This is a genomic window from Paenibacillus sp. BR1-192, from assembly GCF_029542445.1.
In the GTDB taxonomy this organism is placed as follows: domain Bacteria; phylum Bacillota; class Bacilli; order Paenibacillales; family Paenibacillaceae; genus Paenibacillus_AQ; species Paenibacillus_AQ lautus_A.
The window spans coordinates 709,384-767,054 of record NZ_CP120718.1; the positions used below are offsets into that span (position 1 = coordinate 709,384).

Here is a 57,671-nt window from a genome sequence, read left to right on the forward strand (position 1 = left end):
ACCATTAGTATTGCGTTAGAAGTCATTACGCCAAATATATATTTTCATAAATGTGCACTTATGTATTCTATCGGTGAAAACAATATCGCAATTCATAGGTCTAAAGATCTAATGTTTTGAGGAAAAATGAATAAGTGGAGTTTGAAGAGGTCTGCAAGGGGATAAGTAAATAGGAGGTGCGATCGACCAAGTACGGCTATACGCGGCACCGGGTGTTCATACTACTACTTAAGATATAAGAGAACCATTCCCCATCCTGGGTGATGTAGTATAATTTTTAAACGAAGGAGCGATGAACATGAAGGTAGCATTGATTGGAGCAAGCGGGACGATCGGGAAACGCATTACGGAAGAAGCGCTGCGCCGGGGACACGAGGTAACGGCGGTGCTGCGTAATCCGGATCGCCTTGAAGCGGAGCATGAGCGATTACAGAAAGTCAAAGCGGATGTGATGGATCCTTCGTCATTGGAAGAGGCTGTTCAGGGACACGATGCCGTGATCAGCGCTTTCGGTCCGAAGTTCGGCCAAGAAGAGGAGCTTGTAGCAGCCGCGCGGACCATTGTGGAGGGAACGAGACGCGGCGGCGTAACCCGCCTGTTGATCGTTGGCGGCGCAGGCAGCCTGATCGCCGACAGCGGGGTACCGCTTATGGAAACCCCGGAATTTCCGGAAGAGATCAGACCGCTTGCCCGTGCGCATGCGGATGCTTACGACCTTTATAAGGAAAGCGATCTGGAATGGACGTATATCAGTCCGGCGGCCATCATCGAGCCGGGGAAACGTACCGGACAATTCCGGATCGGCATGGACCGCCTGGTGACGGATGAGAGCGGAAGCAGCCGGATCTCGGTTGAAGATTTTGCGGTAGCCGTGATTGATGAGCTGGACGATCCGCAGTTCATTCAGTCCCGTTTTACCGTTGCTTATTAATCGAAAGGCATCAAGCGAAGTCGTCAGAGCGTTTGGGTAGGATATATCGAAGCAAAGGGGAGAGCTTGGATGTATGTTGTGACGTCCGAACAGATGAGGGCACTCGATAACTACGCGATTCGCCGCATCGGCATTCCGGCCATCGCGCTTATGGAAAATGCGGGTAAAGCGATTGCCGAGGAAGTCCTGAAATTATGCCTGGAGCGTCATGTCGCGAGCCAGTTACCGTCCACGGCGGCCGCTCGGACATGCGGAAGCGATCAAGCCTACTTGCCGGAGGATGAGAGGTGCGACCGGCCGACTTCCTTATTGGATTATTCGGCAGCGTCAGAGGGCCCTTTCACCGGAAATGAGCGGGTTATCGAGATGAGCCGCCCGTCGCCTGTCATCGACGGAGACGCGCGATTGCCCACCGCGCTGGCGGCGCAGGAGCACTGGCTCATTCTGGTGGGCAAAGGCAATAACGGCGGCGACGGCGTGGTCGCCGCACGGCATTTGCGTGACGCCGGCATAAGCGTCACGCTGCTCTACGCCGCCGAGCCGTCCGCGCTGGCCGACGAGGCGGCGGTGCAGCGGGATGCCGCGGCAGCGCTCGGCATCCCGGCTCTGGTCCACGGCCGTGCCGCCGTGGACTACGGCGCGTACACCGGCATCGTGGACGCGCTGCTCGGGACGGGCGCGACGGGCGCGCCCCGCGGCGCTTACGCCGCGCTGATCCAGGCCGCGAACGACAGCGGCCTGCCGATTGTGTCCGCCGATATTCCGAGCGGACTGGACGCCGATACCGGCGCGCGGCACGAGCCGTGCATTTCGGCCGCGGTGACGGTATGCCTCGCCTTCCTGAAGCGAGGCTTGGTGCAGTACCCCGGCGCCGGGGCCGCGGGCCGGGTGGTGGTCCGCTCCATCGGCATTCCGGCATCGCTGTGCCGGGAGCAGGGCGTCGGCACGCGTCTGCTTACCCCGCATGTCCTTCGGACGGAGCTGGGCGCCGACGTGTCGCGCCGCCGCGCGCCGGACGGGCATAAGGGCACCTACGGCCACGTCCTGACCGTGGGGGGCAGCCGCACGATGAGCGGCGCAGGCCTGCTCGCTTCCCGGGCGGCGCTCCGCGCGGGCTGCGGCCTGGTGACCTGGGCGCTCCCTGCCAGTCTGGTGCTGCCGCTGACCGGAGCCTCGCCCGAGGTGATGCTCGCCCCTGCGACAGAGGAGGAGAGCGGCGGCTACTGGAATGAGGCCTCCGCGGAGCAGGTCCTGGCCCTCGCCAAGTCCCGCGATGTGCTGGCCGTAGGTCCGGGGCTTAGCCGCTTCGAAGGAGACGACAGGTGGCTCCGCCGACTGTGGGAAGAGTGGGAAGGGCCGCTGGTGGTGGATGCCGACGCGCTGAATATGCTGTCTGCGGCTGGCGATTTCAGCGCCTGGAAGCCGCGTGCCGCGGCCACGGTGCTGACCCCGCATCCCGGGGAGATGTCCCGGCTGCTGGGCATTCCTACTGCCGAGCTGCAGCGGGACCGGATCGGTGCCGCCGCAGGGTTCGCCACCGGGCACGGGGTTACCCTCGTGCTCAAGGGGGCGCATACCGTCGTGGCTTCGCCGGACGGACAAACCTACATCAATACAACCGGCACCTCCGGCATGGCGACCGGAGGCACCGGAGACGTGCTGACCGGCATCATTGCCGGCCTGCTGGCGCAAGGGCATGCCGGTCCGTCTGCAGCCGCGCTTGGCGTGTGGCTGCACGGCCGTGCCGGCGAGCGGGCCGCGCGGCATCGGGGGCATCCCGCCTCGGTCATCGCCGGGGATGTCATCGAAGCGCTTTGAAGCAAAGAGCCAAGGGCCCTCATCAGAGGGCCCTTTTTCCATGGGAAGAGGCTATAGCTCTTGAATCAGATCACCCAGCACAGCAGGGGAACGGCCAGGGCAAAGAACGGGGTGGCCAGCGAATTGCTGGAGAATGCATGCTTTCCCCACAAGAACAGAAGCAGCGTCAGGGTTCCGGCAGCGGCACGGAGCCAGAGCTGCTCCGGATGACCGCCCGTGAACAAGGCGAAGAACAGAAAACCGACCGCTCCATACACGGCAGCCTGTTTCCCCTTATGCAGCGAAGGCAGGAACGCGAGTATGGCATCGGCCGCGAGAGAGGCCGTCAGCGCGTAACCGTACACCCAGTGTTCTTGCGGCATGTAAAGGCCTAACCACTCCGAGGCCTGATCCGCGCCGGACGGCCACGCCCAATCCAGCAGACTCAGCAGCAGCACGACGATACCGGCGCTGGCCAGCTTGTTTAATGCATAAAACCCCATGTCCATCCGGGCGGACCGTTTGGGAATTCCGGTGTTCATTGTACACATCCTCTGCACGTTATTCGTGGAATCCTCGGATGCCTGCGGCATCCATGCTAGCTGGTTACCATCTGCCCTCCGTTGACGTGAATAGCCTGACCCGTGACATAAGAAGAAGTGATGGACGATGCCAGGTAAACATAAGCGGGTGCCAGCTCATAAGGCTGTGCGGCTCGCTTCATCGGCGAATTCGTTCCGAATACGGCAACCTCATCGGCGGAGAAGCTGGAAGGGATGAGCGGCGTCCAGACCGAGCCTGGCGCGACGGAGTTGACGCGGATGCCCTGATCGACCAGCGAAAGGGCCAGGGATCGGGTAAGGGAAACGATGGCGCCTTTGGTTGAGGAATAGTCGATGAGCTCCTTTAAACCGTCATAGGCCGTAATGGAGGCCGTGTTGATGATCGATGCCCCTGCTTTCATATGGGGCAGCGCAGCCTGGATCATGAAGAAGAACGGAAAGATATTCGTCTGATAGGTGTGATGCAGCTGTTCTTCCGTAATGTCCAGAATGCTGCGCTGCACATACTGGACGGCATGGTTGTTCACGAGAACATCCACTCTGCCGAAGCAGGCGATCGTCTCATTAACCACGGCTTCGCAGTTTTTTTTGTAGCGCAGATCGATCTTCATTAAGAGGCATCGTCTGCCGAGCGATTCAATCCGCTGCTTCGTCACTTCCGCATCCGAAGTCTCATATAAGTATGGGATGACCAGATCGGCACCTTCCTTGGCGAAGGCAATGGCGGCCGCTTTGCCGATACCGCTGTCCCCCCCGGTCACAATGGCGATTTTGCCATCCAGTTTACCGCTGCCCCGGTAGGCGGGATCTTCGCTGATCGGACGCGGCGACATCAGGCTTTCAAGGCCCGGCTGGCAGTTTTGATGCTGGGGAGGGAAAGCGATGGGCTGTTCTTTGCATTCGGTTTTGGAGCCTACGTATGGAATGGGCTGTTGGGGATTCATTTCATTCCTCCTTTGGTATAGGGATGTTATTCATGGAACGTCGATGCTTTATCTCTATGCATTCGCCCAGTCCAGGGTGCCGGTTGTGAACAGAATAGGTGAAAGGTCGTGCGCAAACGCGCGGGTTACGGATTTTTTACGATGTCCTTTGGGCTATTGTGGTAAAATATTTCCAAATTCATCAATACGGCCAAGGGGGCACGGTCACGGATGAAACCCGTCAAGCGTTCAAAATTCCGCCTGTGGGCAGGCAAGCAGTATTTTACGTACCGGCGTTATTGGGCATGGATGAGGAAGAGGGGCGGCATCGCCCGCACGCAAAGTCCTGAGCTACTGCGATATTCGGTGTTCACACACCAAACCCCGCTGAAACGCCAGCTCAAGGACGTTGATATGTGGTATCAGCATCATAAGGTGATCAACCTGCGTCTGGCCGTGCGCCATCTGGATGGACTGCTGGTTCGTCCGGGAGAGACGCTGTCCTATTGGAGGAGCATTGGACGCCCGACCCGCAGGAAAGGGTATGTCGACGGCATGGTCCTGTTCTATGGAGGCTTTAAGGCCGGCGTGGGCGGAGGGCTGTGCCAGCTGTCCAACCTCATATACTGGATGACGCTGCACACCCCTCTGGAAGTGAAAGAACGGCATCGGCACAGCTATGACGTATTTCCGGATGCGAACCGGACCCAGCCGTTCGGAAGCGGCGCTACGTGCGCCTATAATTATTTGGACCTTCAGATTTATAATCCGACGAACGATACATACCAGCTGTCGGTATATGTATCAGAGGAGGATTTGATCGGGGAATGGCGATCCAACGCCGCTCCGCTGCATCGCTATGAAGTATATGAGCGGGACCATCGCATTACCCAGGAAGTTTGGGGAGGATATGCGAGGCATAACGTCATTGGCCGCAAAGTGTTCAACAGGGAAGGCGAACGGATTCGGGATGAGTGGATTACCGAGAACCATGCGCTCATGATGTACTCGCCGCTGCTTGCCGAACAAGGAAGTGGGTCGTCCTGATCAAGGGAGGGGCCAGGTGCCGATCTTAAACCGTATTCGCATGGGGAGCCCTGTTCGTGATCGGTTAAATGGAGCGGGCAATGGAGAACATCGGTTTGACGCATTCTGCCGGATTGACAAAAGCGCGGACACATTGATACGATGATACTAATTCTGACAAGTTTGCTCTGATTTATGCCGGTTGATGTCGGATGCAAGAGCGACTGCTGACCGGAAGACTTTGCCGTATCCTGTAAAGTCTTTTTTTCTGAGATTCAGGCTATGGCGGTCTGACTCTATATCGAGAGGACCTTACATAGCGATCTGATGGTGCGTGGATGAAATGGTGACATTATAAGATAAGCTGAGGTGAACAATGATTATGGCGAAAGCTGTTATTATTAACGGGAGCCCTACAGCCGGATCCCGATTGAATGCGGTTATGGATTTTGCGGAGCAGGCACTAACTGCTGCCAATTTCGAGGTGAGCCGGATCGACGTGGCCGGGCTGCCGCCCGAGGATTTGATTCATACGAAGTTTGAGAGCGAGCATATCGTCAAAGCCAACGGGCTTGTGGCCGAGGCCGATGCCGTGATTGTGGCAAGTCCGGTTTATAAAGCTTCGTTTACCGGCGTGCTTAAGACATTTTTGGACCTGATTCCGCAAAAAGGCTTGGCTGGCAAAATCGTGCTTCCGATGTTCATTGGCGGCAGTCTCGCGCATTTGCTGGCGATTGATTATTCGCTCAAGCCCGTGCTTTCCTCGATCGGGGCCCGGCATATTCTGGGCGGCGTGTACGCCGTGGATGCCCAGGTGGCGCGTACCGAGGATGGCGGGTTTGACGTAGCGGAAGTGCTTCAGGAGCGTTTGGCCTCCGCGATGGAGGAATTGATTGAAGAAACCCGTTACCGGACAGAACGCGCATAGGGATAGCGTGAGTGACGGCAGGGGTGTTCTAGCGATATAGATCATATGGAGGGATACCATTTGCAAAAGCTAGTGTTTTTTGTCGGCGTGGCCGGCACAGGCAAGACAACCGTAGCGAAGAAGCTTGCAGTCCGCATACCGGCTGCATTCCTCGACCGTGATACGGTGGGGGGACGGTTTGTCGAGAAGTTCCTGGAGAGCAACGGACTGGATCCGAACGACCGCGATTCTTCCTTCTATAAAGAGAATCTGCGCGATCTGGAATATGATACGACCAAGGATATTTGCATCGAGAACCTGGGTGCCGGGCAAAATGTCTTTATGATCTCGCCGTTCACGGCGGAGCTCAAGAACCGCGAATGGATTGAAGAGGTCATCGCATCCGCGGGATTAACGAAGAACGACGTTGACGTGAAGGTCATCGTGGTTGCGCTCAAGGACATGGATTTGCAGAAGGAGCGGATCATTGACAGACAGACCGAGCGGGATCAGTGGAAGCTGGATCATTGGGACGACTTCAAGAAGCGCGTCGATTTCGTTCCGGAAGTGAACTGGGATATTCCGCAAACGTCCATCAAGGTGTTTGATAACAGCGGCGATCTGACGGAAGAGAAGGTCGAGGAGCTCTATCAATTTATCGTAAGCGAATAGTAAGTATATCGTAACAACAGATTCAATATCGGATGAAAAAGTGCGTCATTCCAGGTGCCGGCAAGCCCTGTGATGGCGCATTTTTTTGAATATCGGGGCATCTTCGATTGCTTCAAGGAAGCGGTTTGCCTGCTATCGCAGCAAACAGCGGGCTGCTCGGATCCGTTGTATGTCCAGGAATGCGTTCTATGAGAGTGTGCAGCCTGCATCGGGCGATGATCTGAATTGGAACCGAAGCCGGAATGTTATATAGTAGACTTGTCATGATCGGTTAACGTAGATTTCAAGGAGGGAAAGCGGTTGGATAACTCGGCTATGCTTGCCTATCTTCGAAGCGTTGTGTTAATGAGGGATCGCATCCCGTCATTTAACGAATACCCCTTTAATTTGCCGGCCGTAGCGGCTATGGACGGACTTCGCTTTCATCCGAAGGTCACTTATATCGTGGGCGAGAACGGAATGGGCAAATCCACGCTGCTGGAGGCGATTGCCGCGGCCCTCGGGTTCAATCCGGAAGGAGGGACGCTCAATTTCTCCTTCTCGACGGAGGAGACCCATTCCAGGCTGTATGAATATATTCGAACCGTCCGGGGCGCACGCAAACCGCGGGACGGGTTTTTCTTCCGGGCGGAGAGCTATTATAACGTCGCCAGCGAAGTGGATGCACTGGAGCGGGAGCGTCCTGGACTTTATGATTCCTATGGCGGCAAATCGCTTCACCAGCAGTCGCACGGAGAATCCTTTTTTGCCACCTTTTTGCATCGGTTCTGGGGGAACGGGCTGTACATCATGGACGAGCCGGAAGCGGCCTTGTCGCCGTTTCGCCAAATGGCGCTGCTGAGGCGCATTCATGACCTGGTTCATGAAGACTCGCAGTTTATTATTTCCACGCATTCGCCGATTATCATGGCTTATCCGGATTCGATCATCTACAAGCTGACATCCGAAGGCGTGGAAGAGACGACCCTGGAGGAAACGGATCATTACATGATCACGAAGGAATTCGTGAATCGCCGGGAAGCCATGCTTCATGAATTGTTTGCAGATGATGAGGAATAAACGGGAAAGATAAGGGCTCGCGGATCGCTAGATCTTGCGAGTCCTTTTTGCATTGGGGGCCTGTTATTGTACTGACCGTTTCCTGCCAAGGCATGAATAAGAGATTTCTCTCCGTAGATGCTTCTGATTTTAAGAATTAGAATGGTTCAATGTCTCGAAATAAACTTTGAATAATTTAAGTAATTAGTCCATTATACCTCGATAATTGGGATGAATTAGAATGAAAATCATGAAAATGGTGTTTACAAGTTAGAATCATTGAACTAAAATAAGAACGAGGTGAAATGCTCTGGAGAACGGAAGAGAAGCAAGCGTGGAGAGACTCATGGACATGTATCGTGAGTTATCGGATAAAATGACGAGGCATCGGGTCGTGTCTTTCTTGAGTCATTTAAGAAAGAACGATTTGACGATGAATCAGTATAAAATCCTAAGTTTGATCGAGCAGCAGGGACCGTGGCTTCCCAACCGGTTGGCTGAGCACATGGAGCTTAAAGCTGCAACGATTACTTATTTGGTGGATGCATTGGAACAACGGGGCTTGGTGATTCGAACGCCGAATCCGAGTGACGGACGCAGCCACTATGTCAATTTTACGGCAGAAGGCCGGCAGCTGGTGCTCGACGCACGCAGCGAGGGGGATTATGCCGTCATGGAATCCTTCAAGCAGCTGGATGAGGACGAGGCGGATAACCTGTATATTTTGCTGCGATTGCTTGGCCGAAAGCTATTTCCAACAGAGTAAACGATATGAAACTGAAGTAATCCTGCCTCCAGTTCTGTTATCAGATCCGGGCGGGGTTACTTTGTTTAGGAGGCTTCTTGTGAATACAGACGAAAAATCTTCATTCTGGCTAATTATGAGCGCCGTGTTTTTCGGCAATTTTCTCGCGGTGCTGAGCATTACCACCATCAACGTAGCCTTTCCGGTGGTGATGGAACAGTTTCATGCCACGCTGAGCACAACCCAATGGCTGATGGCCGGGTATTTGCTGGCAACGGGGATCGTGGCCCCCATCGTCGGCTACATGGGGGACCAGCTAAGCTATAAGAGGCTGTTCGTACTGGCATTGACGGGTTTTACCCTTTCGTCGCTGCTATGCGTTGTCGCCTGGAACATCGAGACATTGATCGCGTTCCGGATCACGCAAGGCGTCTTCGGCGGGATGATCATTCCGATTACGATGACGATCATTTACCAGGTATTCCCACGCGAGCGGCAGGCCTACGCCATGGGCTTGTGGAGCCTGGCTTCCATGCTGGCACCGGTGATAGGGCCGACCCTGGGCGGATGGCTGGTGCAATTCTTTGGCTGGAAATCCATATTCATTCTGAATGTCCCCATCGGCCTGATATCGATCGTCATCGTAAGCAAATTCATTCCATTTTATCGACTGACCGGGAAGAAGAGCTTCGATCTCCTCGGCTTCTTGACGGTGGTGGCGGGCAGCTCCTGTTTGCTGCTCTCCTTCAGCCATGGCAACGATTGGGGCTGGGGGTCCTGGAAGACGATCTCCTTGCTCGTCGCCGGCATTTTGCTGCTGCTGTTCTTTATTAAGTGGGAGCTTCGCATCCCGTTCCCGCTATTGCAGCTGAAGGTATTCAGATTCCCCCGATTCCGGTACAGCTTGATCTTGAACTGCATCGTGACGATCTCCCTCTATACGGGAACCTTGCTGGTGCCGCTCTATTTGCAGACCGTGCTGAAGCTGTCCCCGATGGATACCGGATTGATCATGCTGCCGGGCGCGATCGTCATGGCGGCGGCATCGCCGATTATCGGCAAATTTTATGACCGGATCGGTCCGTTCCGGCTGGTCATCACGGGTGTCCTTATTATTGTGGCCGCCACGCTGGCTTTCAGCGGGATCGGCACGAATACGTCGGTTCTGTACATTTCCATGCTGCAGCTGGTTCGCTGCCTCGGCATAGCGCTGTGCAACATGCCGTTAACGAACGCCGCGATGAGCGCGGTGTCCAGCGAGTACTCAGGCCATGCATCGTCCATTACGAACTGGGCGCGCCAGGGGCTGGCTTCGTTATCCATCGGCATTTTCAGCGCGCTGGTGGTAACCAGAACATCCTATTACATGGGCGCCGGAACTGTGACTCCGCGTGCGGCAACGACCATGGGCATTGATGACGTGTTCATGATCGGCACGATGGTGGCGGTGGTAGCCGTACCTCTTACATTTTTGTTACGGGTCAAAAAGAAAAAATCGGCTCGCCATATCGCGCTCTGACCGGGCATGCCCCGGCTATATGAAGAGGAGGAGCCTTCAGGCTGTTGAGAGCGGCCCAAGATGCCGGGAACCCGAATATTATCAAGCGATTGAACAAGGTTGGACCTAAGAGTTTCCATGTGGCAGGTATAACCTTAAGGATCGTCGGATAGGCCGTTAACCGATGAGAGAGCAGCTGCAGGGGCTGCTCTCTCATTTTGTTTTTGCGCTTAATAGCCTGGATGAAATATGACAAAGCTGTTCTTTTATTCAATTCGCGGTCTGTGGTAGGGTGAAGTATACGAATGCAGGCGCTAGGAGGAGCTTATGGAATTTATACGGAAGCTGTGGGTTTTCGGTTATCAGCAGGCTTTGTCCTGCCTATTTCCGGTGATTATCTTCGGCGCGCTGGGACTGACCAAGGTGGTCGAGATTCCGGGTTTGCCGCGGTATGATCTCATTCTTCTCATCTGCGTCTTGGCGCAAATCGGGATGCTGGTCAGCAAGCTGGAGACATGGGATGAACTGAAGGTCATCTGCGTCTTTCACGTCATCGGTTTGATGCTGGAGCTGTATAAAGTGCATATGGGCTCATGGTCTTACCCGGAGGAGGGCTGGAGCAAAATCGGCGGCGTTCCGCTGTACAGCGGCTTCATGTATGCCAGCGTGGCCAGTTATATCTGCCAGGCTTGGCGGCGAATGAATTTGCGCATCACCGGCTGGCCGCTGCCTGTGCTGACCGTGCTGATCAGCACGGCGATCTATGCCAATTTCTTTACCCATCACTACGTGTGGGATGCGCGCTGGCTCCTGACCGCATTGTTGTTCGTGGTGTTTGGCAGAACCATGGTGTATTTCGACGTTGACGGAAAAACCTTGCGCATGCCGCTGGTGCTGTCGTTCCTGCTGATTGGTTTTTTTATCTGGATCGCTGAGAATATCTCCACGTTTCTCGGGGCCTGGACCTATCCGGGACAGGAACGGACATGGAGTCTGGTGCATATCGGAAAAATCAGCTCGTGGTTCCTGCTGGTGGTCATCAGCGTCATCATTGTGGCCCAGCTGAAGCATCTGAAGCAGGGCAGAGGCCCGTCCAAAGGCAATCCGAAGAGAACGGTCATGTGAATGTAGCTTAGCGGATTTGATCCTTCATGCAGAATCATGTATCCTATGGGTAATCGAGACGATGGAATTAGCGAGCCATAAGGCAAGCTACTTGTTATGAACATAGATGGTAGAAATCTTGGAAGTGCACGAGTCAGAAAGGAGGAGTATTCACATGAAAAAAAGATCATTGGCGTCGTTGTCCAAAGGCATGGGATACTCCACCGCTGTTTTCTTTGATCGGTCCGATGACGGGAGAAGTCTGTCCAAAATCGGATATTCGGCGATCAAGGATCCTTCATGCTATTCACTAAAATGAGGGAGCAGTGGAATTAAAAACACCACAGGTCGCTGGCTTGTGGTTGCATAGATCGGCATGTACACCACAGGTGCGCTGTGGTGTTTTTTGCGTTTCTAATGATACGAGCAAAGGAGAGGTAGACCATGTTCATGCAAGGTAAACAAATCTATGTCAAGTCGGTAGAGGAATCGGATGCGGAAGCGCTATGGAAGCTCGAGGTGGATAACCGGGATTTTTTTCAACGGTTCACGGGCTTAAGGGACGACGAATTCTATACCCTTGAGGGACAACTCGAACGGATTCGCAAGGCCCGGGAATCCAGCAAGGCGGATCAGGCGTATCTCTATATGATTGGACTGCGGGATACCGAAACGATCATCGGGGAGATCATGCTGACGGAAGTGGTACGGGGGAATTTGCAGAGCTGCTGGATCGGTTATTTTCTGAACCGGGACCATAACGGTAAGGGGTACATGACCGAGGCCGTTCAAATGGTGGTGAGGTTTGCCTTTCAGGAATTGAAGTTTCACCGGATTGAAGCGGGCGTGATGCCGCACAACCTAGGCTCGATCCGAGTGCTCCTGAAGGCCGGCTTCCATAAAGAAGGCATCGCCAGGAAAAACGTGAAGATTAACGGGAAGTGGGAGGACCATCAGACACTGGCTATGTTGAATGAAGCCGATGAGGAGGTCCCGTCCCCGATTCAGCGGTACAATCCGTCCGTCATCGCCCCGCCGATCGGTCCGTATACCCATGTAACCAAGGTTGCGAGAGGGGCTGAGCTGTTGGTATTCTCCGGCCAGGTGGGGACCGACAGGGAGGGGAGCCTGCCGGCCGATAGGAAGGAGCAAGTAGAGAACACCTTGGCCAATATTCAGCGGGTATTGGCCGCGGAAGCCATGTCGGCGGATCATATCGTCAAAATCAACATTTGGGCGGTTCAGGAGGTCGACTGGGATCATTTCCACCGGGAATGGGAGAAATTCCACGGGGGAAAGGCGCCGTCCATGACGATGACCTACGTGCCGGCGCTGGCGATGCCGTCCCTTCAGGTGGAGATCGAGGTATGGGCAGCGAGGGGGTAACGCTTAATGTAGAGGAGCGGATTGCAGCCGTCTTATATAAGGCATAAAAAAACCTCCGGGATCCTGTTTAGGGGACCTCGGAGGTTTTGTGTATATGGAAGGAAACTTATAGATCGTCAAAGCCGTTGTCGTCGCCCACTTTGCCGTAGTTACGGGATTTGGCTTCGAAGAAGTCGGTTTTCGTTGCGTTGAGGGCTTCGTCGGAGAAAGGCTTGATCCATGGCATGCAGTTGACGTCCACGCCTTCGTAAGCTTTTTCCAGACCCATCATGGTGATGCGACGGTTCGCGATGTACTTGATGTAATCGCTCAACTCGTTCAGATCGATGCCGCGCACATTGCTGAGCGTGTAGTGGGCCCAGTTGGTTTCGAGCTCGACGGCACGGTCAATGGTGCGGTAGAGGTAGTCGATGTTCTCTTTGGTGTTCAGCTCAGGGAAATCCTTGAGCAGCTGCTTGAACACTTCGGCGAAGAAGTAGCAGTGCTGGTTCTCGTCACGCTGAATATAGGAGATCATCTGGCTGGTTGCCATCATCTTCTGGTCACGGGCCAGGTTGTAGAAGAAGGCAAACGTGCTGTAGAAGAAAATCCCTTCCAGGATCAGGTCGGCGACCATGGCTTCGAAGAAGGATTGCGGCGACGGATTGTCGCGGAAATTCTGGTAAATGTTCGAGATGAACTGGTTGCGCTCCAGAAGTACCGGATCATGCTTCCAGTATTCGAAGATTTCCTTCTGCTCCTGCTCCGACACGATGGAGGAAAGCACGTAGGAATAGGATTGGTTGTGAACCACCTCTTGCTGACCGATGATGGCCGAGATGGCTTCGAGCGACGAGTCGGTGAAGTAACGCTTGACGTCGCCGACAAACATCGTCTGCATGGAATCGAGCACAGCCAGCAGGGAGATGTTGATTTTGAAGGTGCGCTGCTCTTCAGGGTCCAGGCGCGGGAACTGCTGCGCATCCTTGGACATCGGGATTTCATCCGCGATCCAGTGGTTCAGCAGCAGAACCTTGTACAATTTATACATATGAGGCATCCGAATGTCGTTCCAGTTCAGGATCCCGGAGCATTCACCTTCAATGACGCGAGTGGAGCGGTTGGGTGCTTCGGTGTTAAATATCTTTTGCATTTGCATGCCGATTTTCTCTCCTTGTATTTCATAATAGGGCGGCGCATAGGCGAAGCCTGAGGGAAACCTCCCAGCATATTCATGGGACGGGTATCCACACCGGGACGGGTATCCATCTCCAGCCGCTGTTGTCCGCCCTTTGCCTGAATGTATTTTAAAGGTTGCAAAGGGCTCCCAAAGGCGGACGTAAACTCTTCCGATTGGATACCCTTACCCTTGTAGTCTTTTAGTTAGAAAGCTTATTCCCGCCTGCTATGCGAGAACCCCCGCACGCAGCCGCTCGATGTTTGTATTGAACCAAGCTTCCAGCGATTCCCGAAGGGAAAGCGCTCCTAGCAAGATGTAACTCAACAAATCGCATGAAGTAACTCAGAAGTCCCGCACCGCATGAGAAGCGATTCCCAAAGGGAGAGCGATCCCAGCAGGTGTAACTCAATAAATCGCGCGAAGTAACTCAATGGTCTCCGCACCGAATGAGAAGCGATTCCCAAGGGGAGAGCGATCCCAGCAGACAGTAACTCAACAAATCGCACGAAGCAACTCAGAAGTCCCCGCGCCGCATTCCAGCGTTCCCGCAGGGAGAAAGCGCTCCTAGCCACTAAAGCAACTTAAGAAGCGCCTCATTCACATCCAACCCACCTTGCGGGTGTCCAGAGGGCAGAGCCCTTGGGGCCCTCCCTTGGAAGGGAGGGTTTGGGTGGGTTCGATAAAGGTTAATCTAAACTCTTAGCTTGCGCACGACTCACACTCTTCAATCGTCAGCGCGCGGCTGCGTACATAGTACGTGGATTTGATGCCGGCTTTCCAGGCATGCAGGTGCAGCTCCAGGAATTCCGAAGCCCGGATATCAGGGCGGACGTACAGGTTAAAGCTTTGCGCTTGGTCAACGTGACGCTGACGGGCGGCAGCCATTTTGATGGACCAATGCTGGTCGATCAAGAAAGCCGTTTTATAGTACCAGATCGTTTTCTCGGACAGATCCGGAGCAGGGTTCGCCACTTTATAAGTGGTTTTTTCTTCATAAGACAGAAGCTCGTACAATGGATCGATGCTCGCCGTGGAGCCCGCGATGATCGAAGTGGAGCCGTTCGGCGCGATGGCAAACAGCCATGCGTTACGGACGCCGTTCGCTTGCACTTCCTGCTGCAATTCACGCCACTGTTCGGTGGTCACGAACTTGCCTTCATGCTCGCCGTCGGTATAACCGCGGAACGTGAAGTACTCGCCGCTCTCCCAGTCGGAGCCTTTGAATTTCGGGTAGTGGCCTTTTTCCTTGGCCAACTCCATGCTGGATTTGACGAGCAGGTAGTTGATGTGTTCGTACAGATTGTCATTATAGGCAACGGCTTCGTCGGATTCCCAGCGGATGCCTTCCAGCGCCAGCAAGTGGTGCAGACCGAAGGTGCCGAGACCGACCGCGCGATATTGGCTGTTGGTGTATTGAGCTTGCAGAACTTCAATATTGTTAATGTCGATGACGTTATCCAGCATGCGAACCTGGATCGGAACGAGACGCTCCAGCACACCGGCAGGTACGGCACGAGCCAAGTGGATGGAGTTCAGGTTGCAGACAACGAAATCGCCAGGGATTTTGGAAATCACGATCCGGGTTTGGCCGTCTTTCGTAACCAGCTCCTCTTGCTCAACGACCGTCGGAGATTGGTTCTGCATGATCTCCGTGCACAGGTTGGAAGAGTAGATCATGCCATGAGCCGAGTTCGGGTTTGCACGGTTGACCGTGTCGCGGTAGAACATGTACGGCGTACCCGTTTCAAGCTGGGATTTCATGATGCGCTTCATAATGTCGATAGCTTGTACCGTAATGCGCGGCAGCAGCGGGTTTGCTACGGCTTCCGCGTATTTTTGGCGGAATTCGCCTTCGCCTTGAGTATGGTCATAGAAGTCCTCCAGACCTAGCGGACGGCCGTTCTCGTCTTTCCAGCCCATGATTTTCTTCACTTCATGCGGACAGAACAGGCTCCACTCTTCACGAGCTTCTACAGCCTCCATGAACAGGTCGGGCAGGCATACGCCATGGAACACGTCATGCGCTCTCATGCGCTCGTCGCCGTTGTTCAGCTTCAGATCCAGGAAGGACAGGATGTCTTTGTGGAACACGTCCAAGTACACCGCGATGGCGCCTTTACGGGTTCCCAATTGGTCCACGCTAACAGCGGTGTTGTTCAGCTGGCGAATCCAAGGGATAACGCCGGAGCTGGTGTTCTTGTGTCCGCGGATATCGGAGCCGCGTGCGCGGACTTTGCCGAGGTATACCCCGATGCCGCCGCCCATTTTGCTGAGACGGGCGATGTCCGTATTGGAATCGAAGATTCCTTCCAGGGAGTCGTCCACGGTATCGATGAAGCAGCTGGACAGCTGGCCGGCTACTTTTTTACCTGCATTGGACATGGTCGGCGTAGCCGCCGTCATGTACAGGTTACTCATGGCCCAGTAGGCTTCCTTGACAAGGTCAAGACGCTTGTCGGCAGGCTCGTTATGCATGAGGAACATCGCGATGACCATGTAGCGTTCTTGCGGAAGTTCCATGACGCGACCGTCAAAGTCGTTTGCCAGGTAACGCTCAGCCAGCGTCAACAGACCGATGTAGTCAAACAGGAGATCGCGGCTTGGATCGATGCATTCGCCGAGTTCTTCGATTTGTTCTTTGGTGTAGCTGGTCAGAAGGTCCTCGCGATAGATGCCTTTTTGCACAAGCTCCGTAATGAGCGGGTAGAAGGCACCGTATGGTTCTTCCGGGTATGCTTTGTATCGGCGGTTGGTAGCCGCTTTTTTATATAAAGAGGTCAGAAACGAACGCGCAGCTGCAAACTTCCAATTCGGCTCCTCTTTGGTTACAAGCTCAAGGGCGGACATCGTGAAGGCGCTGCTGATTTCTTCGCCGGTAACCTGCTCACCGCGCAATTTGGCATTGACGCCGCGAAGCAGACGCTCCTTATCGAGCATGTCCAATCCTTTCAGAGTCCGGTCGGCATAGACGGAGAGGCGAATTTCATCAAAGGCGAGCTGACGGTTGTTCGGTTTAACTACGAGCTGGGGCATGAATAAATTCCTCGCTTTCTTCGGGGGAAATATGAAAAAGGACATCAAAAAAACATTTTCTAAAACCCGCGGGCAGGCTTGAAAATGTCCGTGCGCTGTGATTCGGAAATGACGTTTGACATAAGCCCTTGAACGGGCATGATGTTATGTACAGACGCAAGTTTAACGAACACTTACCTAAAGCCCCGTAGGTTGGTGTCTGCTGCATATAGGCAGGTCTCTGACTCGGGCTTCTGCCTCACGACGGTGCCTCCCGAAAACCTTGATCCGATTCTTCGGCGGCTATGCCGTATGAGGATGGCTGAAAAATAATGATGAACAGCCTAAGAGCCCTTACAGTGGCGGGACCGTGATGGATTTACACCATGCTTCCCTATTAAGCCGGACTGCCTTATGGGTTGATCCGGCACCTATATACACTATATTTGGTTGTTGTTAATCTAATTTAACCCAATATATTGTGTTTGTAAACCATATTCTTAAAATTGAACGCAAAAAGAATTATAGCAAACGAGCGGTCATTGTGCCAGTTAAGAAACTGTCAAAAGGCGATAAGATTTCCTGGATTGTGACCAAATGCGACCTTTTCTGCGCAGATACCGCGTATATTCTCGTTTTGACAAAATAGGATATTACCGTATGGATGAGGCGGGAAGGATACACTATATCTTGTGTGAAGCTAAAACTGAAGGGCTTTGATATGGCGGACCGAAATTGGTATGATATCCGTATCCGGAATTGGAAAATGGAAGAGCATCGCATGATTGAGATATGACGAGGGAGGTTGTTCAGATGGCAATAGCAGAGGTAACGGTGATTCCGATCGGAACCGCAACCACGAGTTTAAGCGCTTATGTCGCCGAGATGCAGCGAATATTGAAACAGCAGGAAGGGATTTCCTATGAGCTGACATCGATGAGCACGATCATCGAGGGAGAGCTTAACATGATCTGGCGGGCGATTGAGGCTTTGCATGAAGCGCCTTTTCTGTCCGGGGCAAAGCGCGTATCGACTTCCGTTAAAATTGACGACCGCAGGGATCAGGTCTCCTCGAGCAAACAGAAGATTCAATCCGTGCAGGAGAAATTAGGCGGGTAATGCCGCCAAATTCGGTGGATATTCCCGTTAGAATAGGGCTTGCATTTTGCTGCCGAAGTATTATAATAATTTTTGTTGTTTCGTGAGGAATGTCATCGAACCACATGTGCTGGTGTAGCTCAGGGGTAGAGCAACGCACTCGTAATGCGTAGGTCGGGGGTTCAATTCCCTTCACCAGCATCTTCATAAAGTCAATAACGGCGCGGTTTTCCGTCATTCGGGAACCGGGCCGTTATTTGTACGTGTTGGCGAATGCGCAATATTATTCGTTCCCATCAAAATGATAAATTAGTTGCACAACGCCTGAGGAGAACGTTCTTGTATTCACCATTTTTAAATTCAACCTCTGTTTTATATCCACAAACAGCGGTTTTCCTTCTCCCAAAACGACAGGGTGAACGGATAATCGATATTCATCAACAAGTCCCAAATTGATAAAAGTCGTAATAAGACTTGCCCCTCCGTACAGCCAGATGTCTTTACCAGGCTTATTCTTTAATTTATTTACTTCTTCAAGAATGCGATCATTTATGAATATTGCTTTATGATCAGTCCCCTTTTGCGTCCTGGAAAACACATACTTTTCTTTACTATGGACCAATTCCCAAAACTCTTTTTCAGAATCCGCATGTCCAATTTCCGGAGTGAATTGTCCCCATAAATCATAGCTTTTTCTTCCATACAAAATGGTATCGATTTGATTTAAAAAATGATTAAACCCCATTTCAGAGTCCATAATGCACCAATCAACTTCACCATGTTTTCCTTCAATAAAACCATCCAAAGTAACCGCTAAATCTAAAATTATTCTTCGTGCCATGATTTATTGCTCCTTTCGTTACGTTAATCTACCATCCAGTATAGACCTCAAATACGTCACCTTATGTCATAAAACGCTAACCTCGTTAAAATGATTTTATGTAAACGGAAGTCGTTCCCTCCTGGAGCGGTTTTTTTTATTTCTTCGAAGGAGCGTGATATGATATGAAATAAATTGATGGAATGGTTGGTACAGAAGGTGAATGCAACTTTTTCTTGAGGTGATATTATGGGCGATAGACCATTTAAAGCTTTGAGATATATATTCACGTGGATAGCCTTTATTTTTGTTATATGCGTTTGGTTCAGTTCTCACAAAACGTTATATTTAGGGTTTGTAACGCTGTCTGTAAGTGCCGGATACCTAATGCACATTGTAGGAGTGAAAAGAGGGGAAAGTGAAGATAGCAAACTGTTCTTATCCATCATTTCGTGTTGTTTATGTTTTTTAGTCTTGTTATATATTTTTAGTATAACACTTTAGCCCGCCAGCATTAAGCTGACGGGCTTCAGTTTTCTAACGGCATATAAATTAGCAAAATCCTAAGAATAACAAATTCTAATCAGCAGACATGGCCTCTGCTTTTGTTTCGTGGACCGTGCCAAATGGATGCTCTGGAGGGGCATATATCACATATACTTTTAGCGGTACGCTGCCCATATTGGTTACATTGTGCCATTTTCCAGCAGGTATCATGATGGCATAGCCATCATAGGCCATTTGTTGAAAATCTAAATTATGTTTGCTATCGCCCATTTGAACAAGTCCTTGACCTTGTTCAATGCGTATGAATTGGTCGGTTGTGGGGTGGACCTCTAATCCAATGTCATCTCCAACAGGAATGCTCATTAGGGTCACTTGTAAGTGCTCCCCTGTCCATAAAGCGGTTCGGTACGTATTGTTCTGTTTCGCAGCTTGATCAATATTCAGTACAAGTGGTCCTCGCCCATAATCCGTTATTTGAATATCTTCATCATCACGATTCCAACGGGCATCATACCAACTGAAATAATGAGGATTCAAGTTATGAAGCCGGTTGTAATCGTTCCAGTATTGATATCTCGGATCAAACACTTGATAAGGGTAACATGGATCGCGGTACATGTTCATTCTCCTTTTATCGTTTCATCATTTTCCGATTATCCTATGCTGCTGCCTAATTAAACGATTCGAAAATGGGCTAGGGCCTATAACTTAAGACAAGCGGTAAGCTAAGACATGGATATCGTCTTGGACTGCCCCTTTCAGATTAAACCTCTTATAAATGGCGCTATCAATCATAGGTGATAGTATTAGACCTAATAAGATAAAAATAAAAAGTTTGGTACGAAATTGAACGCAAAGATGCCGCTATAAGAAGAATAATCAACGTTAGGAACCCTTTCTGATATGGGTGTGCATATTCTCTAAGAGCTAAATAGGGTATATGCAATGGCTGATAGCAGCGCGGCCCCCCAAAAGCGGTATTTGGCAGTGCCGTGCTGGTCCCGTGATATAATTCGGATAAAAAAGTGGAGCGTGGACAGATGCTTAGACTGGAGAGTGTAGAGAAGAATCAAATAGGCGTTTATGCAGCAGCCTTGATATTAGGTGCAGTAATGGGCTTATTAAGTCCCGCCATAGGCATGTTTGTTGAGCCTGCCATATCATTCATGATTGCCATTCTTCTTTTCAGCATGTTTTGTCAAATTCCATTCCTTAAGCTGAGGGAGGCTTTATCCAACGGGCGTTTTATAGGAGCTTTATTGCTTGTGAATTTTGTTCTGACACCGGTTCTCGTCTTTATTCTAACCTTGGTATTTCCTCAACCGGCTCCCGTTTTACTTGGTGTTTGCCTTGTGCTTCTGACGCCATGCATTGATTATGTTATTGTTTTTACACAGTTAGGGAAAGGGAATGAGCGATTGATTCTTGCGTCCACACCTATCCTTTTTGTAGTACAAATGATTATGCTTCCGTTTTACTTGTGGCTTTTCCTTGGCTCGGTAGCAGCAGAAATGGTCAAGGTGGGCCCATTTGTGGAGGCATTTATCTTCTTGATTATCGTCCCGTTGCTTCTTGCTTTGGCTGCACAGTTCTGGGCCAAGAAAAGTGCCAAGGGTTCAAAATCGTTGCAATTAACCGCATGGCTCCCAGTACCCTTTATGGCAATCGTTCTTTTTGTAGTCATTGCTTCACAAATCGGGAGGGTGTATGAAGATCTTAGCGTTATCATAGCGGTTATTCCCATTTATGTTCTATTCCATATCATGACGCCGTTTATTTCACGGGCGTCTTCGGCGTTTTTTCGAATCGGACCCAAGGATGGGAGAGCGCTTATATTTAGTGCAGGGACACGGAATTCATTAGTCGTTCTTCCTTTAGCACTTACCCTGCCTGAGGAAATGGCTACGATTGCAGCAGCGGTAATCGTCACTCAAACCGTGATAGAGCTAATTGCCGAGCTTGTTTATATACGTATCGTGCCAAATTTGATTTACCGGGATTGAAAATAAGTTACCGCCTGACTGAACAGGAAATATCGTCGCCGAGTGACATTTGGATCGCTGGCAGAGGCTGGCGGGGGTATTTTTTGTCTATGAGCAGTACATGCGCCCTGACACTTCATGAAATTTTGAATACGTTATATCGTATCGTAAGCAAAGGAGGGAATCTCATGGGCGAAGTTGGATACGGCGGGTATAACTCTGTCGGAGCGATTCTTGTTCTCTTCATCTTGTTGGTCATCATTACTGCTTCTTTCTGGGTATAATTTCGTTTCTTTCGCGTAACAAAAAGCCCTGCCGACTCATGTCGGCAGGGCTTTTTAAATCCTAAAGGGATGAAAGTACAAATCCAGACATATAACCCGTCTCCGATCGGTTAGAATAGAAGTAACACGGATGAAATCACCGCCTAGCCAAACATGAAGGCAATCTCCGGGAAAGTTCCATTGTATGCATAATATCAGGGATTCCGGATGAAATGAAGCTTGGGCCTGGGGGACAAGAGGTCAGCTCAAAACCGTAACCGGGCCATTCGATATAGGCTCCAGCAAACACCGACCGTACCCTATTGGAGTATCTTATATATTATACTCGTCCTTGCAGTAGGATCTATAGTTGCCTTGCCTAGTAAACGTGGAAGTATGAGCGGAAGGAAGGGACGCGGCCCACTTCGCTGTATTTAGCCACCAGGCTATTTAACAACCTACAAAGGCGGTGAATGATCGTGAAAAAGGTTTGGATTGACGCAGGACATGGCGGAAAGGATGCCGGAGCCACCGGAAACGGGCTGCAGGAAAAGGATATCGTATTAGCGTTGTCCCTAGCCGTGAAAAAACGATTGGAAGCCGAATACGACGGCGTTCAGGTATTCCTCTCCCGATCTTCCGACGTGTTTCTGGAATTGGCGGAACGGACCGATAAGGCAAACGCTGCCGGTGCCGATGTCCTGGTAAGCATCCACTGTAACGCAGGCGGCGGTGCAGGGGGCTTCGAGTCATATCGATATACCTCCGCAAGCCCTGGTTCGGTAAAACTCCAGAATGTTATTCATTCGGAGGTCATGAGCGCGATTACATCCTACGGGGCAAGTGATCGAGGACAGAAGGCGGCTAACCTGCATATGGTCCGTGAATCTAAAATGCCTGCGGTGTTGACCGAGAACCTGTTTATCGATGTGGCAGCGGATGCAGCCAAGCTGAAACGGCCGGACGTGCTGGACGCTCTGGCGAGAGGCCATGTCAACGGCATTGCCAAATACCTGGGACTTCAGAAGAAAGAGGGGGCTGCTGCGGTGAGCGATAAGGTCAATGTCATTGTAAACGGTAAGCAGATCGAAGATGGCAAGCTGGAGAATGGCGTGACCTATGTACCGCTCCGGGCCATCGGTGAGGCATTAGGCGCCAAGGTGGGATGGGATAACAAGACCAAGACGGCTACGGTGACGACCGAATAGACTCGAGTCCGGTGGCTTTTAGATGAAGTGCCTTCCTCGCCGTGTCTTGATGTAGATGCACAAGGACGCGTTCATGTTGAACAATTTATGTCTCTTTAATCGTAATTTAAGCTTCCCTTAATATTTGGGGCATAAGATAAAAGCACCCCTTTTAAAAAAATATATCAGAAGCCCCTCTAACATCGGTTAGAGGGGCTTCTTTGGTTGTCTTCCCTTATTAGAGGAAAGACCCGGGGTACGGTACTGATGGAATATTTACAATCCCAGCCATTTCGTAATATAAGCGGATACGGCTAATTCCTGAAAATCCTGCCAGCTGCGAAATGGGGTATGCTCAACGATAAACGGGTTAATCGTGCGACCTTGTATGAATTCGTCAAAATCTTCATCGGTGCTTCCCTCATATCCAGCGGCCTTCAGCAAGTGATCGATGGAAGAAAACTTCGTATGTCTTTGAATAAATGATTCCGAGAACAGTTCTTCCACGGGCACCTCTTGTTTCATGTCCGAGAGCCTTGCGGCATTTTCGCGAATTTCTGATAGCTTCTCTTCATCCAGTCCGTCTAATCCACTGATCCCAGTATTCATTATGCCCACCTCCAAAAAGTTGCACGTCACTCTATTATACATATACGAGTATGCTGAATTATCGGATTCGCTTTTTTTTGAAGCGGGTATTGACTCGCTAGATTTATATAGGAAGAAAAGACGGAAGAGGCTCCTTCAATTGTATATAATCGCAGAGAGGCCGTGCAGTTGTGCGGTTTATTCTTTATGCACTTAAGAATAAACGATCATCACATTATAATTATTCTTTACCTAGGAATGATCGGGGTTTTCATGTAGACTGGTAATGATTTACTGCCGGGCATGCCTGTGTTTGGGGGATGACGGTCCGTACATACTTGCTTGCATATGGGGGTGGGCACTGTGCCCAAAAAAGAAAAGGTATCCATGTCATGGCTGCTGCGGTATTTGAAGCCGGTAAAAGGACGGCTGATCCTGCTGCTGGCCATGCTGCTGACGTCGACCGGCTTGCAGCTGCTGAATCCGCAGATTGTCAAACGCTTTATCGACACGGCAGCCGGCGGAGGCGTGATAGCCACGCTGATCCAGCTTGCGGGATTATTCCTGGTCGTGGCTGTGTTGAACCAGCTGATTACCGTAGCTGTCAGTTATCTGGGGAATGATATTTCATGGCGCGCGACGAACCGGCTCCGCGGCGATCTTTTGAAGCATTGCTTACGGCTGGATATGCGGTTTCATAATGTGAAAACGCCCGGCGAGATGATTGAGCGGATTGACGGAGACGTGACGAATATCTCGAATTTCTTTGCGATGTTCATCGTGCAGGTGATCGGCAGCTTCGTGCTGCTTGCCGGCATATTGGGATTCATGTTTACGGTCAATTTGCCCATCGCGATCGTGATGACGGTGTTCACGCTGCTGTCCATTCTGTTCATGGTGTTCATCCGGAATATGGGCGTCAATTCCTCCAAGAACGAACGGGAAGCCAGCGCTTCGCTGTTCGGATTGATTGAGGAACGCATCGCCGGCATCGAGGATGTTCAGGCGAACGGCAACGTGCCGTACGTCATGAACCGGTTTCACCGCTTGATGCGCAGCGTGTTCCTGAAGGGGAGAAAAGCCTGGATGCTCCGCGTCGTACCCTGGAACACCACGGTGATCCTGTTTGCCCTAGCGGTTACCGCAGTCCTGTTACTGGGGGTACGCTATTATTTGATCGATGAAATTACGCTGGGAACCCTGTTCCTGATCTATCAATATACGCAGATGTTAAACGATCCGATCGAGATGCTGGGCGACCAAGTGCAGGAGTTCCAGAAAGCGAAATCCGGCATGCTGCGTTCCAGAGAGCTGCTGTCCAACAAGAGCGAGATCGTGGACGGGGAGCAGGAAGAGCTGCCCGAAGGCGCGCTCGGTTTGGAGTTTGAGGGCGTCAACTTCAGTTACAACGCGGATAAACCGGTATTAAAGGACATTAACTTCGAAGTGAAGCCGGGTGAACGCCTGGGGATCATCGGACGTACCGGCAGCGGGAAGTCGAGTCTCAGCCGCATTCTGCTTCGGCTGTATAACATCGACAGCGGGGTCATCCGCGTCGGAGGCACGGATATCACGAAGCTGAAGCTGCCGGCGCTTTACCGCCGGGTGGGGATGGTTACGCAGGATGTGCAGCTGTTCGACGGCTCGCTGCGCGACAACCTGACGCTGTTCGATCATGGCGTGTCGGACGAATTCATCCTGGAAACGACGGAGCGTCTCGGGCTTCGGCAGTGGATCGATGCGCAGCCGGAAGGTCTGGATACGCATCTGACCACAGGCGGGGCCTCGTTGTCCGCCGGGGAAGCGCAGCTGTTTGCGTTAACCCGGGTATTTTTGACGCAGCCGAGCCTGGTGATTCTGGATGAACCCTCTTCCCGCTTGGACGCCGCAACGGAGACCATGCTGCAGGCAGCCGTCGATCAGCTGATGAGCAGTTGTACGGGCATCATCATCGCGCATCGGCTGGCTACCCTGGAGCAGGTGGATAAAATCATGGTGCTGGGTGACGGACGAATTCTGGAATTCGGCGCACGGGAAGCACTTGCGTTAGATCCGGCATCGCATTATGCGAGACTGCTGAGCACAGGCAGAGAGGAGGAGCTGGCGTGACCATCACGGGTTTTATAGGGCGGCTGTTTCGATTTAGGCCCTCATTATTTTTAATCAACGGTTTATTGTGGTGCATCTTTCATTCGCTGCCGTTATTGATCGGGCTCGGAATGCAGTGGTTTTTCGACCGGGCCACATCGAATTCCACGGATTATGTATGGCTGGCCGTTCCTTTGATTTTTATTGCCGTTGTAAGGGTCGCGCGGGTGGGGACGTTCTTTGCAGCCTTCTATCAATGGGTAACGTATATTTATCATATCCAGGCTATCTTGCGCACCAACATGCTGGCGGGGATCATGCGCTGGCCGGGACGGAATTTGCCGGCTTCTCCAGGGGAGGCGATGAGTCGCTTCCGCGATGACGTGGATGAAGTGGTGGAATACGTGGAGTCCTGGGTGGATTTTTGGGGACGCCTTGTTTTTGCGCTCGTATCCGTTGTCATCATGGCAAGCATTAACTGGAAAATCATGCTGGTGGCCGTGCTGCCGCTCGTGGTGGTCACGCTCCTGAACAATTTATCCGGCAACCGCGCACGGCGTTACGGCCTGAAGAACCGGGAAGCTACGGGGCGCATCACCAGCTTCATTGCCGAAACCTTCGGCGCGGTTCAAGCATTGAAGCTCGGGCAGGCCGAAGATCATGTCCATGAACGCTTCACGAAGCTGAATGAGGACCGCCGGCAGGCAGCGCTGAAGGATAATCTGTTCAAACAATGGATGCGGTCCCTGAACCAGCATGTGCTGAGCATTTGTACGGGGCTGATCCTGTTGATGTGCGCAACCGAGATGCAGGCCGGACATTTCACCGTCGGTGATTTTGCGTTGTTTACGACGTACCTGGCCAATATCGGGTTCAGCATTTCCTTATTCGGATATATGGTGTTCCAGCACAAACGGCTGAAGGTTTCCTTTGACCGTATGCGCTCGCTGTTCCGCCCCGGCGAGGAGGACCGGATTATTGAGGCGAGGGAAACGTATCTGAACGAAGATCCTCCGGAACTGCCTCTCATTCGCAGGGAGCCGGGGGAGAAGCTCAAAGAGCTGGAGGTAAAGAATTTATCCTATCATTATCCGAATTCGGAGAATGGGATATCGAATATTAACCTCCGCCTGGAGCGCGGCAAGTTTCTGGTGGTGACCGGCCGAATCGGGGCCGGGAAATCGACGCTTGTCCGGACCCTGCTGGGGCTGCTGCCCAAGCAGGCGGGCACGATTCGCTGGAACGGGGAAGAAGTCGATCCGGCTACCTTCCTGATGCCCCCTCGGGCGGCTTATACCCCGCAGGTTCCAAGGCTGTTCAGCGATCCTTTGAGAGAGAACATCGTGCAAGGGAAGAAAGAGCGGGCCGAGGAAGCGCTGGAACGGGCCGTCCGGCTGGCCGTCATGGAGAAGGACATCGAGAATCTGGATCAAGGGCTGGAGACGTTTGTCGGCCCGAGAGGCGTCATGCTGTCGGGGGGACAGATCCAGCGCGCGGCCACGGCGCGCATGCTGATGACCGGCGCGGATCTGTACATCTTCGACGATCTGTCCAGCGCGCTGGACGTGGAGACGGAGCAGCTGGTATGGGAGGGAATGTTCAAGGAGCGTGACGTCACCTGCATTGCAGTATCGCACCGCAGGGCGGCTCTGTCCAAGGCCGATCATATCATCGTCATGAAGGATGGACGGATCGAAGCGGAGGGAAGCTTGGCGGAGCTGCTCGCCACGAGCGAAGAGATGCAGCTGTTATGGCAGGGTCAGTCCACGACCGAGACCGAGGCCGCGGTAGCGGATGAAGCCGAGGTTAGTAAGGTATAACATTCAATGTGGTTTGGAATTGGGGATGTTTGAACAGGTTTATGAGCAAGGCAGCTTCCGTTGGTGAGGAGGCTGCCTTGTTTTGTATAATAATGGGTGGAACATACTGGAATTATATCGGTCATATAAGGGGGAGTTCTGCATGAAGAATCGCAAGTTCTTGATCACTTTCGGTCATAACCTGGACCATAGCAACATGGATGATCTGGTGTCAGATCGCCTTTCCCGTCATAAGGGGCGGATACAGAAGGATTACTTCGATCCGGTGCTGCGCAAAGGTGCTGCGTTTATTCTAAACTATCAGATCATCGACACGAATGCGGACAGAGTCTCGCAGCGGTATTACTTGGATGACTACCACATAACGGAAGCCCAGCTGCAAGGCTTTCTGTACTCATTGAACAAGCTGAAGGGTACGCATGTGTTGTGCAATCCCAGGAGGCAGGGACATCACTGGACCGTCATCGACGAAATCGAGTACAGCTGTTATGCCTATCAGACATTGGACGGAAGGGATCTTCGTTTTATAGAATACCAAAATGATACCAGGGCGGATGCCGTCATGAAGAAGGGGATACCCCGGATTCCCGAGCATCAGCACTACCTTGCCTTGCCAACGGACTGCAGTCAGGAAGAGAAGGATCGGCGGTTGACCGATTGGATCTGCGGGATCATTGAAGCGGCAGGCAATGACCTTTAGTTTCAACGCCACTTCAAAGAATACCTTCTTGTATTCCCTCCACCCGGAAATACGCGATTGGCGCTTCGTCTGCCCATCCATGAACCTATCATGAATTCCATCGGCAGATTCTATTATTTTGCCTGCGGGAATAAGGATATAAGTACAAGCCGATCGATAGGCTCTAGGAATAGGATGTAGAAAATGAATGGAAAGGGTGGGTTTGTCATGGAATGGAGCGTCATTTTTCAACTGATCGATCCGCGGCTGTTCATGGTCGTTGCCGCTTGTTGGGTGATCGGATACGTGCTGAAGCAAACGCCTAAGGTTCCGAATTGGAGCATCGTATATGTGGTTATGGTCGTATCCATCCTGTTGACAACCGGCTTGATCGGCTGGAGCGTGGAGAATATCATCCAAGGCATCCTTGCGGGAGCGTTCGCCGTATTCGGGCATCAGGCCGTTAAACAAACGGCAGAGGCGATTGCGACCAGAAAGAAGTAAGAACGGCTGCAATGGGCCCCAGGATCATTTTGGTCTAAACCGAACGTTACCTTGTAGCCTGCGTCTCCCGCCTGTTATCCTAAAGTGCATGAGATCATGAGAGGGAGCGTGAAAGACTTGCAAAGGAAAACGTTGACCGTTGAGGCGCTGCCTGGGTTTGAGCCGGAGATCGGCCGCTGGATATGGGGACTTGAGGACGTGCGGCGGACGATATTGAAACGGCTGGCCGGGATCCCATATGAGCATCTGAATCATAAGGCGCCCGGCCGGCAATCCATCGGTTCACTGCTATACCATATTGCCTTAATCGAAGCGGACTGGCTGTACGTCGAGGTGCTTGAATCCGATTGGGACCCGAAAATAAAGGCAGGTTTCCCCTGGGATCACCGTACGGAGGATAACCGTCTTTCCGAAGTGCCGGATCAGCCGCTCGCTGAGCATCTCCACCGTATGCACATGGTTCGTCAGGAACTGGTTGCCCATTTCCGAGGCATGGACCTTTCGGACTGGAGAAGACCCAGACGACTGGAGGCGTACGATGTGACGCCCGAATGGGTCATCTATCATCTGATTGAGCATGAGTCCCATCACAGGGGACAGATATTTCAGCTGTTAAGGGAATTGGAGCAAGCGTGAGCATCGTCCTGACGCTGGGAAGCTTCGGCTTCTTCCGGAGCCGCGCATCGCGGCATTTTAAGCGAATGTGCCATGATTTTTATAACCACGCAGGGCAGGGAGCATTCCTTGCTCTTTTTGCGCATATCCTGCAACGATTCATTCCGCCATACGTATTAAGCCAGATAGAATGCGGTTCGGAGGGGATACGATGAATAACGAATTTTACGTGGGATGGGGAACGCTGGCGCTGATCAATGCCGGGCTGGCCCAAGGAAAGAACAGAACGGGATTAAACTGGTTTCTGCTGTCACTGTTGTTAGGCCCGCTCGCAACCCTGTTTCTTGTCTTGTCAGCTAAAAGGTGAACTTGGCAAAAAAGGTAAATCGGGCAATAAAAAGAGCCGCCTCCCGGCAAGGGAAGCGGCTCTTATCGTATTTTTACATCCGCTGAAACATCGCGGTATCACGGCTGTAGTGCGTCAAATAACCTGTTTCTTCGTTGCGGATGCGGACGACATCCGGCGTGTAGCATTCAATGTAACCTCGCTCGATCTCCACGTATACGCTTGCGGGGTCTTCCTCCCACACGGAAACCAGCGTTTCCGAAAGCGCGGCAGCGAAAAAATGGATGTCTTGCGACAGGTACCGGCTATTGCGGTCTATATTCATTTCATTTCCCCTTGATGATTAGAATCGGATAACATGCGGTCTACTAACTCGTTCATTCCCTTCCAGGAATCCTTCAGAATAAATTCATGCTGAATATGCGCATTCCATGGGCGCGGAATCAGGATGGTCTGTTTTCCGGCTTTTCTCGCAGCAATCGCATTATGGGGACCATCGTCAATCAGAAGGTCAAACTCTACTAAATCCTTGCGCTTGGCCACGAAAAAATTCTCGAACGGAATAAAAGGCATATGCCTCTGCAGCCATCTCCATTTCTCGGGCACTGAGGATGGGCGGGCTGCGGTAACGACAATGACATCATAATCATGTGTCATTCTGTGAACCTCGTCAATCGTATATTCGTCAAATAGTTCGAGCTCTTCATACAAACCGGGCTTTCCGAAGAAAAATTCTTCCGAGCATTCAGGATGCCAGATTTGGTGCAGGTTGTAATCGGTAATCTGATCGAGCGTAAGCTGGGGATCCTTGTACTGCAAATTGTGATAATGGATGGCTTTGGGAATCAGATGGCAGATCGTATCATCCATATCGATGGCGACTATTTTTTTGCTCATATCGTCATTACTCTCCTGTAATCATGAAATCTTCGAAAGATGATGTTCCGTAAATTGTAATGGACAGGATGCATATTGGCAAACCAAAATCAAAAATGGAAGGATGTTGCATTTCTTTCCCCTGACTCATTATAAACTAAGTATAACATTAATAGGCCGGCAACCCTTCTGATATTTTCCCGGCGCGGGTTCGACCGGAATCATAGCAGCTTTCCTTCATTATGACAGTACATGTCATGAATGCCCTTTTATAATAGGAGCACTACAGGGCACAAAGGAGGAACGGCCATGCCGCAAGAATATATCCGCATTCGCGGTGCCAGGGAGAATAATCTAAAGAATGTTTCGCTCCAAATTCCAAAACGAAAAATCACCGTCTTTACCGGCGTATCCGGCTCGGGCAAATCGTCCATCGTGTTTGATACCATCAGTTCCGAGGCCCAGCGATTGCTGAACGAGACGTTCACCGCTTTTGTCCGGAACCGGCTTCCCCGGCATAGCCGCCCGGACGTGGACTCGCTCGAGAATTTGTCGACCGCCATCGTCATCGACCAGAAGCGGCTGGGAGGGAACTCGCGTTCCACGCTCGGCACGATCACCGATCTGTACGCCGTTCTTCGACTGCTGTTTTCGAGGGTGGGGCAGCCATTCGTGGGTTACTCCAATGCGTTTTCTTTTAACGATCCGCAGGGCATGTGTCCGGAATGCCAGGGAATCGGGAAGAAGGTGGAGCTGGATCTGACGAAGCTGCTGGATACGACCAAATCCTTGAATGAGGGAGCGGTCCGGTTTCCGATTTTCTCGGTGGACAGCTGGTATATGAAGAACTACACCATGTCCGGTTTCTTTGATAACGACAAGAAGCTGGCCGATTATTCCGAAGCGGAATGGGATCTCTTCCTGTACGGCAAGGAGGGAAAAGTGACGTTCCCGTCCAAAGGCGGACCGGTGTCGTCCGACTTCGAAGGCCTCGTGCTGAAATTTAACCGGCTGTATATTCAGCGAGACAGCAGCGAATTGTCCGAACGAACCTTCAATCACGTGAAAAATTTCATTACGCACGGCACATGCCCGTTATGCCAGGGGACACGGCTCAGCCAAGCTGCGTTAAGCTGCAGGATCAACGGATTCAACATCGCCGAGTGTGCGGCCATGGAGATCGGGGACCTAAAAGCGTTCATCCTGGATATCAAGGAGCCGATCGCTGCCGGCATGGTAGCCAGCTTAGCGGAGCGGCTGCAGCATTTGATGGATATGGGACTGGATTACCTGACGCTGAACCGGGAGACGACCACGCTCTCCGGAGGCGAGTCGCAGCGGGTCAAGATGGTCCGGCATCTGGGCAGCAGCCTGACGGACATGATGTATGTTTTTGATGAGCCGAGCGTGGGCTTGCATCCGCGGGATGTCCACCGTCTGAACGGCATGCTGAGGAAGCTTCGCGACAAGGGCAACACCGTGCTGGTCGTGGAGCATGACCGTGACGTGATTGAAATTGCCGATCATGTGGTGGATGTGGGGCCGAATGCCGGTACCCGGGGAGGGGAAATTGTCTTCGAAGGGACGGTCGAGCAGCTGTGCGACCAAGCTTCCACCTTAACCGGGCGGTATATGAAGCGGTGGATGCCGATGAAGGAACAGTTTCGCGTACCTACAGGGCATATGCGCATTGCCAATGCGAATCATCATAACCTGAACAATGTGACGGTGGATATCCCGGTAGGCGTATTGACCGTGGTCACGGGCGTAGCGGGATCAGGAAAGAGCTCGCTCATTCACCATGCCTTCCTGTCCCAGCATCCCGAGGCTGTTGTCATCGACCAGTCCGCCGTCAGCGCCTCGATCCGTTCCAACCCTGCCACCTACACGGGGATCATGGATGACATCCGGAGCATGTTCGCCAAGGCGAACGGCCAGAGTCCGTCCCTGTTCAGCTTCAATTCCAAAGGGGCCTGCCCCGACTGCCACGGGCTCGGCTTCATCTATACGGACCTGGCTTTCATGGAAGGCATCAAGTCGCCGTGCGATACCTGTGACGGCAGACGTTTTAAGGATGATGTGCTCCAGTACAAGCTCCATGGAAAAATGATCACCGAGGTGCTGGACATGACGGTGCTGCAGGCGCTGGATTTTTTCGAGAAAAAAGAAATCAAGCGGCGGCTGGAAGCATTGCATGACGTGGGCCTGCACTATCTGACCCTCGGACAGCCGCTGAGCACCCTGTCCGGGGGCGAAAGCCAGCGCATCAAGCTGGCCAGCGAGCTGCACAAGCAGGGGCAGATTTACGTCATGGACGAGCCGACGACGGGGCTGCATATGTCGGATGTCGGGCATCTGCTGGACATGATGAATCGGCTCGTCGATAACGGCAGCTCGGTGATCGTGATCGAGCACAATCTGGACGTGATCCGTCAGGCGGACTGGATCATCGATCTCGGGCCCGAAGGCGGCAGCAGGGGAGGGAGGGTCATATTCGAAGGAACGCCCGCCGAACTGATCGCGGCGGAACACTCCCTGACCGGTAAATACGTGAGAGGATAGACTTAGAATGGCTGTGCCGCATATCCCCGCGGCATGGCCATTCTATGGTTATCAGGCTTATATGATCGTTTAAACGGCAATACTGTATGCTGCCACAGACTGCGGCTTAGGCAGGAGTCGGTTCATAAGAATAAACGACTAATGTCCGTATACCGCGATGGGCAGCATTTTGATTGTAAACGGGGGATCAGGCAATGCGGAAAGCATGGTGGAAAGAAGCCGTTGCGTATGAGATCTATCCGCGCAGTTTCATGGATTCGAATGAAGACGGCATCGGGGATCTGCAAGGGGTGATATCCCGTCTGGATTATTTGAAGGATCTCGGGATTGACGTCATATGGGTATGCCCTATCTATCGATCCTCCAATAACGACAACGGCTATGATATCAGCGATTATCAGGATATTATGACGGAATTCGGCTCGATGGCCGACTTCGACCGGCTGCTGGCCGAAATCCATAAGCGCGGCATGCGCCTTATCATGGATCTGGTGCTTAATCATACCTCGGATGAACATCCGTGGTTTATGGAAGCCCGCTCCTCCCGAACGAATCCGAAGCGGGATTATTACATCTGGCGGGACCCGAGGGACGGGGCCGAGCCGAACAATTGGGAATCGGTGTTCACCGGTTCCGCTTGGGAGTACGACGAATTAACGGGTCAATATTATCTCCATCTCTATTCGAAAAAGCAGCCTGATCTAAATATGGAGAATCCGGCGGTCCGGGAAGAGCTGGTGCGGATGATCCGCTGGTGGCTGGATAAAGGGATCGACGGCTTTCGCGTGGACGCGATCACCCATATTAAGAAGCTGCCGGGTTTGCCCGACATGCCGAATCCAAACAACCTTCGATATGTCGATTCAAATCCCGGTCACCGGAATATCGCGGGAATCCATGAATTTCTTCAGCAATTCAAACGCGAAGCGTTCGCCGATTATGACATTATGACGGTGGGCGAAGCCAGCGGCATTCCGATCGCCGAAGCAGACCGCTGGATCGGGGAGGAGAACGGGGCGCTGAACATGATTTTTCAATTTGAGCACGTCAATCTCGATTTCGGACTCGAAGGGCGCTGGGATTACGCCGTCTGGGACTTGGCCGAATTGAAGCAGATCATGCATAAATGGCAGACGGGCCTGGAAGGGACGGGCTGGAACGCTCTCTATATGGAGAACCATGATCAGCCGCGCTCCGTATCCCGTTTTGGCGATCCGGTCCACTATCATAAGGAATCGGCCAAGATGCTGGCTACTTTTTTTATGCTGATGCAAGGGACGCCGTTCATTTACCAGGGGCAGGAAATCGGGATGACGAATGTCGAGTTTCCGGAGCTGAGCGATTATCGGGACGTGGAGATCTACAATTATTACCGCGAGCGGCTGTTGGACGGAAAAGACGTGTCCGAGACGATGCGCAGAATCGCGTACCGGGCCCGGGACAATGCAAGAACGCCGATGCAGTGGGATGACACGCTTTATGGCGGTTTCTCATCCGTCGTGCCGTGGATTCGGTCCAATCCGAATTATCATGAGATCAACGTGGAGCATCAACTGGCCGATCCGGATTCCATTCTGAATTACTATAAGGCCTTGATCCGTCTGCGCAAGTCCACCGAGGTGCTGATCTACGGAAAATACGAAGCCGTGCTGGAGGAGCATCCGGAGATCTTCGCTTATTCCAGATCATTAGGGAACGAGGTATATCTGATCGTATTGAACTTTTACGGCAGGACGCCGGAGTTTCAGTTTCCAGCGGAATGGAGCGGCCGTCATCCGGAAGTGGTGCTCACCAATTACGAGCGGTCGGACCGGAGTTTCGGCCAATTCACCTTAAACCCTTATGAAGCGATAGTTTATCGTGTAAACTAAGTGGGTAAGCGATTTCTTGAAATGAGAGGTGAATGCAGCTTGTCGCAGCCTAATTTGATGTCTGCCGCCGTTCTTGATCGTCCTTTATCCATTGGGGTGAAGCAGGTGCCCATTCCGGAGCCGAAGCCGGATGAAGCCTTGATTCAGGTGTTTTGCATCGGCATCTGCGGTTCGGACGTGCATTATTATGAGCATGGACGGATCGGAAGGTATGAGGTGAAGGAGCCGTTGATTCTGGGACATGAGCTGGCTGGAGTCGTTGTGAAAACGGGGGAGAAGGTGACAAATGTCTCCGTCGGTGACCGCGTGGCCGTAGAGCCGGGCGTTACGTGCGGGCGATGCGCCTATTGCAAAAGCGGACGCTACAACCTGTGCCCGGACGTGGTGTTCATGGCGACTCCTCCGGTTGACGGTGCCTGGGCCGAATACGTTGCGGTTCGCAGCGACTTCCTGTTCCGGCTGCCGGATGAAATGTCCTTCGAGGAGGGCGCATTGCTTGAGCCGCTGTCCGTTGGCCTTCATGCCGTACGCCGCGGGCGTATCCGGCCGGAGGACCGGGTGCTGGTGCTCGGTTTGGGCCCGATCGGCCTGCTTGCCATGGAGGCAGCCAAAATGTCCGGAGCCTCACAGGTATTCGGCAGCGACGTCGTGGATTACCGGCGCAATCTGGCCCTTCAGATGGGGGCCTCCGGCGTGATCAATCCCATGGACGAATCCGTGCCCCAGCGATTGGTCGAACTTACGGGCGGCAAGGGAATCGATCTCATCATCGAAACATCGAGCAATGCCGGGGCCATCGCGGATTCCATCGGTTATGTGAACCGCGGGGGCCGCATCGTGTTTGTAGGCTTGCCTGCAAAGGATGCCATTCCGGTGGATATCGGCGCTTTGGTTGACGCCGAGTTGGATGTATACGGCGTGTTCCGCTATGCGAATACGTATCCGGCCGCTATTCAGATGCTGCAGAACAAGGGCAGCCGCATACGGGACATCATCACCCACCAGTTTTCTTTGGATCAGATCGAGGAAGCCGTGGAGCTTGCCCGCACGCAAAAGGACACCAGCGTCAAAGTCATGATCTATCCTCATCAAAACGCATAACGTTTCTTTGCGGCAGGAAGAGCTGCTTCCGGAGCTGGAGGTACAACCGAACCTGATAATGTGATCGTCAAAAAGCACCGCCCCAACACTTGTCGGAGCGGTGCTTTTTTCATGTGTTACCGGTTAGTCCGGGCGCTCATTGCTCATCCAGCTGTCGATGCGAAGATCATCGCCGTAGGTCTCGCGCGACGAAATTTCGCCGAGCTTCTGCTCGGCAGCCTCGCGGGTATCGAATCCGCCGATGACCGCGATAAAGTCCCCGCCGGCCGCCTTAATGAAGGTCACGTCGTCTTCCAAGTAAATCTCTTCAAGAATGGCCAGGGATTCCCCTTGCGGCATCGTCTCACTGCGGATATAGAAGACTTCGCGCGGAGTTACCGGCTCGCCGGTGGAAGTAAGCTTCAGCTCCAAATAGCCGGGATCTTTATATTCCGATACGGAATGCTTCACGCCGTCCTTCAGCTCAACGACAAAACGCATGGCCGAATCGTCCAGAATCACATTTTCATAAACATCCTTCACCAGCGGAAGCGCCAGCATGTCTTTCTTGATGGTATCATAGTCAAAATTTCGAACCCCGTTAAACGTGAAAATAAGGCGGTTCGGGGCATCTCTATGGTCGACGGTATAGGCAGGCACGCTGGAAACGGACTCGCCTTCCTGATCAAAATGAATCTTGAATACATCCTCGGAAGCTTCCGTTCCTACGGTAACGCCGTCGGTCCGCTCGCCGCCGCCCCCGAATTGCAGCACCTGAACGATGCTGCCCACCACGGGTACTTTGGATAAGGCATTGGCTACCGTTGGGATATTGACCACGAAGAGCAGGGCGACGGCCGCTGCAACAACGGAAGAATACCTCATCATGCGTTTGGATCGTTTACGGGTGGCGGCCTTTTTCTGCGCAGCATCTATAACGCCTGTTAACTGAGCGGGGATTTCAATGTGTTCGTAGCGTTCTTTTCCTGTCATAGGCTATCGACCTCTCCCTCGATTAAATAAGATTTCAATTTTCCGATAATGCGATAAAACCTGGTTTTGACGGTGTTCTCGGACAATGACAGCACATCCGCCATTTCCCTAAAGCGCAGGTCCTCAAAAAACTTTAAAATCATGTAGGTTTTCTCCTCCGGCGGCAGTTTGTCCAGCGCATCGTACAGATCCATTTTCTCCTCCAGCGGGACCGCATGCTCTGCAGCCGCGTAGTCCTGAGCCTGGTCTTCCATATAGGTAAACCGCTTCTTGCGACCGAGATGGTCGATGGCAGCGTTAATGACGATCCGGGTCATCCAAGAATCAAAATACTGCGGCGCGTTCATCCGCTCATAAGCGAGGTATCCCTTATAGGTCGCTTCCGAGACGATGTCCAGTGCCTCCTGCTCGTTTTTGACATAGCAATAGGCCACCCGGTATAACTTGTTCTTGCATTTCTCGATATGTTCGCTGAACTGTTGTTGCTTCGATTCTTTCGCTCTCAGTTCACTCACTCCTAACTACTAGCACTAGTATACATGTCATGGCACGAATTCGTTGATCTGTTCATTCATTGGCCGGATTGATGGGATCAACTCAAGTACTTGAGTGCGCTTGACTGATCATTAGACCGTGGAGAGGGCCAAATAGTTTTAGTCCGGGATAAAAAATAGACGAATGGAGGGATATACCAGGCCGATTACGCCGTCTGTGCGAATCCAAGGCTGAAATGAGGAGGGATTGAAAAATACCGAGCAGCTTAACAGAAGACATGAAGGATGTTACTATATGAGTCATATGAAATGAACGGAGGCCAGAACATGTAGGTTTTTCTACCCAACCCGCACAACTAAATACAGAATTGGGGTAGAAAGATGAAACGGAAATCCTTTCGATATCTCTGGATAGGCCAGGCGCTCGCCAATAGCGGCGATTTATTTTACGTTGTCGGCCTGATGGCTATGATCCATGGGATTACGGGATCTGCCATGTTGATGGCCATGATCCCTTTCGTTACGACGACGGCCCGGTTTATCAGCGGGAGCTTTGCGCCCGTTTTAATGGACAAGTACAGCCTCAAGTCGCTGCTTGTTTCGTCTCAGATCGGAAAAACGGCCGTGCTGTTCCTGTTGATGGTAACCTGCTATGCACTGGGAGAGCAGGAGGCGACGGTTTATGCGATTCTCGGATTCGTATTTCTCATCTCCTTGCTCGATGGCTGGGCTGCACCTGCCAGCCATGCCATGCTGCCGCGTCTGGTGGATGCCGCCGAGTTAACGAAAGCGAACAGCTTTGTTGCCATCGTGGATCAGATGATCCAACTGGGAGGCTGGGCCGTTGGGGGATTGCTGGTCGCAGTCATGGGCGGAAGCAGCGTGATAGGACTGACCTTTGCGCTGTCCCTGGCAGCGGCAGTCTTCATGAAACTTATAGAGGATCGGCATGAAGCCGCCCCGGAACCGAAAGAGAAGACGCGCGTTTCGAAAGGGCGCTCCATTCAAGAAGGCTGGGCGCTCATTTGGAAGCAGCCTTCCCTTCGGGCGATTCATGTGATTTATGTATTGGAGACGATGGCAGGCGTGATCTGGATCGCAGCGATCATCTACGTTTACGTGGCTGATGTGCTCCACAGGGAGGAGGCGTGGTGGGGATATATCAACGCAAGCTTTTTCCTGGGACTCATGCTGGGCGGACTGTTCGGAATGAGAGGCGGGGGGCTGATCGACCGCAATGTTCGCAAGTTCGTCATCTGCTCTTCCTTCGGCATCAGTCTGATGACGCTCGGTTTTGGATTGACCTCGGTGCCTTGGCTGGCCCTTATGTTCTCGGCAGGCTTCGGCGTTTTTGAACAGCTGAAATCCGTCTCGCTGCAGACCACTCTGCAGCGAAGCGTATCCGTTCATCTGTTGCCGAAGGTGTACGCGGCTCAAAGCGCGATGGTTTCGCTGGTATTTGGCCTATCCACGCTGCTGTTCGGGTTCATCACCGACGAATACGGCGTCCGGACTACGTATATCATTGCAGCTGCGGTGTTGTTCATCTCGGGCTGTTACGCTGCAATCATACGAACGAGGTGGCCGGGGGCAGGGGAAAGCGCAGCACAAGGAGGAGAACGCGCGGTATAATTGGCATATAGGTTCATCCTCCCGCCGGACTTGATGACTGCAAGTTTCATACATGCAGACAATTTCGAAAATAAAAAAGGCGAGCGTTAAGCTCGTCTTTTTTATTTTGAATACTACGGGGACTCGCGTTATGAACAGGCGTTTCATCCATATCCTTATGCAAGGCTTTAATTTCGTAAGCCGTATTTGAAACAATCCACGCTCTTTTCCTTCGGAAACATAGGCTGGTAGAGTATGCGATTCATTAGAATGACGATGGCATGAATAACGTGTAAACGGCACTCCTATCGCTATAGGAGAGCCGTTTTTGGGCTTGATATTCTGGTTACAGTGAAGGGCCAAGGGCAATCCAGGACACGAAGCCGTAGGAAAGGCTGCAATTCGGCTGGCGGATCACTTCCAGAACTGCTGCATCCTCGCGCTGGGATTTCAGTGAGATCTGGAAGCCAGGATTGTTGCTCATCCCCACGATAACATAGTTAATGCCGGCATAAGGTTCATCGAATAGGACGGTCACCTCGGTCTGAGTGCCGGCCCCTGTCAATACAAAGGGGGTCATTCCAAATTGCTGAAGTTTCGGCTTCCCGCTTGAGCTGCGCACCGGCGTGAAGGCCAGATGCTGTGCAGTGACTGCTGACTCAGCCAATTGCTGGCCGGTTACAGCCCCGTCGGAAATATGAACGCTAGCGACAGCCGACTTGCCTAATTTGTCGCCGTCAATGCTGCCGTCAGCGAGTGTAAAGGTATCAAAAGCGTCCGGTCTAAGATGTCTTCTCTCGATGGTCCCGTCAGCGATTTGGTTTCCGGTAACAGATCCCTCGGCCAAGGTGAAGTTATCAAAAGCATCCGGTCCAAGGTGTTTACTCTCAATGGAACCTTCGGCGATCAGGGAACCGTTCAAAGATCCCTCGGCCACGTTCGCGCCAGTGATAGTCCCTTCAGCGATTTGGCTTCCTGTAACAGAACCGTCAGCCAGGGTAAAGTTATCAAAGGCACCCGGAGCGAGATGTTTGCTCTCAATGGACCCCTCGGCCAAGGTGAAGTTATCAAAGGCATTCGTACCAAGGTGCCGGCTCTCGATGGATCCCTCGGCCACGTTCGCGCCAGTGATAGTGCCTTCAGCGATTTGGCTTCCTGTAACAGAACCGTCAGCCAGGGTAAAGTTATCAAAGGCATCCGGTGCGAGATGTTTGCTCTCAATGGAACCTTCGGCCAAGGTGAAGTTATCAAAAGCATCCGGTCCAAGGTGTTTACTCTCGATGGAACCTTCGGCGATTAGGGAACCATTCAAGGACCCGTCGGCGACGTTCGCGCCGGTGATAGTCCCTTCAGCAATTTGGCTTCCGGTAACAGAGCCGTCAGCCAGGGTGAAGTTATCAAAGGCATCCGGTCCAAGGTGTTTGCTCTCGATGGAGCCTTCGGCAATCTGGGAGCCGTTCAAGGATCCCTTAGCTACGTTCGCGCCGGTGATAGTACCTTCAGCAATTTGGCTTCCTGTAACAGAGCCGTCAGCTAGGGTAAAGATATCAAAGGCATCCAGTGCTAGATGTTTACTCTCAATGGACCCCTCGGCCAAGGTGAAGTTATCAAAAGCATCCGGTCCAAGGTGTTTACTCTCAATGGATCCCTCGGCGATCAGAGAACCGTTCAAAGATCCCTCGGCCACGTTCGCGCCAGTGATAGTCCCTTCAGCGATCTGGCTTCCTGTAACAGAACCGTCAGCCAGGGTAAAGTTGGCAAAGGCACCCGGAGCGAGATGTTTGCTCTCAATGGACCCCTCGGCCAAGGTGAAGTTATCAAAAGCATCCGGTCCAAGGTGTTTACTCTCGATGGAACCTTCGGCGATTAGGGAACCATTCAAGGACCCGTCGACCACGTTCGCGCCAGTGATAGTCCCTTCAGCAATTTGGCTTCCTGTTACTGAACCATCGGCCAGGGTGAAGTTGTCAAAGGCATCGGGTGCGAGATGTTTGCTCTCAATGGAACCTTCGGCCAGGGTGAAGTTGTCAAAGGCATCGGGTGCGAGATGTTTGCTCTCAATGGAACCTTCGGCCAGGGTGAAGTTATCAAAGGCATCCGGTCCAAGGTGTCGGCTCTCGATGGATCCCTCGGCGATTTGTGAGCCGTTCAAGGACCCGTCGGCCACGTTCGCGCCAGTGATAGTCCCTTCAGCGATCTGGCTTCCTGAAACAGAGCCCTCGGCCAGAGTAAAGTTATCAAAGGCATCCGGTGCGAGGTGTTTACTCTCAATGGATCCCTCGGCGATCAGGGAACCGTTCAAGGATCCCTCGGCCACGTTTGCACCGGTGATGGTCCCTTCAGCGATTTGGCCTCCTGAAACAGAGCCCTCGGCCAGAGTAAAGTTATCAAAGGCATCCGGTGCGAGGTGTTTACTCTCAATGGATCCCTCGGCGATCAGGGAACCGTTCAAGGATCCCTCGGCCACGTTTGCACCGGTGATGGTCCCTTCAGCGATTTGGCCTCCTGAAACAGAGCCCTCGGCCAGAATGAAGTTGTCAAAAGCATCCGGTGCGAGGTGTTTGCTCTCAATGGATCCCTCGGCAATCTGCTCCCCGTTCAGTGAGCCGTCGGCTACGTTCGCGCCAGTGATGGTTCCCTTAGCGATTTGTCTTCCGGATACAGATCCGCCGGCCAGGGTGAAGTTAGCAAAAGCGTCGGGTCCAAGGTGCTTGCTTTCGATGGAGCCCTCGGCAATCTGCGCCCCGTTCAAGGAGCCGTCGGCGACGTTCGCTCCGGTGATGGTTCCCTCAGCGATTTGATTTCCCGTAACAGAGCCCTCGTCTAAGGTGAAGTTGTCAAAAGCATTCGGTGCAAGGTGCTTGCATTCGATGGATCCCTCGGCAATCTGCGCCCCGTTCAAGGAGCCGTCGGCGACGTTCGCCCCCGTGATGGTCCCCTTAGCGATTTGCCTTCCGGATACAGATCCGCCGGCCAGGGTGAAGTTATCAAAAGCGTCCGGACCGAGGTGGCGGCTTTCAATGGAGCCTTCGGCGATCTTCGAACCTTTCAGGGACCCATCGGCGACGTTCGCGCCAGTGATGGTACCTTCAGCAATTTGACTTCCCGTAACAGAACCCTTTCCTAAGGTGAAGTTGTCGAAAGCATCCGGAGCGAGGTGCTTGCTCTCGATGGAGCCTTCGGCAATCTGCGATCCGTCTAAGGAGCCGTCGGCGATGTTCGCGCCGGTGATAGTTCCCCCAGCAATTTGACTTCCTGTTACAGAGTTTTCGGCTAAAGTGAAGTTATCAAAAGCGTCCGGAGCGAGGTGCTTGCTTTCGATAGAGCCCTTGGCAATCTGGGACCCGTTCAAAGCACCAGCCGCAATGTTCGCCCCCGTGATGGTTTCCTTGGCGATTTGGCTCCCCGTAACGGAGCCGTTAGCCAGATTGAAGTTATCAAAGGCGTCCGGACCGAGATGCCGGCTTTCAATAGAGCCCTCCGCTATTTTCGAGCCGTTCAGAGAACCTGCCGCAATGTTTGAGCCGGTGATCGTTCCATGGGCAATTTTTGCTCCCGTAACCCCGTGATCCTGAATAAGCTCCGTTGTAATCGCACCGGCTTCAATATGCTTCGTGGTGATGCTGTGCGTCTGCAAATGATGGGGAAGCACGGCACCTTCTGCCAATTGTCTTGATTTGACGGACCCAGGCTGCAGCTGATCGACTCCCACACTATCCGGTTGCAAGTGGACATGGCCGACAGACTGATCCGCCAGATGGGCCATGTTGACGGAGTAAGGGGCGAGATGGTGACTTTGAATAGAGAATAATTCTATATGCTTGGATGCCACAGCCCCTTCACTGAGATGGTTTCCATGGATCGATTCTCCGGCAATATGCTCGGAAAGAACGGCACCGTTCTCGATGTGCGACGATTCAATGCTTTCGTTCTGGATATGCTTTGCGCTGATCGAGCCTGACGCAATATGCCGATCGGTTACAGCGATATCCTCAATATGCTGTGATTTGACCACTTCCAAACCAAGATGGTCCGAAAGGACGCTCGCTTCTTGCAGATGCACTGCCGAGATGGAGAGCGGTTTGATTTTTTCTCCGCTAACGGCGTTTGTTTTCAATACGGTCCCCGACACAGATGAAGGGGTAAGGTGGTCTTCCGTAATCGATTGCGATTCAAGCTTCGCTCCTGGAATGCTTCCGTCGGCAAACAGCATATCGGGCGATCGGCTCTCGTCAGCCAAATGGTTTAGCGTGATGGATTTCTTTTTCAAATGGTAGCCGTGGATTGCTTCCTGGGTGATATGTTTGCCCAAGATGGATTCCAGTCCAAGATGCACTCCCTCAACCGACTGCTGGGCAATTTTGTCTGAGGTAACGGCTCCATTCTGAATGGCTTCCTTGGCGACGGAATGGGTTGACAGGTGGGTGGAACGAATGGCTTGGGATGCTATTTTGTCACCAGTGATGCTGCCTTCGGCAAGTTTGGACGACGTAACGGAAAGATCCACCAGCTTGTCGGTCGACACGCTTTCCGGTGACAGTTTCAGGGACGTTACAGCATGGTCTGCCAGATGCCGAGGTGCAATAACCCCTTCGCCGATGGAAGATTCGATTACGCTGCCTTCGGCAATTTTGTCGCTCGTTACCGCTCCGCGTCCAAGCGCTTCTGTTCCTACGCTCTCGGTCTGTAAATGGCAGCTGGCAACCGAGCCGTTGGTCAAATGCGATGATTGGATCGCCCCGTCTTGTATGGCATGTGCTCCGACGCTGTCCGCAGCCAGATGCTGCTGCAGAATGGATTGGCTTGCGATATTGCTGGAAGTCACGCCACTCTGCCTAATGATGCTGCCGCCAACCGAGCCCAACGCCAGCTTGCTGCCCGTTACACTTTCGGGTGCAAGCTGTTCTTCCCCAACCGATTCTCGCTGAAGATGCTGTCTCGCGATGGAACGGTCCGCCATGTGCTGCTCTCCAATCGTTCTGGAATGGATTGCCGCACCGAGCACGCTTTCAGGAGCAAAGTGCTGTGGCAAGATGCTGCCGATTGCGATATGTTTTGCTTTCACTGCATCTTGAGAGAGATGCCGGGCTTGAACAGCCTCCGAAGCGATTTGGGATGATTCTACGGCCCCTTTAGCCAAATGACGGGTTTGTACAGCTTCATTGGCAATCTTACTCGGGAGAACACTCTGATCAGCAATTTTTGAGGCCGTAACAGCCTGCTCGACCAGTTTGGCTGTATGGACTGACTGATCGGCAAGTTTGGAGCTCGTTATACTGGAATCGCTCAAGTGCCGGGTGGACACGGCGCTGACGTCGATCTGTTCGGGACCGATGGAACCAGGCTGAATCTGATCAGGCCCTATGGCACCGTCTTCCAGATGGCGGGCGCCCAGCGATCCATTCTGAATATGGTCGGCGCCAATGCCTCTAACAGCAATTTGGTCGGGGCCGATGCTTCCCTTGGCAATATGCTCCGATGTCACGGCCCTGCTGACGATATGGTCGCTGTTAATGGATTTCTGCTGTATATGGGAGCCGTCTACGGCGCTATCCGCTATTTTGTTTCCGGTGATGGCGCCATCGCGGATTTTGGATGACGTGACGGCATTGTCGGCAAGCTTGGAAGTGTGAATCGCCTCATTGGATATATGCCGGGTTTCTACGGCGCTTGATGCGATTTTTTCTCCAATGACAGATTGGTCGTCCAGCAGCTCCGTCGATACGAGCAGCTGCTCGAGATGCCTTGCTGTAATAGCTCCGTCGGCTATTTTCTTCCCTTCAACGGCATGGTCCGCCAGCTTTTGGGTGGTTATGCTGCCATCCTTGATTTTGCTTGCGTTGACCGAGCCGTCCCTGAATTTGCGCGTCGATAAGATTCCATCCATGAGATGCTCGCCCGTGACCGACAATGGAGCAATTTTGCTTGAGGTCACGGCTTCGTCTGCAAGATGAAGGCTGGAAACGCTATAGTCTTGCAGCGCTTCGGGACCGACCGCTCCACGAGCAAGCTTGGAAGCCGTAACCGACTTGGAGGCGATCCGGTTCTCGGTTATGGCATATTCACCTATGTCCTCTGTAAATATAAATGCTCCCTTAATTTCTGGCATTTCCTTTTCAAGAATCAACTGCTCCGGCTCGATTTCCGTGTTCGGCAGAGGATCGGAAGATAGCGTCAAATCGTCAGAAGACAGTGTCACGGAATCTGCAGAAGACAGTGTCACGGAATCCGTAGAAGATAATGCTGTGGAGTCAGTTGCTGCCGCGGCGGAGTCGGAATTTACCGTCACGGCATCAGAAAATGCAGTAACCTCTGTTGATACGGAAATAGCTTCGTCTAATATTACGGGTTTGATGACTTCTTCTCTTTCTTGCTGCCTTAATTGGAAAATGCCGATGAGATCCTCTTCCGGATCCGCAAGGGGTAATGTTGAAAGAATGCGGGCTTCTTTATCTTGTTCTGTTTCTTTTTCTTTTTCTTTTTCAGGACTGCGTCCATTACCCCGCCCTAACAGGTCGAGTTCCCTGGTACTAGGGTCAACTCTGAAGGGTTGGTTAGAAGATGTTGACGAGTTTTTTTTCTTTTTCTTCAAAACTGCACGCTCCTTCCGAATACTGATCGTCTCCGGTATCATATGCAGCCGTTTAGGCGGCTGTCACTGGTCTTTTGGGATTCGAAGAATCGAAATGGCGGCGCATCCATGGAAAAAGGACCCGGCAAAGGCCGAGTCCTTCATTGTGCGCTTAATAGCGCTTATAAAATTTAACCCCTGGCGCCTTTACGGCTGCACAGTCGGTTCCGTATTTGAAGTTTCTTCAAGAATCTTTGCTTCTAAAACGACAAAAGCCCTGCCTCTCTTTCGTCCTTGCGGCTCCGATGACCGCTCCAGTGTGAATCAGAAAACCGTTCCATAAAACTCATACTTTTAGGGTCATAAAATAGGAATTTGCACTTCAACAGAGATGTAAATAACCATGTTTCGAGGAACTTACGGGGTTAAACTTCGTGTAACAATTAATTATTATAGCACAACTGCATGTAATAAGCAAAGATATTCAAACGAATATTAGAATGATATGCAAAAACGCTTGATTTTTTCCTGAAATCCTACGATATTCATATTAACAGTTTTTCTTGCAAATTCTGCTGCCGAGCTCTTAAACTTGTAGCATCATGTCGAATACGTTCGGATCGCATATGCCTTGCCGATGTTTATTATCCGTTTAATGAAAGTAGGCGTTCCATGCAACTGTATAAGTCTTTTCTTAAACAGCTAATCCGGAACTATATGATCGGGTCCATTGCAGCTGTGCTTGTTGTGGGTGGCGTATTAATGGTAACGACCCTCGAGATTCCCGCCCGGGAAGGCGTGCGTCTAATGCTCATATTGGCCATTTCGTTCATGGTAATGGTCGCATCGGAGCTGACGGTCTTTCTTCGCCATTTACGGCCGATTCACGCGGGATTTGATGAAGGCCATACGGATTTGGAAACGTTGGAAAAAGCGTATTTGAGCATTCACCGTATGCCGCGTTTGGCGGTATATCGCATATTCGGACCGCATCTGCTCGGTTTATCGCTTCCGGCCATTCTGCTTACCGTTTGGATGATGGAGCAGGGGAAGCTGAATTTCCCGCCGTTTTACATATGGCTGGCTTGCCTGGGGGCGGTCCTGCTGGCCAGCTGTCATGCCATGATCGAATTTTTCCTCACCATAGCCGCCATTCGCCCTTTGATCAAGGAAGTTCGGCGGCAGGCGCTGTTTCGTTATGGCGTGGATTTCTCTCTTGAGGGCCATGTGTTCATGGCGATTCGGACGAAATTTCTGCTGAGTACGATGCTGATCGGCACCTTTCCGCTATTTCTGTTCAGTTTGGCCGTGCAGATCCGGTTGGAGGGGCTTAGTCAGATTGTAGCCCAGCAGTATTGGGGCTGGGCCGGATTTATATTGCTGCTTGGGGTCGGATTTGCTTATATCGGCGCCTGGCTCTTGACCCAGGATTTGCAGCGTCCCATCCGTCAGCTGTACCGGGCGATGAATGAGATCAAGGAGGGCCGTCTGATTCAGACCTCCAATCTCTACTCCGATGAATTTTCCAATTTGATCGCGGGTTTTAATATGATGGTCCGCGGGCTGCAGGTGCGCGAGGAACGGAATCGCAAGCTGCTGGACAGTTATTTTGCCGCTTTGGCGGCGGCGCTGGATGCCAGAGATCCTTACACGGCCGGCCATTCGCTTCGGGTAGCGGAATATTCGGTGTTGATCGGCCGTCTGGCCGGACTAAGCGAAGAGCAGGTTGATCTTTTGCATAAGACGGCATTGCTGCATGATATCGGCAAGATCGGGGTCAGGGACAACATTTTGCTGAAGGAAGGGAAACTGACGGCAGAGGAGTTCGATCAGGTAAAGGCTCATCCGGCGCAAGGGGAGAACATTCTGCTGCAAATCGAGCCTGCCGATGCGATGGCTCCTTACCTGGAGGGGGTGCGCTCCCACCATGAGCGCTATGACGGAGGCGGGTACCCTGACGGGCTGAAGGGAAAGGAAATTCCGCTGTTCGGCAGGATTATTGCGGTGGCCGATGCCTATGATGCCATGACGTCGGATCGGCCGTACCGCAGCGGCATGAAATCCGCGGATGCGTTAAGCATATTGGAAGCTGGTAGGGGAACCCAGTGGGATCCCGATTATGCGGGCATGTTCGTGAAATACATGAAAGCGGAGAAGAAGGTCATTACGATCCGTTAGCGGGGGACCGGCCAAGGAACGCAGCTGCACGGATTCTTTGATGAGCAAGTAAGAGGCCGTACCTGTGCAGGTATACGGCCTCTTTTTTGCGGGTATGTCGTCTACATGCTGCCAAATGCTGCAGTCCAGCACGTTTATCATGCTGATTCCTTGCAGGAGCCGACAGGAAAAAACAAGGATATCAGATCATCTGGTGAGCCGTATCGATTTCCGTACCTTCTTCATGCTGCTGCATGCTTCCCCTTGCGATGCATCCAGCCTGCCAGCCATGTGCTGATTTCATATAGACCGATGAGCGGGACGGCAACCATTAGGTGCGATACGAGGTCAGGCGGCGAGATCAGCGCCGCAACGATAACCAAAACGACGTAGGCGTAGCGCCTCATGGTATGCAGGATAGCCGGGCTTAATATTCCTATTCGCGTCAGAAACAGGACGATGACAGGCAGCTCGAAGGCAAGAGACAGCGGGATGATGATATTGAACATGAAACCGAAGTACTGGGCGACGCCGTACGTCTCGACGAGGTCCATCTGATTGTTGATTCCCGTCGTAAAAGCGAGGCTCATCGGAAAAACGACAAAGTACGCAAACGCGACCCCTATGAGAAAACATAACGCAGAGAAGGGGATAAACCGAAGGGCCGCTTTCTGCTCGCGGCCGTTCAGTCCCTGATTGACAAACAGCCAGATTTGATGCAGGGCGAACGGCAGGGTAGGAAGCAGAGACAATACGATGCTGATGCTCATATAGATGCGGAGACCGTCCCAGGGCGAGAATACGTTCCAGGTTACCTGAAAGGCGGGCGAATGGTGCTTTAACATGGATAACACATGGGGTGCGGCGAACAGGCCAGCCGCCATGCTTAGGAGAAAGACGGCGGCTACCAGAAGGATTCGCTTTCTAAGTTCGGCGATGTGCTCGAGCAGCGTCATGGTATTCTTGAACTCCATAGACTTCGTCACTCCTTTGGTCATCATCGGAAGATCGGCGTGCAGCGCTGTTTTTTCGATTTGTTCAATTCCTTCAGTTCAAACGTATTAAATCCCTCCTGCATTTTTTGATGGATTTCTTGAATGCTCTTCACATCCTCAAAAGAATATCTGCGGTTTCCTCCCTTCGTACGCTCCGGAAATATGAGCTTGCGTTCCTCGTAATACCGGATTTGCCTTTCGGTCAATCCGGTCAGTTCGCAAACAACCCCAATACTCATCACCTTACTCTCCATGCTCTTTACCTCCTATGTAAGTATTGTTAACCCTGAGCTTTGTTAATGGCTTGGGATTAAAACCAAAGAAGATAAAACGATAATAATTTGGGTGAATCCATTCCTTTTTGGAAGGATTTATGACATGATTTTATGAAAAAGAAAGTGAAAAAGCAATCGTTTTTCAAAAAATAAAAAACTATGTGAGGAATTCTAACAATATTTAAGTCAAACTTTGTTTTCTCTGCTAAGATCGGCTCATGAATCCAATCCAATCCCAAACTAGCGAAGGAGTGAACGAGGGTGGCTACAAAAGAACAACCAAAAGAGATGACCCGGAGACAATTTCTGACGACCGTTGGCAAGGTGGGCGGATCTGTCGCCGTCTTCAGCTTGATGGGTACGATGGGGCTCCTTACGCCGGAAACGTTGAAAGCTGCGGAATATACTCCACCCGGAAAGAATGACCTGCATCTCAGCGGCCGTGGCGGCAAGAAGATCGTTATTCTCGGCGCAGGGATCGCGGGCCTGACGGCAGCGTATGAGCTTGGTCTGGCAGGTTACGACTGCACGATATTGGAGGCAAAGAGCTTTGCCGGCGGGCGTAACTGGACGATCCGCAAAGGAACCTCCGTGTCGGAGATCGGATCCGGCCGTCAGACTTCCCGTTTTGATAACGGACTGTATTTCAATGCAGGCCCGATGCGGATTCCGCAGTTTCACGTCACGCTGGATTATTGCAAGAAGTTTGGCGTAGCCATCGAGCCCTTCAACAACGTGAACGAGAGCGGTTATTACTATAACGAGAATGTGGGGGCTTTGTCCGGACAGCGCGTCCCCAAGCGTGCAGCCAAAGCCGACGTACGCGGTTACGTGGCCGAGATGCTGGCCAAAGCCGTGAATCAAAATGCGCTGGATCTGCCGCTGACGGCGGAAGAGAAGCTGAAGCTGGTGGATTATCTGAAGGCCGAAGGCGATCTGAACCCGGACCTGTTCTACAAGGGATCGGAACGCGGCGGATATAAGGATGAACCGGGAAGCCGCCTGGATGCCGGCGTGCTCCGCGATCCGTTCGATTTGAAGGCCATTATCAATTCCGGCTTCGGCAAATATTTCAGCAACGAATACGGTTACGACCAGCAGATGATGATGTTTCACCCCGTAGGCGGCATGGACGCCATCGTCAAGGCATTCGAGAAACGGGTAGGCAGCCGGATCAAGTACCAAGCCGAGGTGAAGGAAATTCGCCAGTCCTCCTCCGGCGTGCGGATTGTGTATGCGGACGGCCTTTCCGGCAGAGAACAGGAAGTCCGCGGCGATTACTGCATCTGCACCATACCGCTGACGGTATTGAAGAAGATCCCGGCCGACTTCTCGCCGGAGATGTCCAAAGCCATCGGCAGCGTAGGCTACGCTTCCGCAGGTAAAATCGGTTTGCAGTTCAAGCGCCGTTTCTGGGAAGAAGACGAGTATCTGTACGGCGGCAGCAGCTTGACGAATATGGACATTACGCAAATCTACTATCCGCCGACAGACTATTTCGGGAAGAAGGGGATCCTGCTCGGTTATTATGCGTACGGGGGGATCGCCGATAAACTCGGCGGCATGTCGTATGCCGAGCGCGAGAAACTGGCATTGACGCAGGGGGCCAAGATCCATCCGCAGTATCCGAAGGAGTTCGAGGCCTCCTTCTCGATCGACTGGAAGAAGACCCAATACCAGGAAGGTGGCTGGGTATCCTATTCCGCCAATGATAGGAAAACCTACTACCCGACCCTCTGCAAGCCGGATAACCGCATTTACCTGGCAGGGGAGCATATCAGCTACATTACGGCCTGGCAGGCAGGCGCCATCGAGTCCGCCCGCGAGGTCGTAACCGATATCCATCAACGCGTCATGAAATCATAATGGAGAAGGGAGTCCATAACCCATGAAAAATAAACTGAAGACGTTCCTGGCACTCGCCATGCTGTTCAGTGCCGTAAGCGTAACCGCATATGCCGACGGTGCTTCTGCCCATAAGAAGCCGGCCAAAGCTTTGCCGGCCCCCCAATTTTACGGCAGTCCTACATCCTCGATCTCCAGCGGGGTAGTCGTGCCGGAGGGTTCCTCTTATCTCTATACGAGCGGGACGGTTCCGCCATTGTTGAACAAAGACGGCAAAACGGTTTATGAACGCTATGGCGATACGAAAACCCAGGGGATCGGCATCCTGAAGGAAATCGAGAAGCAGCTGAAGGAGCAGGGATTGACGATGAAGGATGTCGTCTATTTGAGAGTGTACTTGACCCCGGATGCAGCGAAGAACGGGACCTTTGATTATACCGGCTGGTTTGACGCATACGCCCAATTCTTTAATACGAAGGAGAATCCGGTTAAGCCTGCGCGTTCCACCGTGGGGGTAGCCGGTCTTGTGAATGCCGATTGGTTGATTGAGATTGAGGCCGTAGCCGTATACCCGAATAAGGATAAGAAAAAGTAAGTTGTCCTCGTTTCGCGAAGCGGCGGATCGAATAGCGGCTGGCTTTCAACATGAACCGTTACCATCACATATTAAAGGAGTTGGGTTCTATGTTCCAAAATGTCGGTTTCGTCGGATTGATGATGATCTTGATAGTCGTGCTCATTCTGTTCGGCCCTTCCAAGCTGCCCGAGCTCGGCCGGGCGGTGGGCCGCACATTGTCCGAATTCAAAGCCTCCGCCAGAGAGCTGGTTGGCGAGGATAAAGAGGAGGAGAAGGATAAGGAGAGGGAAAGGGAGGGAGCCGTCATCAAACTGAAAGGCTGATAGGGAAGTTTAATTTCTGCCTTATGCTATGAAAATGGATATCTCTGTACAATCCAAGCTGCTGCCACGGATGGTTGAAGTCCACGGCGGCAGCTTTTTGCATGCGGCACTTTGAGGTATGGTTCGAGAGCGGAAACTCCCCGTTGTCATCGTTTGCCAGGATTCAGAGAAACTCCTGACGGGTATACACAAGTACAGGCAATGATACAATTCATCATCCATTACGCTAAGAGGAGCTGATATTTATGGATAGCAACGTATTTAAAGGGAAATGGAAGCAGATGAAGGGTGAAGCGAAGAAGCAATGGGGCAAATTGACGGATGACGATCTTGATGTGATCGACGGCGAGAAAGATAAATTGGTTGGCAAGCTGCAGGAACGCTACGGGCATACGAAGGACGCGGCGGAGCGCGAATATACGGATTGGAGTGCAAGATACCGCGACTAGTCCACAAGACGATAAGGGAGGCAGTACGAATCATGTTGGAATCCCGTGTTGTGACCGGCAAGGTGATCGATATTCGTGACGGCAAGGTGTTTACCTTACACGGAGACATGGTCAGCACCTATCATTTGGGATACTATGAGATGACGAACGAGGAGATTCTCCCTGTCACGGACAGTCAGCAGGCGGCAGCGCCCGCCGCGGGCTTCATGGCGGAAGAATCTTCCGAGTCCTCCGGCTGGCTCGGCAGGGAATGGAAACCGCTGGCCAGTTTCATAACCGCATGGAGAAAGAGTGCAAATCGAGCCTGATTTGCGCTCTTTTTTTGACTTTTTAAGCCTGTCTGTCCAGGTAATATGCAATGAGAAATTCATGTGAGTTTTATATTTCAAAAGTCATATTGACTTGGGTCCGATGCGGTGTAGAATGAGGTCAAAAGGAAGTTTGATCAGCCCATTTGAAGACATCGAAGGAGTGTATCAACATCAAGGCTGTCCAGGTTATTCACAAGCCGCGCAAACAGGTTTCGCATCAACGCAAACATTTGATGACGGCCACATGGGAAGGGGTTCCGGCGATCATTTTGCAGACGCTGCTGGGCGGCCCCTTTTTGACAGGGTACTTATTGTACTTAGGCGCGGAATCCAGTGAGGTTGGTTTTGTTCTGGCCGTCACCACGCTGTTCAACGTGCTTCAGATTCTGGTTGCGTACCTGATCCAGCGCTTGCAGTACCGCAAGAAAGCAATGATTGTGTTTACCTTTATGCACCGCATGTTGTGGGGGGCTACGGGCCTGATCCCGTTTATTTTTCCGGAACGATGGTGGGTTCCGGTGTTTATGATCCTTTATATGGGCGCCTTTATTGCCAATACCGTATCCGGCATGCTGTGGACCTCGCTGATTAGCGACATGGTGCCGGCCAAAGTGCGGGGACGTTATTTCGGCATACGCAATACCATCCTGAATGCGCTCGGAGCCCTGACCCTGTTTGTTGGCGGGATCATCCTGGACCGTTATCCCGGCGGCGGGGGCTTCCTGATTCTGTTTATGATTTCTTGGATTGCCATCGCTGCGAACTTATCCATGTTCTTCTTGTATCCTGATCCTCCCTTCGAGCATTCGAGCGAGCGTCAGTTTAGGGCGATGATCCGCAAGCCGCTGTCGGATACCACGTTTATCAAATCTACGCTGTTTCTGGCTGGTTGGCTCTTTCTGCAGACGTTGATTGTTCCGCTCTACTCGTACGCCATGCTGGACGTTCTGCATATTTCGTATTCGATCGTATCCATCATGACCGTTGCGCAGACCGTAATCATGATGATCGGTTTCTACGTATGGGGAAATTTGAATGCGCGTTTCAGCAACAGAACCTTGCTCTATTGGACATTGCCGCTGATTGCGGGGTCGTGCTTGACATGGGGCTTGCTGTCCGTCCTGCCCGTAATTCCGGTGCTGCTGTTATCGCATATGCTGCTTGGTGCCGGCGTAGGCGGCTTTAACCAGCTTGCCTTTAACTTCATGATCGGAGATACGCCGAAAAGCGAACGGCCGATGTTCATTGCCGTATACTCCTCCATCACGGGGTTTGCCTCTTTTCTCGGTCCCATGCTGGGCGGTCTCATATTCAAAGGGATTGCACATGCGCCCGACTGGGTATCCCGATATGGTTTTCAAACCGCGGTGGGCGTGTTGATGGTACTGATTGCTTTGACGGTGGGGCGGAGAGTGCTTCGTTCCGCTTAGAAGAACGGCAGGCAGCCGATGTCTTTCATGTCATGGATATTTCATATGATGAACGAAAAGGAGGGGTTTCGTTGGGAAAGGTTGCACTCGTAGTCGGGGCCACGGGGCTTGTGGGGCGTTCGGTAACCGACGAGCTGCTGGGCCGCGGGGAGCTTGATGAGGTGCGCGTGCTGGTGCGAAGACTCCCGGAGGTCACGCATCCCAAGCTGCTGCCCATCCTGGTGGAGTGGGACCAGCTGGAACGATACGGCGACGCTTTTTCCGGCGTCCATAGCGTGTATTGCTGTCTGGGGACCACAATCAGGAAAGCGGGGTCCCAGCAGCAGTTCCGTAAAGTGGATGTGGACTATGTCATCAAGACGGCAGAGCTGGCCAAGCAGAACGGAGTGAGACAATTTATGGCGGTCAGCTCCGTAGGCGCCAATCCGAAGGTTCGTAATTTCTATCTTCGCACCAAGGGAGAGGTTGAAGAACGGTTGGCCGGAATCGGTTTCCGGGGGCTGCATCTGTTCAGACCGTCGTTATTGCTGGGGGAGAGGCCCGAACGGCGGTTTGGGGAGCGGGCGGCTTCGCTTCTGATGACTTCCCTCGACTTTGCATTCAGGGGTCCGAAGCTTGCCCCATACCGGGCCATTCCGGCGCAGAAGGTCGCCAGGTCCATGGTGAACATCGGTCTAACGGATATGAAAGGCCATCATGTATACACCAATGAAGTGATGCATGTTCTAGGCGAGGCCGCTGATTAAATTTGCCAGAGAACCCGCGGCGGATTACAATGTACACATATAGGAATACATAGAAAGGGTGATATATCATGAGTAAACATATCATATCGACCGACAAAGCCCCGGGAGCCATCGGACCATACAGCCAAGCTGTAGAAATCAACGGATTCGTATATACTTCAGGCCAGCTGGGATTGAATCCTGAAACAGGAGAATTCGGTGAAGGGGTCCAGGAACAAGCGAAGCTTTCGCTTAGCAATGTCAAGGCAATCCTTGAAGCTGCCGGGACAAGCCTGGATCAAGTGGTTAAAACCACGGTATTCCTGAAGGATATGAACGATTTCGCGGCGGTGAACGAAGTGTACGGCAGTTTCTTCTCCGAGCCGTATCCTGCGCGCAGTGCCGTGGAGGTTGCTCGTCTGCCGAAGGACGGATTGGTAGAGATCGAGGTTATAGCCGTTAAGAATTAAACGATATGAACGTACAAGGAGCTTTGCCTGCGTCGGCAAAGCTCCTTTTGCTTGTTCCAAATCCTTTCGATGAAAATTCTGAAGAACGAGCCGATGAATCCGGGCTTTAATACCGGGATCGTCTCCGATTGCGCGTGAAGAAGAGCCATATGGCAAATACAAACAAGATAATCGAGAGCACGAAGGCGGTCATTAAAATACTGTCGGTCTCCCGATGCTCGGCGGCGATGGCGATGTAAGCCCAGGTGAAGACCAGCGGTACGATGCCGTCCCGGTATCGCAGTCCGATCAGGATGGCGAGTAAAGCGCCTACGCAGAGCAGGGCGATACCCAAAGCGGATTCGCGCAGCCCGAAGAGGCTCCAGCCATTCTTTTGGAACACGATCCCGACATTGACGATAAAGGCAGGGCACACCCAGCCGATATATAGGCTGAACGGCAGCTTCAGGCAGAATCTCTCGCCGGGCGTCGGATAGTCTATCGCATGCGTGCGCACATATAGAACCCATAGGGTCAGCAGCAGCAATAACATCACAACGACAGACCATTCAATATACAAATAGTGCCATAGTACAAGCCAGGCCATATTGAATACGCAGCTGAGAATAAACCATGGACCGATGGATTTGACGGAATCCCGGTTTCCGGAGTCGCGGCGCAGCTGGTAGATGACAAAAAAGAGCAGCAGCACATAGATGACGGACCATATGGAAAAGGCATACCCTGCGGGAGTGATCGCCGTATAATACATATCCGATATCTCCCCGGTCGTTCTGCCGCCCAGCGGCAGCATGCCCGATAACACGTTCACGGTGATAACCCCGAGGAAAAACAGCAGGTTCCACCAGCGGTACGGGTTCGTGCGGTACATACAATCTCCTCCTGATATCAGTCTGGACTATATAGAATATACCCAAAAGAATGGATAACGAGCCAGCAGCCAAAAGAAAGGGGGTTATCGTTTCCTTAATTCATATGCTTCTTGCGATATTCGTTCGGCGTGAAACCCTCCATCTTCTTGAACACTTTGCTAAAATATTTCTCGTCCTGGTAACCGACCATCTCCGCGATCTGGGCAATCCGAATTTGGGGATTGAGCAGCAGCGTTTTGGCTTTCTCGATTCGAATCCGACCGAGGAAATCCGATAACGTCACGCCGAATTCCTGCTTGAATTTACGGGAGATGTACTCCCTGCTAAGAAAAAACTTGCCTGCGATCTGCTGCAGCGAAATCTCATCATGATAGTGCTGCTCCAAATATTGGGCTATGTCATGAATGATGTGACTGTCCTTCGAATGGATCTGGGTAAGGACCCGGGATGCCGCGTAAAGCCTTCCGCTGATCTGTTCGCGCCAGCGGTCCCAGCAAATCATGCCATCCTCGCTGTAAGGGAGCGCGGAGGGAAGGTCCTGCGAAATTTCAGCGTCCTCGACGGGCTCCTGCGTGCTTTTCACTTCATTTTCCGTCCAGTGATACTGGATCCAGTCCCATTCCGAATTCCACCTCATCAGATGCTCGGGAGAAACAAGATCCCTCTCGCGAACCTCTTGCAGCCACTCTGCCGTGGCCGCCTCGATGCGCTCCTTGCTCCCGCTGAGCGCGGCCAGCTTGAATTCCTCCTCGTAGGAGGAGAGCCGCAGGGTACGGGAGCCCTCGCTTTCGACGGCGCGCTCACGATGGATGTGGGACTTGCCAGTCAGTAAATTGCGGCTGCACAGGGCTTGGACTGCAGTCGAATAAGCCTTGGGCAGATCTTGGGGAAAAGCGCCTGCTTCGGCGGCGCCGAAATGGCTCCGCCTGCGAAGGGTGGAGAAGAACCCGTCATTGATTCGATCCAGCAGGTCGTTAAAGGGAAGACGTGGATTCCAACAGAGCAGGATGATTTCTCCGGGCTTGTCGATATGCCGGAAGGCTACTCCGCGATCCTTCAACAGCTCATTGCAAATGTTGATGAGGGTGAAGGACAGCAGATGCCGCCTATTGCGGAATTTGGACAGCAAAGCTTCGTCAAATTGATCGTCGCGGAGCACGGCAACGTTGCAAGCCATGCCGGTTTCGGGCAGCGTCATCCGGTTCCGCAATTGAGAGACGACGCTTTCCCGGCTGCCGTAACCGTTCACAAGATCCGAGAGCAGGCGGTCCATATAGAATGGGGTCATCTGATTCATTTCAATAGTCTGATTGGTCATATGCCGCCGTTTCTCTTCCTCAAGCCGCCAGGTTTCAACCGCTTTGGCCAGCGCCTCGTTCAAGCTGTCCGGATCCACGGGCTTGAGAATATAATCGATGCCTCCCGAACGGATGGTATGGCGCACATATTCAAAATCATCGTATCCGCTGATGACAAGCACTTTAATATCCGGTTTCGTGGCATGCAGCCAGGTCAGCAGCTCAAGTCCGTTTTTGCGGGGCATCCGCATGTCGGTCAGGACAATCTGCGGTTTCTTCTCCTCGATTAGCCTTACCGCTTCCTCGCCGTCGGCGGCCTGGTCGATCTCCGTTATGCCATGCCGTTCCCAGTCTGCCAGAAGCCCTATAGCTTCCCGAACGTGCTGTTCGTCATCTACGATCAATACTCTCATTCTAGTGTTCACTCTCCCGTGGTTTGATATCGAGCGTAACCTTGACGCCGTGGGGCTCTGCATTCTCTATGGTTAATTCAGCATGATTGTTGGAGTACAGGTTCAACCGCATGTATACGTTCAACAGCCCGATAGAATCTTCGCCGGCATCGTTTCGGTCAGGGTGATGAAAGGCCGTCTCAAGTTTGCCGCGGATCGAGGCGAGCTCCGCCTCC

Annotated in this window: 52 protein-coding genes, 1 tRNA gene and 1 riboswitch (1 of these 54 running past the window's edge); of the genes, 36 read left to right on the forward strand and 17 right to left on the reverse strand. The window is 52.3% G+C overall.

The annotated features are described in order from the left end of the window. Nucleotides 1–298 precede the first annotated feature (298 nt). Nucleotides 299–931, forward strand: coding sequence for an NAD(P)-dependent oxidoreductase (locus P0X86_RS03120; protein ID WP_012818839.1), 633 nt, complete (start codon nt 299–301; stop codon nt 929–931). Between the two features lie 69 nt (nt 932–1,000). After that, nucleotides 1,001–2,749 (forward strand): NAD(P)H-hydrate dehydratase, encoded by a 1,749-nt coding sequence (locus P0X86_RS03125; RefSeq protein WP_277747762.1) that lies wholly within the window; start codon nt 1,001–1,003, stop codon nt 2,747–2,749. Nucleotides 2,750–2,814: 65 nt separating this feature from the next. Here P0X86_RS03125 and P0X86_RS03130 read toward each other — a convergent pair whose 3' ends face one another. Further along, complete coding sequence (locus P0X86_RS03130; RefSeq protein WP_192569831.1) at nt 2,815–3,270, reverse strand: hypothetical protein; 456 nt, start codon at nt 3,268–3,270, stop codon at nt 2,815–2,817. A 56-nt stretch (nt 3,271–3,326) separates the two neighbouring features. After that, a complete protein-coding gene (locus tag P0X86_RS03135) occupies nt 3,327–4,235 on the reverse strand; it encodes an SDR family oxidoreductase (RefSeq protein ID WP_096774632.1) in 909 nt (302 codons plus the stop codon). 210 nt (nt 4,236–4,445) lie between these two features. Here P0X86_RS03135 and P0X86_RS03140 point away from each other — a divergent pair, with 210 nt between their 5' ends. The 9 genes from P0X86_RS03140 (at nt 4,446) to P0X86_RS03180 (ending at nt 12,590) form a co-directional block, all read left to right on the forward strand. Then, entirely contained in the window at nt 4,446–5,261 is an 816-nt protein-coding gene (locus tag P0X86_RS03140) for a VanW family protein (protein WP_277747763.1), read from the forward strand. Between the two features lie 361 nt (nt 5,262–5,622). After that, nucleotides 5,623–6,168: an NADPH-dependent FMN reductase gene (gene ssuE / locus P0X86_RS03145; protein ID WP_009589288.1), complete on the forward strand. Its 546-nt coding sequence runs from the start codon at nt 5,623–5,625 to the stop codon at nt 6,166–6,168. Between the two features lie 60 nt (nt 6,169–6,228). After that, nucleotides 6,229–6,819 carry a P-loop nucleotide/nucleoside kinase family protein gene (locus P0X86_RS03150; protein WP_127595553.1) on the forward strand — a complete coding sequence of 197 codons (591 nt, stop codon included), beginning with the start codon at nt 6,229–6,231 and terminating at the stop codon, nt 6,817–6,819. A 300-nt stretch (nt 6,820–7,119) separates the two neighbouring features. Further along, nucleotides 7,120–7,878 (forward strand): AAA family ATPase, encoded by a 759-nt coding sequence (locus P0X86_RS03155; protein ID WP_277747764.1) that lies wholly within the window; start codon nt 7,120–7,122, stop codon nt 7,876–7,878. Nucleotides 7,879–8,203: 325 nt separating this feature from the next. Next, nucleotides 8,204–8,623, forward strand: coding sequence for a MarR family winged helix-turn-helix transcriptional regulator (locus P0X86_RS03160; protein WP_009589289.1), 420 nt, complete (start codon nt 8,204–8,206; stop codon nt 8,621–8,623). Between the two features lie 79 nt (nt 8,624–8,702). Beyond that, complete coding sequence (locus P0X86_RS03165) at nt 8,703–10,121, forward strand: MDR family MFS transporter (protein WP_277747765.1); 1,419 nt, start codon at nt 8,703–8,705, stop codon at nt 10,119–10,121. Between the two features lie 306 nt (nt 10,122–10,427). Then, entirely contained in the window at nt 10,428–11,225 is a 798-nt protein-coding gene (locus tag P0X86_RS03170) for a DUF817 domain-containing protein (protein ID WP_277747766.1), read from the forward strand. Between the two features lie 154 nt (nt 11,226–11,379). Then, nucleotides 11,380–11,523: a hypothetical protein gene (locus P0X86_RS03175; protein WP_176502450.1), complete on the forward strand. Its 144-nt coding sequence runs from the start codon at nt 11,380–11,382 to the stop codon at nt 11,521–11,523. Between the two features lie 125 nt (nt 11,524–11,648). After that, nucleotides 11,649–12,590: a GNAT family N-acetyltransferase gene (locus P0X86_RS03180; protein ID WP_277747767.1), complete on the forward strand. Its 942-nt coding sequence runs from the start codon at nt 11,649–11,651 to the stop codon at nt 12,588–12,590. Between the two features lie 106 nt (nt 12,591–12,696). On the opposite strand, the gene P0X86_RS03185 is transcribed toward P0X86_RS03180, so the two are convergent. Both P0X86_RS03185 and P0X86_RS03190 read right to left on the reverse strand, forming a co-directional pair. Beyond that, on the reverse strand, nt 12,697–13,728 hold the full coding sequence (locus tag P0X86_RS03185; RefSeq protein ID WP_036670897.1) for a ribonucleotide-diphosphate reductase subunit beta: 1,032 nt from the start codon (nt 13,726–13,728) through the stop codon (nt 12,697–12,699). A 720-nt stretch (nt 13,729–14,448) separates the two neighbouring features. Then, complete coding sequence (locus tag P0X86_RS03190) at nt 14,449–16,782, reverse strand: ribonucleoside-diphosphate reductase subunit alpha (protein ID WP_012818853.1); 2,334 nt, start codon at nt 16,780–16,782, stop codon at nt 14,449–14,451. Nucleotides 16,783–16,976: 194 nt separating this feature from the next. Beyond that, nucleotides 16,977–17,211: riboswitch (cobalamin riboswitch) on the reverse strand. Nucleotides 17,212–17,574: 363 nt separating this feature from the next. On the opposite strand from P0X86_RS03190, the gene P0X86_RS03195 reads away from it, so the two are divergent. Beyond that, nucleotides 17,575–17,880 (forward strand): MTH1187 family thiamine-binding protein, encoded by a 306-nt coding sequence (locus P0X86_RS03195; protein ID WP_096774625.1) that lies wholly within the window; start codon nt 17,575–17,577, stop codon nt 17,878–17,880. A 108-nt stretch (nt 17,881–17,988) separates the two neighbouring features. After that, a tRNA-Thr gene (locus tag P0X86_RS03200) sits at nt 17,989–18,060 on the forward strand. 82 nt (nt 18,061–18,142) lie between these two features. Here the strand turns inward: P0X86_RS03200 and P0X86_RS03205 are convergent. Next, entirely contained in the window at nt 18,143–18,700 is a 558-nt protein-coding gene (locus tag P0X86_RS03205; protein ID WP_277747768.1) for a dihydrofolate reductase family protein, read from the reverse strand. A 558-nt stretch (nt 18,701–19,258) separates the two neighbouring features. Continuing rightward, nucleotides 19,259–19,804: a cupin domain-containing protein gene (locus P0X86_RS03210; protein WP_277747769.1), complete on the reverse strand. Its 546-nt coding sequence runs from the start codon at nt 19,802–19,804 to the stop codon at nt 19,259–19,261. Between the two features lie 422 nt (nt 19,805–20,226). Here P0X86_RS03210 and P0X86_RS03215 point away from each other — a divergent pair, with 422 nt between their 5' ends. From P0X86_RS03215 to P0X86_RS03225, 3 genes are all read left to right on the forward strand, one after another. After that, nucleotides 20,227–21,189, forward strand: a complete 963-nt coding sequence (locus P0X86_RS03215; protein ID WP_277747770.1) for an arsenic resistance protein — start codon at nt 20,227–20,229, stop codon at nt 21,187–21,189. A 167-nt stretch (nt 21,190–21,356) separates the two neighbouring features. After that, nucleotides 21,357–21,452 carry a hypothetical protein gene (locus tag P0X86_RS03220; RefSeq protein WP_012818867.1) on the forward strand — a complete coding sequence of 32 codons (96 nt, stop codon included), beginning with the start codon at nt 21,357–21,359 and terminating at the stop codon, nt 21,450–21,452. Between the two features lie 458 nt (nt 21,453–21,910). Further along, nucleotides 21,911–22,639, forward strand: a complete 729-nt coding sequence (locus tag P0X86_RS03225) for an N-acetylmuramoyl-L-alanine amidase (RefSeq protein WP_096774621.1) — start codon at nt 21,911–21,913, stop codon at nt 22,637–22,639. A 255-nt stretch (nt 22,640–22,894) separates the two neighbouring features. On the opposite strand, the gene P0X86_RS03230 is transcribed toward P0X86_RS03225, so the two are convergent. Beyond that, nucleotides 22,895–23,227 carry a hypothetical protein gene (locus P0X86_RS03230; RefSeq protein ID WP_009591801.1) on the reverse strand — a complete coding sequence of 111 codons (333 nt, stop codon included), beginning with the start codon at nt 23,225–23,227 and terminating at the stop codon, nt 22,895–22,897. Nucleotides 23,228–23,569: 342 nt separating this feature from the next. Here P0X86_RS03230 and P0X86_RS03235 point away from each other — a divergent pair, with 342 nt between their 5' ends. The 6 genes from P0X86_RS03235 (at nt 23,570) to P0X86_RS03260 (ending at nt 29,279) form a co-directional block, all read left to right on the forward strand. Then, nucleotides 23,570–25,315 carry an ABC transporter ATP-binding protein gene (locus P0X86_RS03235; RefSeq protein ID WP_036664595.1) on the forward strand — a complete coding sequence of 582 codons (1,746 nt, stop codon included), beginning with the start codon at nt 23,570–23,572 and terminating at the stop codon, nt 25,313–25,315. Continuing rightward, nucleotides 25,312–27,114: an ABC transporter ATP-binding protein gene (locus tag P0X86_RS03240; RefSeq protein WP_012818871.1), complete on the forward strand. Its 1,803-nt coding sequence runs from the start codon at nt 25,312–25,314 to the stop codon at nt 27,112–27,114. Before P0X86_RS03235 ends, P0X86_RS03240 begins: the two co-directional genes overlap by 4 nt. A 142-nt stretch (nt 27,115–27,256) precedes the next feature. Continuing rightward, on the forward strand, nt 27,257–27,814 hold the full coding sequence (locus P0X86_RS03245; protein ID WP_277747771.1) for a hypothetical protein: 558 nt from the start codon (nt 27,257–27,259) through the stop codon (nt 27,812–27,814). Nucleotides 27,815–27,997: 183 nt separating this feature from the next. After that, nucleotides 27,998–28,297 carry a phage holin family protein gene (locus P0X86_RS03250; protein WP_009591821.1) on the forward strand — a complete coding sequence of 100 codons (300 nt, stop codon included), beginning with the start codon at nt 27,998–28,000 and terminating at the stop codon, nt 28,295–28,297. A gap of 108 nt (nt 28,298–28,405) precedes the next feature. Next, nucleotides 28,406–28,933 carry a DinB family protein gene (locus tag P0X86_RS03255; protein WP_277747772.1) on the forward strand — a complete coding sequence of 176 codons (528 nt, stop codon included), beginning with the start codon at nt 28,406–28,408 and terminating at the stop codon, nt 28,931–28,933. A 190-nt stretch (nt 28,934–29,123) separates the two neighbouring features. Continuing rightward, nucleotides 29,124–29,279, forward strand: a complete 156-nt coding sequence (locus tag P0X86_RS03260; protein WP_006208027.1) for a hypothetical protein — start codon at nt 29,124–29,126, stop codon at nt 29,277–29,279. A 73-nt stretch (nt 29,280–29,352) separates the two neighbouring features. Here P0X86_RS03260 and P0X86_RS03265 read toward each other — a convergent pair whose 3' ends face one another. Together P0X86_RS03265 and P0X86_RS03270 are read right to left on the reverse strand one after the other, a co-directional pair. Continuing rightward, on the reverse strand, nt 29,353–29,583 hold the full coding sequence (locus tag P0X86_RS03265) for a hypothetical protein (RefSeq protein WP_009591802.1): 231 nt from the start codon (nt 29,581–29,583) through the stop codon (nt 29,353–29,355). Beyond that, entirely contained in the window at nt 29,580–30,155 is a 576-nt protein-coding gene (locus P0X86_RS03270) for a 5' nucleotidase, NT5C type (protein ID WP_012818875.1), read from the reverse strand. The genes P0X86_RS03265 and P0X86_RS03270 overlap by 4 nt, the downstream gene beginning before the upstream one ends. A 288-nt stretch (nt 30,156–30,443) precedes the next feature. Here P0X86_RS03270 and P0X86_RS03275 point away from each other — a divergent pair, with 288 nt between their 5' ends. The 3 genes from P0X86_RS03275 (at nt 30,444) to P0X86_RS03285 (ending at nt 35,668) form a co-directional block, all read left to right on the forward strand. Beyond that, nucleotides 30,444–32,696 carry an excinuclease ABC subunit UvrA gene (locus tag P0X86_RS03275; RefSeq protein WP_277747773.1) on the forward strand — a complete coding sequence of 751 codons (2,253 nt, stop codon included), beginning with the start codon at nt 30,444–30,446 and terminating at the stop codon, nt 32,694–32,696. Nucleotides 32,697–32,890: 194 nt separating this feature from the next. Further along, nucleotides 32,891–34,567, forward strand: a complete 1,677-nt coding sequence (locus P0X86_RS03280; protein ID WP_192569815.1) for a glycoside hydrolase family 13 protein — start codon at nt 32,891–32,893, stop codon at nt 34,565–34,567. A gap of 39 nt (nt 34,568–34,606) precedes the next feature. Further along, nucleotides 34,607–35,668 carry an NAD(P)-dependent alcohol dehydrogenase gene (locus P0X86_RS03285; protein WP_277747774.1) on the forward strand — a complete coding sequence of 354 codons (1,062 nt, stop codon included), beginning with the start codon at nt 34,607–34,609 and terminating at the stop codon, nt 35,666–35,668. Between the two features lie 123 nt (nt 35,669–35,791). Here the strand turns inward: P0X86_RS03285 and P0X86_RS03290 are convergent, their stop codons facing one another. Next, nucleotides 35,792–36,640 carry a DUF4179 domain-containing protein gene (locus tag P0X86_RS03290; RefSeq protein ID WP_277747775.1) on the reverse strand — a complete coding sequence of 283 codons (849 nt, stop codon included), beginning with the start codon at nt 36,638–36,640 and terminating at the stop codon, nt 35,792–35,794. Further along, the gene (locus P0X86_RS03295) at nt 36,637–37,155 is read right to left on the reverse strand and encodes a sigma-70 family RNA polymerase sigma factor (protein ID WP_145039914.1); all 519 of its coding nucleotides are present in this window, start codon (nt 37,153–37,155) and stop codon (nt 36,637–36,639) included. Before P0X86_RS03295 ends, P0X86_RS03290 begins: the two co-directional genes overlap by 4 nt. Before the next feature lie 360 nt (nt 37,156–37,515). Between P0X86_RS03295 and P0X86_RS03300 the strand changes: the two genes are divergently transcribed. Then, nucleotides 37,516–38,766, forward strand: coding sequence for an MFS transporter (locus P0X86_RS03300; RefSeq protein ID WP_277747776.1), 1,251 nt, complete (start codon nt 37,516–37,518; stop codon nt 38,764–38,766). Nucleotides 38,767–39,091: 325 nt separating this feature from the next. On the opposite strand, the gene P0X86_RS03305 is transcribed toward P0X86_RS03300, so the two are convergent. Continuing rightward, nucleotides 39,092–44,944, reverse strand: a complete 5,853-nt coding sequence (locus P0X86_RS03305) for a WIAG-tail domain (protein WP_277747777.1) — start codon at nt 44,942–44,944, stop codon at nt 39,092–39,094. Nucleotides 44,945–44,990: 46 nt separating this feature from the next. Between P0X86_RS03305 and P0X86_RS03310 the strand changes: the two genes are divergently transcribed. Beyond that, a complete protein-coding gene (locus P0X86_RS03310) occupies nt 44,991–45,659 on the forward strand; it encodes a hypothetical protein (RefSeq protein WP_277747778.1) in 669 nt (222 codons plus the stop codon). 329 nt (nt 45,660–45,988) lie between these two features. Further along, entirely contained in the window at nt 45,989–47,494 is a 1,506-nt protein-coding gene (locus P0X86_RS03315; protein WP_277747779.1) for an HD-GYP domain-containing protein, read from the forward strand. Between the two features lie 221 nt (nt 47,495–47,715). On the opposite strand, the gene tatC is transcribed toward P0X86_RS03315, so the two are convergent. Further along, a complete protein-coding gene (tatC, locus tag P0X86_RS03320) occupies nt 47,716–48,447 on the reverse strand; it encodes a twin-arginine translocase subunit TatC (RefSeq protein ID WP_277747780.1) in 732 nt (243 codons plus the stop codon). Between the two features lie 23 nt (nt 48,448–48,470). Beyond that, nucleotides 48,471–48,722: a MerR family transcriptional regulator gene (locus tag P0X86_RS03325; protein WP_012818886.1), complete on the reverse strand. Its 252-nt coding sequence runs from the start codon at nt 48,720–48,722 to the stop codon at nt 48,471–48,473. Nucleotides 48,723–49,004: 282 nt separating this feature from the next. Here P0X86_RS03325 and P0X86_RS03330 point away from each other — a divergent pair, with 282 nt between their 5' ends. From P0X86_RS03330 to P0X86_RS03365, 8 genes are all read left to right on the forward strand, one after another. Next, nucleotides 49,005–50,609 (forward strand): flavin monoamine oxidase family protein, encoded by a 1,605-nt coding sequence (locus P0X86_RS03330; protein WP_277747781.1) that lies wholly within the window; start codon nt 49,005–49,007, stop codon nt 50,607–50,609. Between the two features lie 22 nt (nt 50,610–50,631). Continuing rightward, nucleotides 50,632–51,183 (forward strand): RidA family protein, encoded by a 552-nt coding sequence (locus P0X86_RS03335; protein ID WP_192569808.1) that lies wholly within the window; start codon nt 50,632–50,634, stop codon nt 51,181–51,183. An 89-nt stretch (nt 51,184–51,272) separates the two neighbouring features. After that, nucleotides 51,273–51,488, forward strand: a complete 216-nt coding sequence (locus tag P0X86_RS03340) for a twin-arginine translocase TatA/TatE family subunit (protein ID WP_012818889.1) — start codon at nt 51,273–51,275, stop codon at nt 51,486–51,488. 245 nt (nt 51,489–51,733) lie between these two features. After that, nucleotides 51,734–51,937, forward strand: coding sequence for a CsbD family protein (locus P0X86_RS03345; RefSeq protein WP_009593042.1), 204 nt, complete (start codon nt 51,734–51,736; stop codon nt 51,935–51,937). 32 nt (nt 51,938–51,969) lie between these two features. Continuing rightward, the gene (locus tag P0X86_RS03350; protein ID WP_012818890.1) at nt 51,970–52,245 is read left to right on the forward strand and encodes a hypothetical protein; all 276 of its coding nucleotides are present in this window, start codon (nt 51,970–51,972) and stop codon (nt 52,243–52,245) included. A gap of 146 nt (nt 52,246–52,391) precedes the next feature. Then, nucleotides 52,392–53,678 (forward strand): MFS transporter, encoded by a 1,287-nt coding sequence (locus P0X86_RS03355; RefSeq protein WP_096777109.1) that lies wholly within the window; start codon nt 52,392–52,394, stop codon nt 53,676–53,678. A 71-nt stretch (nt 53,679–53,749) separates the two neighbouring features. After that, on the forward strand, nt 53,750–54,424 hold the full coding sequence (locus tag P0X86_RS03360) for an NAD(P)H-binding protein (RefSeq protein WP_213580149.1): 675 nt from the start codon (nt 53,750–53,752) through the stop codon (nt 54,422–54,424). A gap of 68 nt (nt 54,425–54,492) precedes the next feature. Beyond that, a complete protein-coding gene (locus P0X86_RS03365; RefSeq protein WP_009593048.1) occupies nt 54,493–54,873 on the forward strand; it encodes a RidA family protein in 381 nt (126 codons plus the stop codon). 106 nt (nt 54,874–54,979) lie between these two features. Here P0X86_RS03365 and P0X86_RS03370 read toward each other — a convergent pair whose 3' ends face one another. The 3 genes from P0X86_RS03370 to P0X86_RS03380 form a co-directional block, all read right to left on the reverse strand. Beyond that, nucleotides 54,980–55,744: a tryptophan-rich sensory protein gene (locus tag P0X86_RS03370; protein ID WP_192569806.1), complete on the reverse strand. Its 765-nt coding sequence runs from the start codon at nt 55,742–55,744 to the stop codon at nt 54,980–54,982. 95 nt (nt 55,745–55,839) lie between these two features. Next, complete coding sequence (locus P0X86_RS03375) at nt 55,840–57,456, reverse strand: response regulator (protein ID WP_192569805.1); 1,617 nt, start codon at nt 57,454–57,456, stop codon at nt 55,840–55,842. 1 nt (nt 57,457) lies between these two features. After that, nucleotides 57,458–57,671: the end of a sensor histidine kinase gene (locus P0X86_RS03380; protein WP_277747782.1), read on the reverse strand. It continues 1,571 nt past the right edge of the window; only the last 214 of its 1,785 coding nucleotides appear in the window; the start codon falls outside the window, past its right edge; its stop codon occupies nt 57,458–57,460.

What these genes read in the sequence shown, in the direction of transcription:
- P0X86_RS03275 (WP_277747773.1), top strand. Translation starts at nt 30,444, where the DNA reads ATGCCGCAAGAATATATCCGCATTCGCGGTGCCAGGGAGAATAATCTA.
- P0X86_RS03135 (WP_096774632.1), bottom strand. Translation starts at nt 4,235, where the DNA reads ATGAATCCCCAACAGCCCATTCCATACGTAGGCTCCAAAACCGAATGC.
- P0X86_RS03245 (WP_277747771.1), top strand. Translation starts at nt 27,257, where the DNA reads ATGAAGAATCGCAAGTTCTTGATCACTTTCGGTCATAACCTGGACCAT.
- P0X86_RS03260 (WP_006208027.1), top strand. Translation starts at nt 29,124, where the DNA reads ATGAATAACGAATTTTACGTGGGATGGGGAACGCTGGCGCTGATCAAT.
- P0X86_RS03265 (WP_009591802.1), bottom strand. Translation starts at nt 29,583, where the DNA reads ATGAATATAGACCGCAATAGCCGGTACCTGTCGCAAGACATCCATTTT.
- P0X86_RS03365 (WP_009593048.1), top strand. Translation starts at nt 54,493, where the DNA reads ATGAGTAAACATATCATATCGACCGACAAAGCCCCGGGAGCCATCGGA.
- P0X86_RS03190 (WP_012818853.1), bottom strand. Translation starts at nt 16,782, where the DNA reads ATGCCCCAGCTCGTAGTTAAACCGAACAACCGTCAGCTCGCCTTTGAT.
- P0X86_RS03345 (WP_009593042.1), top strand. Translation starts at nt 51,734, where the DNA reads ATGGATAGCAACGTATTTAAAGGGAAATGGAAGCAGATGAAGGGTGAA.
- P0X86_RS03325 (WP_012818886.1), bottom strand. Translation starts at nt 48,722, where the DNA reads ATGGAGAGTAAGGTGATGAGTATTGGGGTTGTTTGCGAACTGACCGGA.
- P0X86_RS03375 (WP_192569805.1), bottom strand. Translation starts at nt 57,456, where the DNA reads ATGAGAGTATTGATCGTAGATGACGAACAGCACGTTCGGGAAGCTATA.
- P0X86_RS03280 (WP_192569815.1), top strand. Translation starts at nt 32,891, where the DNA reads ATGCGGAAAGCATGGTGGAAAGAAGCCGTTGCGTATGAGATCTATCCG.
- P0X86_RS03120 (WP_012818839.1), top strand. Translation starts at nt 299, where the DNA reads ATGAAGGTAGCATTGATTGGAGCAAGCGGGACGATCGGGAAACGCATT.
- ssuE (WP_009589288.1), top strand. Translation starts at nt 5,623, where the DNA reads ATGGCGAAAGCTGTTATTATTAACGGGAGCCCTACAGCCGGATCCCGA.
- P0X86_RS03270 (WP_012818875.1), bottom strand. Translation starts at nt 30,155, where the DNA reads ATGAGCAAAAAAATAGTCGCCATCGATATGGATGATACGATCTGCCAT.
- P0X86_RS03215 (WP_277747770.1), top strand. Translation starts at nt 20,227, where the DNA reads ATGCTTAGACTGGAGAGTGTAGAGAAGAATCAAATAGGCGTTTATGCA.
- P0X86_RS03180 (WP_277747767.1), top strand. Translation starts at nt 11,649, where the DNA reads ATGTTCATGCAAGGTAAACAAATCTATGTCAAGTCGGTAGAGGAATCG.
- P0X86_RS03220 (WP_012818867.1), top strand. Translation starts at nt 21,357, where the DNA reads ATGGGCGAAGTTGGATACGGCGGGTATAACTCTGTCGGAGCGATTCTT.
- P0X86_RS03160 (WP_009589289.1), top strand. Translation starts at nt 8,204, where the DNA reads ATGGACATGTATCGTGAGTTATCGGATAAAATGACGAGGCATCGGGTC.
- P0X86_RS03175 (WP_176502450.1), top strand. Translation starts at nt 11,380, where the DNA reads ATGAAAAAAAGATCATTGGCGTCGTTGTCCAAAGGCATGGGATACTCC.
- P0X86_RS03315 (WP_277747779.1), top strand. Translation starts at nt 45,989, where the DNA reads ATGCAACTGTATAAGTCTTTTCTTAAACAGCTAATCCGGAACTATATG.
- P0X86_RS03170 (WP_277747766.1), top strand. Translation starts at nt 10,428, where the DNA reads ATGGAATTTATACGGAAGCTGTGGGTTTTCGGTTATCAGCAGGCTTTG.
- P0X86_RS03125 (WP_277747762.1), top strand. Translation starts at nt 1,001, where the DNA reads ATGTATGTTGTGACGTCCGAACAGATGAGGGCACTCGATAACTACGCG.
- P0X86_RS03340 (WP_012818889.1), top strand. Translation starts at nt 51,273, where the DNA reads ATGTTCCAAAATGTCGGTTTCGTCGGATTGATGATGATCTTGATAGTC.
- P0X86_RS03290 (WP_277747775.1), bottom strand. Translation starts at nt 36,640, where the DNA reads ATGACAGGAAAAGAACGCTACGAACACATTGAAATCCCCGCTCAGTTA.
- P0X86_RS03195 (WP_096774625.1), top strand. Translation starts at nt 17,575, where the DNA reads ATGGCAATAGCAGAGGTAACGGTGATTCCGATCGGAACCGCAACCACG.
- P0X86_RS03230 (WP_009591801.1), bottom strand. Translation starts at nt 23,227, where the DNA reads ATGAATACTGGGATCAGTGGATTAGACGGACTGGATGAAGAGAAGCTA.
- P0X86_RS03210 (WP_277747769.1), bottom strand. Translation starts at nt 19,804, where the DNA reads ATGTACCGCGATCCATGTTACCCTTATCAAGTGTTTGATCCGAGATAT.
- P0X86_RS03185 (WP_036670897.1), bottom strand. Translation starts at nt 13,728, where the DNA reads ATGCAAATGCAAAAGATATTTAACACCGAAGCACCCAACCGCTCCACT.
- P0X86_RS03370 (WP_192569806.1), bottom strand. Translation starts at nt 55,744, where the DNA reads ATGTACCGCACGAACCCGTACCGCTGGTGGAACCTGCTGTTTTTCCTC.
- tatC (WP_277747780.1), bottom strand. Translation starts at nt 48,447, where the DNA reads ATGGAGTTCAAGAATACCATGACGCTGCTCGAGCACATCGCCGAACTT.
- P0X86_RS03130 (WP_192569831.1), bottom strand. Translation starts at nt 3,270, where the DNA reads ATGAACACCGGAATTCCCAAACGGTCCGCCCGGATGGACATGGGGTTT.
- P0X86_RS03140 (WP_277747763.1), top strand. Translation starts at nt 4,446, where the DNA reads ATGAAACCCGTCAAGCGTTCAAAATTCCGCCTGTGGGCAGGCAAGCAG.
- P0X86_RS03205 (WP_277747768.1), bottom strand. Translation starts at nt 18,700, where the DNA reads ATGGCACGAAGAATAATTTTAGATTTAGCGGTTACTTTGGATGGTTTT.
- P0X86_RS03300 (WP_277747776.1), top strand. Translation starts at nt 37,516, where the DNA reads ATGAAACGGAAATCCTTTCGATATCTCTGGATAGGCCAGGCGCTCGCC.
- P0X86_RS03350 (WP_012818890.1), top strand. Translation starts at nt 51,970, where the DNA reads ATGTTGGAATCCCGTGTTGTGACCGGCAAGGTGATCGATATTCGTGAC.
- P0X86_RS03335 (WP_192569808.1), top strand. Translation starts at nt 50,632, where the DNA reads ATGAAAAATAAACTGAAGACGTTCCTGGCACTCGCCATGCTGTTCAGT.
- P0X86_RS03250 (WP_009591821.1), top strand. Translation starts at nt 27,998, where the DNA reads ATGAATGGAAAGGGTGGGTTTGTCATGGAATGGAGCGTCATTTTTCAA.